This window comes from Streptomyces humi, assembly GCF_001005085.2.
Lineage (GTDB): Bacteria > Actinomycetota > Actinomycetes > Streptomycetales > Streptomycetaceae > Streptomyces > Streptomyces humi.
This window is the reverse complement of sequence record NZ_LBMU02000029.1, coordinates 56,168-113,838: the sequence shown is the minus strand read 5'-3', so window position 1 is coordinate 113,838 and position 57,671 is coordinate 56,168. Positions and strand designations below refer to the sequence as shown.

Genomic DNA, 57,671 nt, shown 5'->3' with positions numbered 1-57,671 from the left:
ACCGGCCATCTTCAGGACGTTCGGCACGTGTCCGCCGCCGCAGCCCTCGATGTGGAAGGCGTGGATGGTGCGGCCCTCCAGCACCCGGAGGGTGTCCTCCACGGACAGGCACTCGTTGAGGCCGTCGCTGTGCAGGGCGACCTGGACGTCGTGTTCCTCGGCGACCCGCAGGGCGGTGTCCAGCGCCCGGGTGTGGGCGCCCATGTCCTCGTGCACCTTGAAGCCGGAGGCACCGCCCTCCGCCAGCGCCTCCACCAGCGGCGCCCGGTGCGAGGACGAACCCCGGCCCAGGAAGCCGATGTTGACCGGCCAGGCGTCGAAGGCGCCGAACGCGTGCCTCAGCGCCCAGGGCGAGTTGACGCCCACCCCCCACACCGGGCCGAACTCCTGCCCGATGACCGTGGTCACGCCGGAGGCGAGCGAGGCCTCCATGATGCGCGGGGACAGCAGGTGGACGTGGGTGTCGACGGCGCCTGCGGTGGCGATCAGCCCTTCGCCGGACACGATCGACGTCCCGGTGCCCACCACGACGTCCACCCCGTCGAGGGTGTCGGGGTTGCCGGCCCGGCCGATCGAGCAGATCCGCCCCTCGCGGATGCCGATGGACACCTTGCGGATACCGAGCACGGCGTCGATCACGACCACGTTGCTGATCACGACGTCGCAGGTCTCGCGGACGGCGGCGGCCTTCAGATGCAGTCCGTCGCGGGCGGTCTTGCCGAACCCGGCGAGGAACTCGTCGCCGTAGCGCTGGGAGTCGTCCTCGACGCGGATCACGAGCCCCGAGTCGCCGAGCCGGACCCGGTCGCCGGCGCGGGGGCCGTGGGTGGCGGCGTACTCGTGCGGGGTGAGGCGGCGGGCCTCGGCGGGGTGGCCTCCGGGGCGGCTCATCGGCCGGCCTCCCCGGTCCGGGGCACGCCCAGGTAGCCGCAGGCGGCGGCGCGGCGCAGGGCCTCCTCGCGGGCGCCGGGCGCGTCCAGCGGCCCGTCGACCAGCCCGGCGAAGCCGATCGCGATCCGGGCGCCGCCGATCGGCAGGAGACCGACCTGCCGAGACTCCCCCGGTCCGAACCGCACGGAGGAGCCGGCGGGGACGGCGAGGCGCAGCCCGTAGGCGGCGGCGCGGTCGAAGTCGAGCCGCGGGTTGGCCTCGAAGAAGTGGAAGTGCGAGGTGACGGAGACCGGGACGGTGGCGGTGTTGGTGACCGTGAGCCGGACGACCGGCTCCGGGTCGGCGTGGTCGGGGCCGGGCAGCAGGGCGCCGGGGGCGTCCTCCCCCAGTCCCCCGCCGCCGATCGGGTCGGTGACGACCGCGAGCCGCGACCCGTCGTCGAAGACCGCCTCGACATGCACCTCGGTGACCACGTCGGCGACGCCGGGCAGCACGTCGGCCGGGCCGAGGACGGCGCGGGCCGCCTCGACGGCCTCGGCGAGCCGCCTGCCGTCGCGGGCGGCCTCACAGACGGTGTCCGCGATCAGCGCGGTGGCCTCCGGCACGTTGAGCCTGAGGCCCCGCGCGCGGCGGGCACGGGCCAGCTCGGCGGCTCCGAAGAGCAGCAGCCGGTCGCGTTCGGTGGGGGTCAGCCGCATCTCGTTCCCTTCACTTGGAACGTCACTCTAATCAAAGAAATCCACGAGTGAAAGGGTTGACGACCATCGCGTCATGACTCACATTGAATGCCGTTCTAAGCGCAGTGCGATGCGAGGGAGACCGGCCATGCCGATAGAACAGCGCGGAGTCGACACCATCCCCGACGGGGAACGCACCAGCGGGCCGAAGGACCTGGTCTCGATCCTGCTCGGCTCCAACCTCTGCCTCGGCGTGATCATCTTCGGCTGGCTGCCGCCGTCGTTCGGGCTCGGCTGGTGGGCGTCGGTGAGCTCGATCGTGGCGGGCACGCTGGTCGGCACGGTGTTCACGGCTCCGCTCGCGCTGGTCTCGCTGCGCACCGCGACCAACCTCTCCACCTCCTCCGGCGCCCAGTTCGGGGTGCGCGGGCGGCTGGTCGGCTCGGTGGTGGGCCTGCTGCTGGCCCTCGGCTACACCGCGCTGACCGTGTGGATCGGCGGCGACGTGATGGTGAGCGTGCTGGGGCGGCTGTTCGGGCTGCCGGCCGACGGGGTGTCGTACGCCGTGGTCTACACCGTGCTCGCGGCGGCGACGGTGGCGGGCGCGGTCTACGGCTACCGAGTGCTGCTCGCCATGTCCAAGGTCCTCGCCATCGGCATGACGGCCCTCCTCGCCCTCGGGGTCCTCGCCTACGCGCCGCACTTCACCACGGCCGCGCTGCCGGGGGCCGGCGGCTACCTGCTGGGCGGCTTCTGGCCCACGTGGTGTCTGGCGGCGGTGGCCGCGGGCCTGTCGGGGCCGGTCGCCTTCATCACCCTCCTGGGTGACTACACGCGCTACATCTCCCCCGCCCGGCACACTTCCCGCCGGGTCCTGCACGCGACCTGGCTGGGGCTGGTCCTGGGCCTGCTGGTGCCGCAGCTGTTCGGCACGTTCACGGCGTACGCGGCCCGGGCGGCGACGGACTACGCGGGCCCGCTGGTGTCGGCGTCCCCCACCTGGTACCTGGTCCCGCTGCTGCTGTCCGCCTCCGCCGGCTCGGTCGGCAACGCGGGCCTGATGCTCTACTCCATGGGCCTGGACCTGGACGCGATCCTGCCCCGCGCCTCCCGGGCCCGCGCCACCCACACGGTCGCGATCGTCGCCACCGCCTGCGTCTTCGCCGGCCACTACGCCTGGAACGCCCAGTCCGCGATGACCTCCTTCGTGCTCCTCCTCACCGCCATCGGCACCCCCTGGGCGGTCATCACCCTGATCGGCTTCGCCCGCTGCCGGGGCGTGTACGACGCGGACGCCCTCCAGGTCTTCAACCGCCGCTCGCGGGGCGGGATCTACTGGTACCGGGCGGGCTGGAACGTGCGGGCGACGGCCTCCTGGGCGGTGGGCGCGGGCGTCGGCCTGCTGGCGGTCTCCCTGCCGTCGTACGAGGGCCCGCTGCTGTCGCTCACCGGCGGGGTGGACTGTAGCTTCCTGCTGTCGGCCCTGACCGGCGGCCTCCTCTACCTGGCGCTCACGGCCGGCCGGCCCCCGGCGCCGGTCACCCCGGCTCCAGTCCCGGCAGGAAGCGGGTCGAGCCGAACGCCGGTTTGAGGTCGGTGAACCAGGTCGCCTGCTCGTCGTACGCGGCGAAGAAGGGGCGGCCCACCAGGGCCGGGTCGCGGGCCTGGATCAGATGCAGGGCGAAGACCTTCTCGCCGGCGATCTCGGCGACCCCGTCCACCGAGACCTTGCCGGGCATCGCCGACATCACCGGGCCGCGGACCGTGCGGGCGAGGCCGGAGACCCTGGCGTAGGCGTCACGGAAGACGGCGTGGCCGCGCGCCAGCGGGACCCCGAACCAGCCCTGCGGGCCGGTGTCCCGCTCCACGAACTGGTAGTACGGCACCGCGCCCAGCGTGGTCGTCCGCTCCCACAGCTCGGCCCAGGCGTCCGCGCTGTCGTTGATCCCGGCGACCAGCGGGCCCTGGCAGCGGATCACGGCCCCGGTGTCCCGGACCCGGCGCATCGCCTCGGCCACCACCGGCGGACGCAGCTCCTGCGGGTGTGTGAAGTGGGCCATCAGCGCCAGGTGCCGGCCGCTCGCCACCACCTGTTCGAACAGGCGCAGCAGGTCGTCGGCGTCGCGGTCGGTGGTGAAACGGTACGGCCAGAAGGCGAGGGACTTGGTGCCGAGGCGGACCGAGCGGATCGTGCCGATCTCCAGCAGGGGTTCGACATAGCGGCGCAGCACCTCGGTGCTCATCACCAGCGGGTCACCGCCCGTGATCAGCACGCTGGACACCTCCGGGTGGGCGCGCAGATAGCCGGTCGTGGCGGCGATGTCGTCGGTGGCGATCCGCAGGTCCGCCTCGCCGACGAACTGCGGCCAGCGGAAGCAGTACGTGCAGTAGGCGTGGCAGGTCTGCCCCTGGCGCGGGAAGACCAGCACCGTCTCCGGGTACTTGTGCTGGAGCCCGGTGAGGCGGCGGCCCTCGTGCACGGGGACGTTGGCGTCGAGCTGCCCCGAGGGGTGCGGGTTGAGACGCATCCGGATCTCGTGGGCGGCGCGCTGGATCTCCGCCCGGGGGGCGTCCGCGCCCAGCAGGTCGGCCATCCGGCGGACGTCGGGCGCGGGCAGCATCCCGGCCTGCGGGAAGGTCAGCCGGAAGACGGGGTCCTCGGGCACGGCGGACCAGTCGATCAGTTCGTCGACGACGTACGCGTTCGTACGGAACGGCAGGACCGCGGAGACCGCCCGGAGCGCGAGCCGCTGATCGTCCGTCAGGGGGATGCGCCGCAGCAGACCGTCTAGGTCACGGGGCGTGAAGGCGCGGAACCGGGGGTGGTGCGCTGAGCTCATCGTGTGCTGGGGCCCTCTATTCCGTGACCAGGACCGAAGTGGGCCGCAACTCCACGAAGGCGGCCGCCCGCGCATCGTACTTCTCCCCGAAGTCGTGGATGAGCCGCCGATGCAGTTCGCTCTCGTCGTCCACGACGACGACCTCGTGCGCCCCGGACCCGCTCAGCGCGGCGCTGTACGCGCTGAGCTGGTCGAGCCGGTGGCGGGCCAGGTAGGTGACCAGGTCGGGCGCGGCGACGTACAGGGCGTCCTCGACGAAGACGAAGCGGCAGGTGAACTCCCGCCGTCCGTCCGTGGCGTCGACCAGGGTGACGGGGAGATGGGTGAACCGTTCCATCGGCTTGCCCTGCTGCCACAGTTCGTCGAAGCGCTGCTCCACGAAGGTGCCGAGCGGCGAGCGGACCGCGACCTCCAGCTGCACCCCCTCGCCGGAGAGCCGGCCGACGGTGAGGAAGGAGACCAGGCAGCGCTCGTCCCAGCGGTAGAGGGTGACGCCGGGCGAGGTCGAGCAGAGCCGTACCTCGAGCAGCGCCCGGGAGGCGGTGTCGAGGCGGCGCGCGAACTCGTCCAGGGTGCGCAGGTTGCGCATGATGTCGCGGCGGATGTCGGCGCTCTGCTCGCCCAGTTCCCGGCCCCGCAGGATGACCGCGAGGGAGTCGGGGTCGAGCAGCAGGATCTGGACGCGGGCACCGGTCGCGGTGGCGGACCTGACGCCCCGGAAGAGCCGTTCGGAGAACTGCGGTCCGAACAGGTTGGAGAAGGTGTCGAGGACCTTCACGTTGGACGTCGAGCCGTGCACCTGGGCGGCGAACCACTCGTAGTCGAGGCGGGTGTGCTCGCGGACCCGGCCCTCCTGGGCCCGGGATATCAGCGGGCCGATGACGAACACCGTGACGACCACGCCGACCAGGTCCGTACCGAGGTTGAGGGCGAGGTTCTGCCCGTAGCTGTCCATGGTCGAGGCCCGCCACAGCAGCAGGCCGGCGACCGCGGTGAGCAGCGCGAGCACGGTGAGGCTCTGCGGTCGGCGCGGGGTGCGCAGCGTGCGCATCAGCCAGCGCAGCCGTGGCATCGGCGATCGTCCGCTCACGCGTCTCCCCTCCCCCGTGGAATCAGGAGATACCCGCCCGGGAGAGGGGATACGCGCGGTGGCGCGACTACTCGATGTCTATCTTGAACGTGCTGGTGGTGTTCCTGATGTCCTGGGCGTTGCCGCTCATCCGCAGGTTGCGGAAGGTGGCCTCACCGACGGCGGGGCCCTGGCCGGGTTCCGGCAGCTCGTTGGCCCAGATGCCGAATCCGGACTTGGCGTCGAAGGCGTCCCCGCTCTTCCTGGAGCCGGTGATGGAGATGTCGGTGAAGATCGTGTCCCGCACCGGGAACTGGGGCTGACCTCCCACGTAGTTGGTCTGGAACATGACGCCCCCGTAGGTGGAGTCGTCGATGTCGACGTCGTTGACCCGGATCCCCTGGAAGACCTTGGAGGCGGAGAAGGCCCAGATCGCGGGGAACACCTGGGAGCCCCAGAAGTGGCCGCCCGTCCGGTCCAGCGAGACGTTCTCGATCGTCGTGGGATCGGTGCCGAAGCCGTTCATCGGGTAGCCGAAGTCCAGCGAGGAGATCGTGATGCCGGAGTAGACGAGGGTGTCGGCGACCCGGATGTTGCGGAAGGTGTTGGCGTAGCCGCCGTAGACGGCGATGCCCGCCGCCCGCCAGGTGAGGGTGGAGGTCAGGTTCTCGTAGAGGTTGTTCTTCTCGTCGGCGCCGCCCGCGTCGATGGCCGAGAAGAGGGCGAAGCTGTCGTCGCCCGTGGCGCGTGCGTCGTTGTTGACCACGTGGTTGTCCGTGGAGCCGTTCGTCATGTTGACGCCGTCGGCGAACGTGTCGCGGATGCGGGAGTTCGAGATGGTCATGTCGTCGGTGTTGGCGCCCCAGTACAGGCACACCATGTGCTCGGCCCAGATGTCGTCGATGGTGATGTGCGAGACGTTGGAGAAGTCGAACACCTTGCCGGGGCCGTCGATCCGGGACGTGTAGTTGCCGAAGTAGGCGAACCCGGCGAACGTCGAGCCGTTGGCCGTGGCCTCGGCCCGGAAGCCGATGTCGGTGTTCTCCTGCGCGGCGGGGGCGTGGAAGCGGGTGAACCAGGGCCCGGCTCCGACGACCTTGACCGCCTTGCCGTAGACCTGGAACTTGCTCGAGGTCTCGTAGTCGCCGGTGGGCAGGTAGACGCCGGCCAGCTTGCCGGTGGTGTCCATGCGGACCTTGTCGAGGGCGTTCTGGACGTCCTGCTGGGTGAAGCCGGCCGGGACGGTGTAGGCGGCCGGGTCGGGGTTGGGGTCCGCGGTCGCCTGTTCGGTGTTGACGAAGTCGATGGCGTAGGAGGCGGCGGAGTTGGCCGCGTCCTTCTGGAGGCGGATCTTCGAGCCGGCCGGGACGGTCCTGCCGAGCAGCAGGTTCGCCTCGTCGTAGATGTGGCGCGGGGCGCCGGCGCCGGGCGAGTTGCCGGGTGCGGTCTCGTTGCCGTACAGCCAGGCGTACTTGGAGGTGAGGTCGATCGCCTTGAGGAACTGGCCGTCCACGTAGACGTCGAGGGTGGCGTCGGTGCCGTCGGGGATCGCGAAGCGGGTGACCAGGGTGTTGGTCGCGGCGCGGGTGGTCCACTCGACGTACTGGCCGGTGCCGTCGAGCGTGACCGCCTTGCGGCCGCTCGCCTCGCCCGCCGGGTCGCCGATGGTGCGGTTGGGGCCGACGACCTTGGCACCGCCGCCGACCGTGCCGTCCTCGGCCTCGTACATGTCGTACGGCATGTCGGCGCCGCGGCCCACGAACAGGGGCTGTGTGCTGATGTTGTTGGTGCGCTTGACCGGCAGTTCGTTGGTGTCGTCGGCGATGACCGTCCTGACCGTGTACTTGCCGTCGGCCGCCGTCCAGGAGCCGAGGGCGACCGGTGCGGTCGTCTGCCCGGCGGCGATGGTGCCGGTGTAGGAGCCGGTCAGGGTCCTGACGGTGGCGCCGTTCACGTCCTGGACCGTGAGCGTGACGCCGTGGCTGCCGGACGCCGAGGCCACCGTCCCCTGGTTCTTGAGGGCGACGGTGAACTGCACCGGGTCACCGGCCGAGGCGCTGGAGGGCGTCCAGGCCACCGGGGCGGCGACCAGGTCGGAGCTGGAGACGGGCTTGACGACCAGGGCGTCGGAGCGGCTGAAGGTGTTGTTCCCCTCGTTCTGCTCGACGACCTTGTTCGACGGGTCCACCTCGGCGCCGACCGGGTAGCTGCCCGCGTCGCGGGTGCCGATGCTCGCGGTGACCGTCGTCGACTGGCCGGCCGCGAGGGCCGGGACGTCGGCCGTGGCCGCCTTGGTGCCGCCCAGCGTGAAGTTCAGGTCGGTGGCCTTGGCGGCCCTGCTGCCGCTGTTGGTGACGGTCGCGGAGAGGCTGACGGCGTCCGACTCGACGGGCGCGGCGGGCGCGTTGGTGATGCCGGTGACCTTGAGGTCCGGGTTGGCGGCCGGGGTGCCGATCACCTGGACCTCGCCGACCTGGGCGCCGGGCGCGCCGGTGTTCGAGGTGAACTTCAGCTGGATGTCGGCGGCGGCGCCGGAGACCGGGATGGTCACCGTGTTGCCGGTGGCCGGGTCGAACGTGTGGTCCTTCGCCGCGACGAGGCTGGTGAACGCGGTGGCGTCCTGGCCGCGTCCGAGCACCTGGATGTTCTGGGTGCGGGTGGACCAGGCGGGGTCCGGGTTGAGCTTGACGACGACCTGGCCGAGGTCCGCGTCGGCGCCCAGCTTGACGGTGAGGGTGGCCGGGTAGGCGCCGCCCGCGCTCTCCCAGTAGGTGCCGATCTGGCCGTCGTCGGCGTTCGCGGCGACATAGGTGAACGTGTCGGAGGAGGCCTCGACGGGCTTGCCCCGGGCGAGGTCGGAGCCGGTGCCGGAGCCGGGCCGGGTGACGCTGTTGCTCGCCACCGACACGTTCCCCGCGGCGTCCCTCGCCTTCACGTGGTAGGTGACCGTGGCCGTCGCCGACGGGGTGTCGGTGTACGTCGTCACGTCGCCCGCCACGGTCTTGACGAGCTGGTCGTTCGCGTAGACGTCGTAGCCGGTGACCTTGATGTCGTCGCTGGACGCCTGCCAGGTGAGCCGCACGTCGCTGCCGGACTGCGTGTAGGCGAGGCCGCCGGGCGCCGTGGGGGCCTGGGTGTCGCCGCCCGAGCCCTTGCGGGTGACGCTGTCGCTGTCGGCGGAGACGTTGCCCGCGGCGTCCTTGGCCCGCACGAAGTACGTGATGTCGCCGCCGGCCGGCTGGGTGTCGGTGTACGTCAGGACGTTCCCGGCGACGCTCGCCCGCAACTGGCCGTCGGCGTAGACGTCGTACCCGGTCACACCCGTGTCGTCGGTGGCCGCGTTCCAGGTCAGCCTGATCTGCCCGGTGGCCGGCTCGGTGAGGCCGAGGCCGGACGGCGCGGTGGGTGCCTGGGTGTCGCCGGTGGCCGGGCCGTAGACCTCCACCTCGGACGCCTGCCCGGCGGGCCAGCCGCTGTTGGCGGTGAACAGCACCCGCACGTACCGCGTGGTGGTCGTGTCGAAGGCGATGGTCGCCGACTGGTCGTTGGAGCTGTCGAAGGTGTACGCCTTGGACGCCGTGAGGTCGGTGAAGTTCTGCTTGTCGGCCGAGCCCTGCATCTTGAAGGTCTGGCTGCGGCTCGGCCAGCCGGCGGGCAGCCGCAGTGTCACCCGGTCGACCTTGACCGAGGAGCCGAGGTCGACCTGGAGCCACTGCGGGAAGGCGTTGTTGTTGCTCTCCCAGTAGGTGGCCCGGTTGCCGTCGCCGGCGTTGGCCGCGCCGTAGACGTCGGCGTGCCCGCTCTCGCCGAAGGTCTTGCCGAGCGCGAGGTTCGGGGTCGAGGCGGCGCTCGTGAGGACCTGCATCTCGGCCAGTTGCGCGGTGCCGGCGACCGAGTTGGCGCTGAAGTCGGCACGTACGTACCGGGCGAGGGCCGCGGGGAAGGAGATCTTCACCGTGTTGTCGTCGGCCGGACCGAAGACGTACCGCGCGGACGGCCTGAGGGTGGTGAAGCTCTTTCCGTCGGCGCTGCCCTGGAGGGCCAGCGTCTGCGTCCGGGTCCCCCAGTGCTCGGGCAGGCGCAGCACGACCTCGCGGACGCGCGCGGTCCGTCCGAGGTCGGTCTGCACCCACTGGGCCGACTTCTTCCCGGCCTGCCAGTAGGTGTCGGTGTCGCCGTCGGTGACGTCGGCGGCCGCGTGGCCGCCACGGACGCTGCCCGCCGTGGTCGCGGCGGTCGCGGCGGCGTCGGGGCCGCCGGCCGCGTGCGCGCCCACGACGGGCAGGCCCAGGAACATGACGGCGGAGGCGAGTACGGCGGTGGCCGCGCGCCGTCTCCAGGATCTCGGTTCGTGTCGGGTCATGCGGGGTCACTTCCTGGGGAGGCTCGCGCGCCGGCGGGCGGCGAGGGCGGCTCGTTCCTGACGGAGTGGCGCTCGTCGCAATATTGCGTTGTTTCATCGAAATATTGCAGAGCAATGAGAGGCCGTCTACCGCCGCGCATCCCACAAATTTCACCAGAAGCGTTCACTGCTCGGCAGGAAGAGCGAAAGGCGTCGCAAGAAAACGCAAGTCACGCAATTTTTTGTGTTCTTGCGCACCGTATTCCGACAGCAGAACGCCCCTCGGACCCGTGCGGGTCGAGGGGCGTCCGGTGCGCTTCTGCGGGTGCCGCCGGTCAGCCGAGCTGGTGCATCCAGCCGTGCTTGTCCTCCGCCTTGCCGCGCTGGATGTCGAGGAGCGCCTCGCGGAGCCGGAGGGTGACCTCGCCGGGCTCGCCGCCCGACTGCCGCCACTCGGCGCCGGTCCGCTTGACCGTGCCGACCGGGGTGATCACGGCGGCCGTGCCGCAGGCGAAGACCTCGGTGAGGGTGCCGTTCTCCGAGTCGCGCTGCCACTGCTCGATGGAGACCCGGGCCTCCTCGGACTCGTAGCCGAGGTCACGGGCGACGGTCAGGAGGCTGTCACGGGTGACGCCCTCCAGGATGGAGCCGGACAGGGTGGGGGTGACGATCTTGTCGCCGTACACGAAGTACAGGTTCATGCCGCCGAGTTCCTCGACCCACTTGTGCTCGACCGCGTCGAGGTAGCAGACCTGGTCGCAGCCCTGGGCGGCGGCCTCGGCCTGGGCGAGCAGGGAGGCCGCGTAGTTGCCGCCGGTCTTGGCGTCGCCCATGCCGCCCGGGACGGCGCGGACCCGGTCCTCGGAGGCCCAGATGGAGACCGGCTTGACGCCACCGGGGAAGTAGGCGCCGGCCGGGGAGGCGATGACCAGGAACAGGTACTCGTTGGCCGGCTTGACGCCCAGGCCGACCTCGGTGGCGATCATGAAGGGCCGCAGGTAGAGGGACTCCTCACCGCCGTGTGCCGGCACCCAGTCCCGGTCCTGCCGGACCAGCGCGTCACAGGCCTCGATGAAGGTCTCCACCGGCAGCTCGGGCATCGCGAGCCGGCGGGCGGACCGCTGGAAGCGCTTGGCGTTCTGGTCGGGGCGGAAGGTGGCCACCGAGCCGTCGGGGCGGCGGTAGGCCTTCAGACCCTCGAAGATCTCCTGCGCGTAGTGCAGGACGTTAGTCGCCGGGTCGAGGGGGATCGGCGCGTACGGAACGAGCTGTCCGTCGTGCCAGCCGCGGCCCTCGGTCCACTTGATCGTCACCATGTGGTCGGTGAAGTGGCGGCCGAATCCGGGGCTGGCCAGGATCGCCTCGCGCTCGGCGGCGGCGGTCGGGTGCGCGGACGGCTTGAGCTCGATCGTGGGCGTCGTCATGAGTGGTAGTCCTTCACCGGTTGTAGTAGTGGCCGCGCTCACACCCCTGTCGTAGGACGTCCGAGCATTCCCTCATACCGCGGCTTCGCGTTCGATTATCGCGCGGGGGCCTGAGTGGAAGGAATCGGGGTGAAAGCGGACCCGGGGTTGATGGTGGCACCCGGTGGCAGGCATGGGGAAGCCGCCGGGTGCGTGTGCGACCCGGCGGCTTCGAAAGTCTTCGTGAGGCTTCGAGAAGGCTCGGCGGGTCAGCCGGCTACTCGTACGGCCAGCGCGTCGCCGATCTCCGAGGTGGAGCGGGCGGGCTTGCCCTGGCGCTCGGTGAGGTCGGCGGTGACGGCCTGCTCGACACGCGCGGCCTCGGCCTCGTAGCCGAGGTGGCGCAGGAGCAGGGCGACGGACAGGACCGTGGCGGTGGGGTCGGCCTTGCCCTGGCCCGCGATGTCGGGCGCGGAACCGTGGACCGGCTCGAACATCGAGGGGAACTCGCGGGAGGGGTTGATGTTGCCGCTCGCCGCGACGCCGATACCGCCGGAGACGGCCGCGGCGAGGTCCGTGATGATGTCGCCGAAGAGGTTGTCGGTGACGATGACGTCGAAGCGACCGGGGTCGGTGACCAGGTAGATGGTCGCCGCGTCGACGTGGATGTAGTCCGTGGTGACCTCGGGGAACTCGGCGGCCACCCGGTTGAAGATGTTCGTCCACAGGTGCCCGGCGAAGGTCAGCACGTTGTTCTTGTGGACCAGCGTGAGCTTCTTGCGCGGACGGGCCTGGGCGCGGGCGAAGGCGTCCCGGACGACCCGCTCGACACCGTAGGCCGTGTTGACGGACACCTCGGTGGCGACCTCGTGCTCGGTGCCCTTGCGGATGGTGCCGCCGTTGCCGGTGTACGGGCCCTCGGTGCCCTCGCGGACCACGACGAAGTCGATCTCCGGCTCGCCGGCCAGCGGAGTGGCGACACCGGGGAGGAGCTTCGACGGACGCAGGTTGACGTGGTGGTCGAAGGCGAAGCGGAGCTTCAGCAGGAAGCCGCGCTCCAGGACACCGGACGGGACGCTCGGGTCGCCGATCGCGCCCAGCAGGATGACGTCGTGCTGCTTCAGCGCATCGAGGTCGGCGTCGGTGAGGGTCTCACCGGTGGCGTGGTAGCGCCGGGCGCCGAAGTCGTACTCCTTGGTCTCCAGCTTCACATCCTGCGGGAGGACGGCGGAGAGGACCTTGAGGCCTTCGGCCACGACTTCCTGCCCGATGCCGTCACCGGGGATCACTGCGAGATCGATGCTGCGAGACATGCTCGGCACCCTACTCCTCGTCCCATGGGATGACATGCAACGTCCGCCATACGGACAGGCGGGGGTGTCCCGTCGACCGGCGTTCACCCGTATGTGTGGCTGGTGTTGGCCTGCGCTGGGCAACGTCCAGGGCATGGACATCCCCGACTTCGGCATCCCGCCGCGGCTGGCCGCCCGGATGAGCATGGCCGAGCAGTACGAGTACCTGCGCACCCGGCTGGTGAGCCGCCGCACCCTGGTGACGGCGGGCGCGGTGGCGGGCGGCGCGCTGGCGACCGGCTGCGCGGCGAGGTCGGCGAGCCCGGCACCGGCCACCTCGGCGGCCCGGGGCGCCGCGGTCCCGCCGTTCGGCCGCCATCTCGCCTTCGGCGCCGATCCGAAGCGGCAGATGCGGATCTCCTGGCAGGTGCCCTCCCCCGTCCGGAAGCCGTTCGTGCGGATCGGCACCCGGCCGGACGACCTCGGCAGGCGGGTCGACGCGGAGGTGCGGCATCTGCACACACCCGGCGTGCGGGGTGTGCGTCCGGTGGTCGAGCAGTACTACCTGCACGCGGCGGTGGACGGCCTGACTCCCGGCAGCACCTACTACTACGGCGTCGGCCACGAGGGGTGGGACCCGGCCGCCCCCGGCCACCGCTCCGCCGTCGCGCCCTTCCGCACCGCGCCCGCGAGCCCGGGGCGGTTCGTGTTCACGGCCTTCGGCGACCAGGGCGTCGGCCGGGCCGCCCTGGCCGGCGACAACGCGCTGCTGAAGCAGGACCCCGCCTTCCACCTCCACGCGGGGGACATCTGCTACGCCGACGGCAACGGCGCCGGGAAGACCTCGGACGGGTACGACGCCCGCGAGTGGGACCGGTTCCTGAAGCAGAACGACCCGGTGGCGCGGTCGGTGCCGTGGATGGTGACGACCGGAAACCACGACATGGAGGCCTGGTACTCCCCCGACGGCTACGGCGGCCAGTACGCCCGCTTCGCCCTCCCGGACAACGGCTTCGACCCGCACGGGGCGCCGGGCGTGTACGCCTTCACCTACGGCAACGTCGGCTTCGTGGCGCTGGACGCCAACGACGTGTCGTACGAGATACCCGCCAACCTCGGCTACAGCGGCGGCCGGCAGACGAGCTGGCTGGAGCGGACGCTGAAGGAGCTGCGGGCGGCCGAGGAGGTGGACTTCGTGGTCGTCTTCTTCCACCACTGCGCCTACTCGACGTCCTCGCACGCCTCCGACGGCGGGATCCGGGCGGCCTGGCTGCCGCTGTTCGCCGAGCACCAGGTGGACCTGGTGATCAACGGGCACAACCACGTCTACGAGCGCACCGACGCGGTGCGGGACGGCGCGGTGGGCCGCGCGGTCCCGGTCGGCGGCTCGACCGACCCGACGCGGGACGGGATCGTCCACGTGACGGCGGGCGGCGGCGGACGGAATCTGTACTCGTTCCCGTCCGGGGTGAAGGACAGCTACGAGGGGCACGTCACCCGGCACGGGACGGTGGACAGCTTCCACTGGGCCGAGGGGCAGCACAACGTGGCGGAGACGGTGGACTGGTCACGGGTGCGGTACACCGGCTTCTCCTTCCTCAGGGTCGAGGCGGAGACGGGTGCGGCCGCGCGGCTGAAGGTGTCGGCGCTGGACCAGGGCGGGACCCGGATCGACCACTTCGAGGTACGGCGGGGCGCCTGACCCAGGAGTACGGCGCGGCCGTCCCGGCCGCGCCGTACCCCGTGCGGGTGCGGCTCCCGTACTGGGGCGTGCCGCCGCTCAGTGGCCGGTCTCGCCGCCGTTGTCACGGCGGTCGAGGGCGCGCTGGAGGGCGGCGGCGGCGTTCTTGCGCTCGGACTCGCTGGTGCGGGACACGTGGCGGACCCGGCGGCGGACGGTCGTCTCGGCCATGGGGATCGACTCCTTCGAGATACAGGGAGTACGGCATACGGCAGGTGGGGGTTACGAGACGCCGGAAGGGGCGGGGAGCGGGGGCCGCAGGGGTTGCCTGCTCGGGGCCCGGCTCACGACCGCCATTCGCTTGATCGAGCGAGACGTTCGGCTCCTACAAAAGTAAGGGAGCGGCCCGCTTCTGTCTGCACAATTACTCGGACTTCCTACTATCTGAGACGGCGCAGTCGGCCACCCGGCCGTGAGCTGGGCTTTTGACAGGTGTGACGGTCGCTCAGGAGGGGGCGAGGAGCCGCGCCGGCCAGACCTGGCCCCGGGCCCGTGTGCCGGTCATGGAAACGGGGCGGGGAGCCTGCTCGTGGGTCAGGCTCCCCGCCCCGTGGCGGGAGGGGTGACGGCGGGGGTCAGCCCATGTGCGGGTACGTGTAGTCGGTCGGGGCGACCAGGGTCTCCTTGATGGCCCGGGTCAGGGTCCAGCGCAGCAGGTTCTGCGGGGCGCCGGCCTTGTCGTTGGTGCCCGAGGCCCGGCCGCCGCCGAAGGGCTGCTGGCCGACCACGGCGCCGGTCGACTTGTCGTTGATGTAGAAGTTGCCGGCCGCGTAGCGGAGCTTCTCCATCGTGTACGCGGCGGCGGCGCGGTCGTTGGAGATGACCGAGCCGGTGAGCGCGTAGTCGGACACCGACTCCATCTGGGTCAGCATCTCGTCGTACTGGTCGTCCTCGTAGACGTGCACGGCGAGGAACGGGCCGAAGTACTCGGTGCGGAAGACCTCGTTCTCCGGGTCCGAGCACACGACGACGGTCGGGCGGACGAAGTAGCCCACCGAGTCGTCGTAGGCGCCGCCCGCGACGATCTCGCAGGCCGGGTCGGAGCTCGCGCGGTCGATGGCCGCCTTGTTCTTGGCGAACGCGCGGTCGTCGATGACGGCGCCGACGAAGTTCGACAGGTCGGTGACGTCACCCATGGTGAGGGAGTCGACCTCGGCCGCGAACTGCTCACGGAAGCCGGAGTTCCAGATGGACGCCGGGATGTAGGCGCGGGAGGTGGCGGAGCACTTCTGGCCCTGGTACTCGAAGGCACCCCGGGTCAGCGCGGTCTTGAGGACGGCACGGTCGGCGCTCGGGTGGGCGACGAGGAAGTCCTTGCCGCCGGTCTCGCCCACCAGACGCGGGTAGGTGCGGTACTTCTCGATGTTGTTGCCGACCGTCTTCCACAGGTGCTGGAAGGTCCGGGTGGAGCCGGTGAAGTGGATGCCGGCCAGGTCCCGGTGGACCAGGGCGACCTCGGAGACCTCCAGGCCGTCACCGGTGACCAGGTTGATGACGCCCTTGGGAAGTCCGGCCTCCTCCAGCAGCTGCATCAGCAGGACGGCGGCGTGGGTCTGGGTCGGGGACGGCTTCCAGACGACGACGTTGCCCATCAGGGCGGGCGCGGTCGGCAGGTTGCCCGCGATGGCGCTGAAGTTGAACGGCGTGATCGCGTAGACGAAGCCCTCCAGCGGGCGGTGGTCCATGCGGTTCCACACGCCCGGGGAGTTGGCCGGGGGCTGCTCGGCCAGGATCTGGCGGGCGTAGTGGACGTTGAACCGCCAGAAGTCGATCAGCTCGCAGGGCGTGTCGATCTCGGCCTGCTGGGCGGTCTTGGACTGGCCGAGCATCGTGGAGGCGGCGATGGTCTCGCGCCAGGGGCCGGAGAGCAGTTCGGCGGCGCGCAGGATGATGGCCGCGCGGTCGTCGAAGGACATCGCACGCCAGGCGGGCGCGGCGGCGAGGGCCGCGTCGACGGCGTCCTGGGCGTCCTGCCGGGTGGCGTGGCGCCCGGTGCCGATGACGGCCTTGTGGTTGTGCGGCTGCACGACCTGGAAGGGCTCGCCGCCGCCGAGCCGCTTCTCGCCGCCGATGGTCATCGGCAGCTCGATCGGGTTCTCGGCGAGCTCCTTGAGCTTCGCCTCCAGGCGGGCGCGCTCGGCCGAGCCGGGGGCATAGCCGTGCACCGGCTCGTTGACGGGGGCGGGGACCTGGGTCACAGCGTCCATGGGATCCGTAACTCCTTGTACGTGAGCGGGTGGTGAGGCTTGTCGAGCGGGGGGTGGGGCTCAGCCCTTGCTGATCATCGAGCGGACGAAGAACCGCAGGTTCGCCGGCTTCTCCGCGAGCCGGCGCATGAAGTAGCCGTACCAGTCGGTGCCGTAGGCGGTGTAGACACGCATCCGGTGGCCCTCGGCGGCGAGCCGGAGGTGCTCGTCGCTGCGGATGCCGTACAGCATCTGGAACTCGTACTCGTCGGGCTTGCGGCCGGCGCGCCGGGCGAGTTCCTGGGCTATGGAGATGAGGCGCGGGTCGTGGGAGCCGACCATGGGGTACCCCTCGCCCTCCATCAGGGTCCTGAGGATCCGTACGTACGCCTTGTCGATCTCGCTCTTCTGCTGGTAGGCGACCTCGGCGGGCTCCTTGTAGGCGCCCTTGACCAGGCGGACCCGGCTGCCGGCGGCGGCGAGCCGGCGGGCGTCGGCCTCGGTGCGGAAGAGGTAGGCCTGGATGACGCAGCCGGTCTGAGGGAAGTCCTTCCGCAGCTCCTCGTGGATGGCGAACATCGAGTCGAGGGTGGTGTGGTCCTCGGCGTCGAGGGTGACGGTGGTGCCGATGGCGGCGGCGGCCTCGACGACCGGCCGGACGTTGGCGAGGGCCAGCTCGTGGCCGCCCGGCAGCGCCTGCCCGAACATGGACAGCTTGACGGACATCTCGACACGCTCGCCGAGCCCGAGGTCCCTCAGGTGTCCGACGAGGGCCAGGTAGGCGTCCCGGGCGGCGGCGGCCTGCCCGGGGGTGGTGATGTCCTCGCCGACGACGTCCATCGTCAGCTCCAGGCCGCGGCCCGTGAGCTCTTCGATCACCGGGACGATGTCGTCGACCGTCTCACCGGGGATGAACCGGTCGACGACCTGCTTCGTCACCGGGGCCGCCGAGATCAGGCGTCGCATCCGGTCGCTGCGCGACGCGGCGAGAATCACGGGACCCAGCACGGGGCACCTCCACAACACATGCCAGAAATGCCGCGATCCGACGGTTCGGAACGGCAAGGAGAACCACCGTGAAAGTTAGGGATCCTTTCGATCGTCGGCCATCGACAGCTGTCACGCATCCGTGCCACAGATCTCAGACAGATGTATGAAGGCGACCGCGGATTGCGGGAGAATGCCCGGGTGACGTCGGAATTCAAGGGTGACTACCAGGAGCTGGTCGACGAGATCTCGGAGCTGCTGGGCGTCCCGGCGACCCTGGAGAACCGCGACTTCGAGCTGATCGCCTTCGGGGCGTACGACAGCGAGGGCGACCTCGATCCGTCCGCCCTGGACCCGGTCCGCACCCGCTCGATCCTGACCCGGCGTTCCACCGCGGCGGTCCGTACCTGGTTCGAGGGTTTCGGCATCACCCGGGCGACCGGCCCGGTCCGGATCCCGCCCACCCCGGAGGCCGGGGTGTACCGGGGAAGGATCTGCCTGCCGGTACGCCATCGGGGTGTCGTCCTCGGCTACGTCTGGCTGCTGGACGGAGATCCCGGCCCGACGGACGCCCAGCTGGCCGCCGCCATGGGGGTGGCCGGGCGGATCGGCGCGCTGCTCGCCGACGAGGCGCAGGCGGGGGCCGGGCTCAGCCGGGAGCTGCGCGCGGTGCTGGTCACGGAAGACGGCTGGCAGCGGGACATGGCGGTGGCCGAGCTGCGTACGGCCCTGGGGTCGCGGGGCGACGGCCCGCACACGCTGGTCTGTGTCGCGCCCTGGCCGTCCGCCGACCCGGACGACGCCCCGTCCCCGCGCACGGTCCCGCACGCCACCGCGCTGTGCACGCTGCCGTGGGGGGCGGCCGGGCACAGCCTGGCGGTGCTGGTCCGGCTGCGCAGCACCGACGTGACCACCCCCGCCCTGACGGCCGCGGCCCGGCTGCTCAAGGAGGCCGAGGAGGCCCGGGAGGCCCGGTCGGCGGGGGCGCGCGGGGCGGGGGCGCGGACCGCGGCGGCGGCCGCGGCGGGGTTCGCGGCGGGGTTCGCGGGCGCGGCGGCACCGGTCCCGGTCGCGGGGGTGGGCGAGGCCAGGACCGGGCTCACCGAGCTGGGCGCGGTCTGGCGGGAGGCGGCGGCGGCCACCCGGGCCGCGCTCGCGGAACCCCGGTTCGGGCCGGTGGCGGAGTGGGCGCGGATCGGCCCGTACCGGCTGCTGACCGCGCTGCCGCCGGAGGCGTCCCACGACCCGGCCGTGGCGCCGCTGCTCACCCCGGCCCACCGCGAACTGGCCCGTACCGCCGAGGTCTACCTGGACTGCGCGGGCCAGGCGGGCCGCACGGCGGCTGCCCTCGGCGTCCACCGGCAGACCCTGTACTACCGACTGTCCCGCGTCGAACAGCTCACCGGCCTCGACCTGGACGAGGGCGAGGACCGGCTGCTGCTGCACATGGCCCTGAAGGCGGCCCGGCTGTAGCCGGCCGGCCCCGGTCCGGGACCGGTCACCGGGTCCGGGTGGCTGCCTCGACGATCTGGCGCAGCCCCTCGGTGAGCGCGTCACCGTCCGGGGCGGTCTTCGGGTCGAAGGTCCACTGGGAGATCAGGCCGGACATCAGGGTCATGTAGAAGCGGCCGAGGGTGTCGGCGGTCTCGTCGGAGACCTCCTCCTCCGGAACGCCCATCATCAGCGAGGTCAGCCCCCGGCCGCCCTCGCGCTGGGCACGCGCCAACTGGTCGCGCACCTCCGGCATCTGATCGCCCATCGCGACGATCTCGACGCTGAGCCGCCACATCGTGCCGGGCTCGCGCATGCTGGCGACGATGTTCGACCAGACCTCCCGGAAGCGCTCCAACGAGCCGGGCGCGCCGGTGAGTCCGGCGCCGTCGCCCTCGAAGGACATCTCCTCCACCAGGGCGATGTAGGCCTGCGCGAGCAGCGCGTCCTTGGAGCCGTAGTGGTAGCCGATCGAGGCGAGGTTGGTCCCCGACTCCCTGACGATGTCGCGCGCCGTCGTCCGCGCGAACCCCTTCTCCAGCAGGCAGCGCTTGGCGCCGTCCAGCAGATCCTCACGGTGTCCCATGCCCACCACCCTACCCCCGGATCCATACAACCGTCCTAGACGGATGAATTATACAAGCGTTCTAGACAAGCGTTTAAGACGCCCGTACATTCGTCGGCATGACGAACCCGAAGAGCACGACCACCCCAGCCCTTGCGGGCCGCCGTGAATGGACCGCGCTCGGCGTGCTGATGCTGCCGCTGCTCCTGGTCTCGATGGACGTCTCGGTCCTCTACTTCGCCCTCCCCGCGATCGGCGCCGACCTCAGGCCGAGCGGCACCCAGCAGCTGTGGATCCTGGACATCTACGGCTTCGTCCTGGCCGGCCTGCTGATGACGATGGGCGCGCTGGGCGACCGCATAGGCCGCCGGCGCCTGCTGCTGATCGGCGCCACGGCCTTCGGCGGCGCCTCGCTGCTCGCCGCGTACGCGGACAGCGCCGGCACCCTGATCGCCGCCCGCGCGGTCCTCGGCGTCGGGGGCGCCACCCTGATGCCGTCCACGATGGCCCTGCTGCGCACGATGTTCACCGACCCCGGCCAGCGCGCGAAGGCGATCGGCCTGTGGTCAGGCGTGATGACGGGCGGGATCGCGCTCGGCTCGGTGATGAGCGGCATCCTCGTCGAGCACTTCTGGTGGGGCTCGGTCTTCCTGGTCAACCTTCCGGCGATGGCCCTGCTCCTGCTCCTCGGACCGGTCCTGCTCCCGGAGTCCAGGAACCCCTCCCCCGGCCGCTTCGACTGGCTGAGCGTCCCGCTCTCGTTGGCCGCCGTGCTCCCCGTGATCTACGGCGTCAAGGAGATCCCCTCCGAGGGCTGGCACCCGCTGTACGTCGTCTCGGTCACCGTCGGCCTGCTCTTCGCGGCCCTCTTCGTGCACCGTCAGCGCACCACCGGCTCCCCGCTGATCCCGCCCGCCCTGCTCAGGGGCCGCGGCTTCACCCCGGCGCTGGTCCTGAACCTCGTCGCCTCGCTCGCCATGATGGGCTCGGCGATCTTCACCACGCAGTACCTTCAGTCGGTCCTCGGGATGAGCCCGCTCGCCGCCGCGCTGTGGAGCCTGCTGCCCTCGGTGTTCATCGGGGCCGCCGGTCCGCTCACCGCGCAGCTGGTGCAGCGGGGCGTGGACCGCGGATACGTCGTCGCGGGCGGCTTCGCGGCGATGGCGGCCGGGTTCGTGCTGCTCGCCCTCCTCGGCACCGACTCGCTGTGGCTGGTGCTGACCGGGGCCGGGGTGCTCGCCTGCGGGATGGTGGCCATCATGTCCCAGCTGACCGACCTCGCGATGAGCGGAGCCCCGGTGGACCGGGCCGGCACCGCCTCCGCCCTGCTGGAGACCAGCGCGGAGTTCGGCGGGGCGCTCGGCATGGCCGTGCTCGGCTCGATCGGCACGGCGGTCTACCGCCACGACATGCCGGCCACGGCTCCGGCGCAGGCCCGCGAGACGCTCGGCGGTGCCCTCGCCACGGCCGCGCGGCTGCCGGACCGGGCCGGTGAATCCCTGCTGACGACCGCGCGGGAGGCCTTCACCAGCGGGATGCAGGGGGCGGCGATCGCGGGCGCGGTGCTGCTGGTGGCGGCCGCGGCCGGGGCGGCGGTGACGCTGCGGAGGGCCGAGGACTAGCGGACCGGAGGACCGGACGGACACGCGAACGCCGGGTGAGCCGACTTCCGTCGGCTCACCCGGCGTTCGGGCAATGGTCGTCAGACCAGGTTGACGGAGCGGGCCGAAGTGGCCCCGATCTCCTCCTCGACCTCGGCCAGCACCGCGGGGGCCACCGTGTCGTCGACGGTCAGGACGGCGAGCGCCTCACCGCCGACGGCCGCACGGGCCACCTGCATACCGGCGATGTTGATGCCCGCCTCGCCGAGGATGCGGCCGACGGTGCCGACCACGCCCGGCCGGTCCTCGTAGCGCAGCACCAGCAGGTGCTCGGCGATCGCGAGGTCCACGTCGTAGTCCCCGACCGCGACGATCTTCTGGAGGTTCTTCGGGCCGGACAGCGTGCCGGAGACCGAGACCTCCTCGCCGCTGCCGAGGGTGCCGCGCACGGTCACGACGTTGCGGTGGTCGGCCGACTCGGAGCTGGTGGTGAGGCGGACCTCGACACCGCGCTCCTGGGCGAACAGCGGCGCGTTGACGTAGGAGACGGTCTCGTCGACGACGTCCTCGAAGACACCCTTGAGCGCGGACAGCTCCAGCACCTTCACGTCGTGCTGGGTGATCTCGCCGTACACCTCGACGTCAAGGCGGACGGCGACCTCACCGGCGAGCGCGGTGAAGATGCGGCCGAGCCGCTCGGCCAGCGGCAGGCCGGGCTTGACGTCCTCGGCGATGACACCGCCCTGCACGTTGACCGCGTCCGGGACCAGCTCGCCGGCGAGGGCCAGGCGGACCGACCTGGCGACCGCGATACCGGCCTTCTCCTGGGCCTCGTCGGTGGAGGCGCCGAGGTGCGGGGTGCAGACCACCTGGTCCAGCTCGAAGAGCGGGGAGTCGGTGCACGGCTCCTTCGCGTACACGTCGAGGCCGGCACCGGCGACCCGGCCCTCCTTGAGCGCCGCGTACAGCGCCTCCTCGTCGACGATGCCGCCACGGGCCGCGTTGACGATCCGCACCGACGGCTTGACCTTGCGCAATGCCTCGTCACCGATCAGACCGACCGTCTCGGGGGTCTTCGGGAGGTGCACGGTGATGAAGTCGGCGACCTCGAGCAGCTCGTCGAGGGACAGCACCTTGACGCCCATCTGGGCGGCGCGGGCGGGCTGGATGTAGGGGTCGTAGGCGACGACCTTCATGCCGAACGCCGACATCCGCTGCGCGACCAGGGCGCCGATGCGGCCGAGGCCGACGACACCGAGGGTCTTCTCGGCGAGCTCGACGCCGGTGTACTTGCTGCGCTTCCACTCGCCGTTCTTCAGCGCGGAGTTCGCCTGCGGGATGTGCCGCGCGGTGGAGATCAGCAGACCGCAGGCCAGCTCGGCGGCGGTCACGATGTTGGAGGTCGGGGCGTTCACGACCATCACGCCGGCCTTGGTGGCGGCGGAGACGTCGACGTTGTCCAGGCCGACGCCGGCTCGCGCGACGACCTTCAGCTTCTTCGCCGCGGCGATGGCCTCGGCGTCGACCTTGGTGGCGGAGCGGATCAGGATCGCGTCCACGTCGGCGATGGCGGGGAGCAGTTCGGCTCGGTCTGCTCCGTTGGTGTGCCGGATCTCGAAGTCCGGGCCCAGCGCGTCGACGGTGGCGGGCGACAGCTCTTCAGCGATGAGTACGACAGGTTTCGAGCTCACGTGAGTCCTCACAGGTCCAATGCGGACGGCCGTCCCGACGGCCGCAGGCGGTGGAGGTTGGCTTGCCGCGTGGAGACGCACGACGCTGTGGGCCTGACGCGTATGTAGTACGGCAGTGTAGTGGCGTGGCGGGGTTCGTCCTGCGCCTCTGCGGAAGGATCACCCGTCCGAGATTCGACGGGGTGGACAACGGGGCCGGAGCATGATGCTCCGGCCCCGTCGGCTGAGGCTTACGCCTCCTCGTTCACCCAGCTCATCAGCTTGCGCAGCTGCTTGCCGGTGGTCTCCAGCAGGTGCTCGGAGTCCGCGGTCTTGTACTCGTTGTACTTCTTCAGACCGCCGTGGTACTCGGCCATCCAGTTGTTGGCGAAGGTGCCGTCCTGGATCTCCGCGAGGACCTTCTTCATCTCGGCCTTGGTGGCGTCGGTGATGATCCGCGGGCCGGTGACGTAGTCGCCCCACTCGGCGGTCTCGGAGACCGACCAGCGCATCTTCTCCAGGCCGCCCTCGTACATGAGGTCCACGATCAGCTTCAGCTCGTGCAGGCACTCGAAGTAGGCGATCTCCGGCTGGTAACCGGCCTCGACCAGGGTCTCGAAACCGGCCTTGACCAGGGCGGAGGTACCACCGCAGAGGACGGCCTGCTCACCGAACAGGTCGGTCTCGGTCTCCTCGGTGAAGGTCGTCTTGATGACGCCGGCGCGGGTGCCGCCGATGCCCTTGGCGTACGACAGGGCCAGCGCGAAGCCGTTGCCGGTGGCGTCCTGCTCGACGGCCACGATGCAGGGCACGCCGCGGCCCTCCTCGTACTGACGACGGACCAGGTGGCCCGGGCCCTTCGGGGCGACCATGCAGACGTCGACGCCGGCCGGGGGCTTGATGAAGCCGAAGCGGATGTTCAGGCCGTGGCCGAAGAACAGGGCGTCGCCGTCGTTCAGGTTGGGGGCGATCGACTCCTCGTAGACCTGGGCCTGGATCGGGTCCGGGACGAGGATCATGATGACGTCGGCCTCGGCGGCGGCCTCGGACGGGGTCACCACGCGCAGGCCCTGCTCCTCGGCCTTCGCCTTGGACTTGGAGCCCTCGTGCAGACCGACACGGACGTCGACACCGGAGTCGCGCAGCGACAGCGCGTGGGCGTGGCCCTGGCTGCCGTAGCCGATGACCGCGACCTTGCGGCCCTGGATGATGGACAGGTCGGCGTCAGCGTCGTAGAACAGCTCGGCCACTTTGGGTTCTCTCCTTGGTGTGCAGATGGTGCGTCCCACCGTATGACGGCGGGCGGAAGGGAAGTCTCGGGGTCTCGGCATACGGGCGGCCGACGGCCGTCGGGCCGCCCGTTTCCAGCCTTACGCAGAACGGTCGAGGGCGCGCAGCGAGCGGTCGGTGATCGAACGGGCGCCCCGGCCGATCGCGATGGTGCCGGACTGGACCAGTTCCTTGATGCCGAACGGCTCCAGCATCTTGAGCATGGCGGTCAGCTTCTCGCTGCTGCCGGTGGCCTCGATGGTGACGGCCTCCGGGGAGACGTCGACGGTCTTGGCGCGGAACAGCTGGACGATCTCCACGATCTGGGAGCGCGTCTCGTTGTCGGCGCGCACCTTCACCAGAACGAGTTCACGCTGAACGGCGGAACCCGGCTCCAGTTCGACGATCTTGAGCACCTCGACCAGCTTGTTGAGCTGCTTGGTGACCTGCTCCAGCGGCAGGGCTTCGACGCTCACCACGATCGTGATGCGGGAGATGTCGGCGTGCTCGGTGACTCCGACGGCGAGCGAGTCGATGTTGAAGCCGCGGCGGGAGAAGAGGGCCGCGATCCGGGCCAGGATGCCCGGCTTGTTCTCCACCAGGACGGAGAGCGTGTGCTTGGACATTTTTCTTTGCGTCTCTCTCGCTCAGTCGTCTTCGTTGTCGCCGAAGTCGGGGCGGACGTCCCGGGCGGCCAGGATCTCGTCGTTGGAGGTGCCGGCGGCGACCATCGGCCACACCATGGCGTCCTCGTGGACGATGAAGTCCACCACGACCGGGCGGTCGTTGATGGAGTTCGCCTCCTCGATGGCCTTGTCCAGGTCGTCCGGGGACTCGCAGCGGATGGCGTGGCAGCCCATCGCCTCCGACAGCTTGACGAAGTCGGGGACCCGGGTGCCGCGGGCGTCCGGGTTGACGTCGTCGGGTCCGGAGTGCAGCACGGTGTTGGAGTACCGCTGGTTGTAGAACAGCGTCTGCCACTGGCGGACCATCCCGAGGGCGCCGTTGTTGATGATGGCGACCTTGATCGGGATGTTGTTCAGCGCGCAGGTGGTGAGCTCCTGGTTGGTCATCTGGAAGCAGCCGTCGCCGTCCACCGCCCAGACCGTGTTGCCGGGCGCGCCGGCCTTGGCGCCCATCGCGGCCGGGACCGCGTAGCCCATGGTTCCGGCGCCGCCGGAGTTCAGCCAGGTGGCGGGCTTCTCGTACTGGATGAAGTGCGCGGCCCACATCTGGTGCTGGCCGACGCCCGCCGCGAAGATCGTGCCCTCCGGCGCGAGCTGCCCGATCCGCTCGATGACCTGCTGCGGGGAGAGCGAGCCGTTGTCCGGCTGGTCGTAGCCCAGCGGGTAGGTGTCACGCCAGCGGGAGAGGTCCTTCCACCAGGCGGTGTAGTCGCCCTGCTGACCCTCGCTGTGCTCCTTCTGCACGGCCTGGATCAGGTCGGCGATGACCTCGCGGGCGTCACCGACGATCGGCACGTCGGCGGCGCGGTTCTTGCCGATCTCCGCGGGGTCGATGTCGGCGTGGACGATCTTGGCGTACGGGGCGAAGCTGTCCAGCTTGCCGGTGACGCGGTCGTCGAAGCGGGCTCCGAGGGCGACGATCAGGTCGGCCTTCTGAAGCGCGGTGACGGCGGTGACCGCACCGTGCATGCCCGGCATTCCCACGTGCAGCGGGTGGCTGTCGGGGAACGCGCCGAGCGCCATCAGGGTGGTGGTGACGGGCGCTCCGGTGAGTTCGGCGAGGACCTTCAGCTCGGCGGTGGCGCCGGCCTTGATGACCCCGCCGCCGACGTAGAGGACGGGCCGCTTCGCGGAAGTGATCAGCTTGGCGGCCTCGCGGATCTGCTTGGCGTGCGGCTTGGTCACCGGACGGTAGCCGGGCAGGTCCATGACCGGCGGCCAGGAGAAGGTGGTCTTCGCCTGGAGGGCGTCCTTGGCGATGTCGACGAGGACCGGGCCGGGACGGCCGGTGGAGGCGATGTGGAACGCCTGCGCGATCGTCCGCGGGATGTCCTCGGCCTTGGTGACCAGGAAGTTGTGCTTGGTGATCGGCATGGTGATGCCGACGATGTCCGCCTCCTGGAAGGCGTCCGTACCGATCGAGGAGGACGCGACCTGCCCGGTGATCGCCACGAGCGGCACCGAGTCCATGTGCGCGTCCGCGATCGGCGTCACCAGGTTGGTGGCGCCCGGGCCGCTGGTCGCCATGCAGACGCCGACCTTGCCGGTGGCCTGCGCGTAGCCGGTGGCGGCGTGACCGGCGCCCTGCTCGTGCCGGCACAGGACGTGGCGCACCCGGGTGGAGTCCATCAGCGGGTCGTAGGCGGGCAGGATCGCACCGCCGGGGATGCCGAATACCGTGTCAGCGCCGACCTCCTCGAGGGAACGGATGAGGGACTTCGCACCCGTGACGTGCTCGACGGGGGCGGTCTGCTGTCCTCCGGAACGGGGCCGCGGCTGCGGATGGTGGGCCGCGGCGCTCTGCTCGGTCATCGGCATTCTCTTCTCGATGCTGAGGGTTTTTGCGAGGTTCGTACGGATTTCTGCTGCCGTACGCATGCTGTACGAGTGGTGCTGGTGCAACAAAAAACCCCTCGTGCCAAAAGGCAAGCGAGGGGAGCGCGCCGGTGTGGTCGCTGGGGTTTCCGGAGTCGTCTCCGGTGGGTCCCAGCTCAGCCGACGCGCTGTCCAAGTACGAGAATTCGGGTGCGCATGAGACTGACCCTCCCTCTGACGCGCACCACGTGTCAAGTGGGTGGGACGGGAGTCTCATTATGTGAGCGAAGGGCACTTCCGCCTCCGAGCACCGCGGGCACACCACCGGTGTACACCCCGGAGCGGCCTCCCGCGAAGGCCGGCTCGGCCGGTGCGTGCGGAACCGGATAATGGCCGGACCCGAGCGCCCGGCGCAGCCGGTACTCGTCCACCGGGCCGGAGAAGGCCATGCCCATGCCGTGGGTGCAGCCCATCGCGCGCAGCGCCGTGACCTGTTCGGGCAGGTCCACGCCTTCCGCCACGGACTGGAGCCCCAGGTCCCCGGCGATCCGCAGCAGACCGCTGGTGATCTTGTGCAGCCGGGCCGACTCGACGATCCCCTCGACCAGACCACGGTCGAGTTTGAGTACGTCGACGGGGAGCTTCCGAAGGGCCGTGATCGCCGCGTAGCCGCTGCCGAAGCCGTCCAGCGCGATCCGGACACCGTGCCGGCTGAGGGCGGTCAGCCGCCGCTCCAGCTCGTCCAGCGGGATTCTGGGGTCGGTGTCGGACAGTTCGAGGACCAGTGCTCCGGAGGGCAGCCCGTGCCGGGTGAGCAGGGACTCCACGGAGCCGAGGGGTGAGGACCGGTCGAGCAGTCGCCGGGCGCTCAGGCGCACGGCGACCGGCACCACGAGGCCGCTCGCAGCCCGCTCGGCGGCCTGCTCGACCGCCTCCTGGAAGATCCACCGGTCCAGTTCGGCGGTCTTGTCGCTGTCCTCGGCCACGCGCAGGAACTCGGCCGGCGTGAACAGCACCCCCTGCGAGGAGCGCCAGCGGGCCTGTGCGGAGACCGATTCGATCCGGCCGTTCTCCAGGCACACCACGGGCTGGTGCAGCAGCGCGAACTCGCCGTCGTGCAGCGCGGCCCGCAGCCTGGTGGCCAGCTCCGCCTTGCGTACGACGTCCTGCTGCATCTGTGGCTTGTACAGCTCGACGCGGCCCTTCCCCGCCGACTTGGCGCGGTACATCGCCAGGTCGGCGTTGCGCAGCAACTCGCCCGCGCCGAGGCCCGGTTCGGCGAAGGCGACCCCGATGGACGCGTTGACACGGACATCGTTGCCGTCAATGAGGTACGGCTGGGAGAGGGTCACCCTGAGGCGGTCGGCGAGCTCCAGGATGTGCCGCTCCCGGGCACTGCGGTCACGGGTGCCGTCCCCGACGATCAGCGCCGCGAACTCGTCGCCGCCCAGCCGGGAGGCGGTGTCGCCGTGGCGGACCGCGTCCTGGAGCCGGCGCGCGGCCTGGACGAGCAGTTCGTCCCCGGCCTGGTGTCCGATCGTGTCGTTGACGGCTTTGAACCCGTCCAGGTCGATGAAGAGCACCGCCGTGTTCCTGAGGGCGGGGCCCCGGTCGGAGGAGCGGCGGCCGGACAGGGCCTGCTGCACGCGCCGGGTGAACAGGGCGCGGTTGGGCAGGTCGGTGAGCGGGTCGTGCTCGGCGTTGTGCTGGAGCTGCGCCTGGAGCCGCACCCGCTCGGTGACGTCCCGGCTGTTGAAGATGAGGCCGCCGTGGTGGCGGTTGACGGTGGACTCGACGTTGAGCCAGCCGCCCTCGCCGGAGCGGAACCGGCACTCGATGCGGGTGGTGGGTTCCTCCTGGGGCCGGGCGGCGAGGAAGCGGCGCACCTCGTGCACCACGCAGCCCAGGTCCTCCGGGTGGATCAGGTGGGCCAGTTCCGAGCCCACCAGGTCGTCGGCGGGCCGTCCGTAGACGCCGGCGGCGGCCGGGGAGACGTACCGCAGGATGCCGTTGGGCGCGGCGATCATGATGACGTCGCTGGAGCCCTGCACCAGGGAGCGGAAGTGGTTCTCCTGCTGCGCCAGTTCCTGGGTCAGGGTGATGTTGTCGAGCAGCATGATGCCCTGGCGCACGACGAGTGCGAGGACCACGCAGCCGGCGGTGATCAGGACCACGTGGTCGGGGCTGCGGCCGTCGAGGACGTTGTAGAGGATGCCCAGGGTGCAGACGGCGGCGGCCAGGTACGGGGTGAGCGCCGCCAGGGACCCGGTGATCGGCCGGCCGGCCGAGTACCGGCCGTGCTCTCCTCCCGGGGTGGGCGCCGACGGCTGCTTGGGCGCCGGGGCCCGGCCGCCGGGCACGTGCTCGTGGACCACGCGCGTGTGCCCTTCGGGCTCCTGGGCGCCCGGCGTGCGGGGCGGGGCCCAGGGCGCGTAGGCCAGGAGCAGCGAACCGGCGAACCAGCCCGCGTCCAGCAGCTGGCCGGAGCGGTAACTGCTGTGCAGCAGGGGTGAGGTGAACAGGGCGTCGCACATCACGGTGAGGGCGAGCGCGCCGATCGCGGTGTTCACCGCCGTGCGGTTGCCCGGCGAACGCCGGAAGTGCAGCGCGAGCACCATGCTGACCAGGGCGATGTCCAGCAGCGGGTACGCCAGCGAGAGCGCGGTGTGCGCGACGCTGGGCCCGTCGAACCGGGCGGCCTGGGCGAGCGCGAGGCTCCACGACAGGGTGAGCAGCGAGCCGCCGATCAGCCAGGCGTCCAGGCCCAGGCAGATCCAGCCCGCCTTCGTCACCGGCCGCTTGGCCAGCACCAGCAGGCCGACGATGGCGGGCGGCGCGAAGCACAGGAAGAACAGGTCGGCGTAGCTGGGGCTGGGCACCGGCCGCTGGAGCACGACCTCGTACCACCCCCAGACCGCGTTGCCCAGGGCCGCCATCGCCGAGGAGAGGGCGAACAGCAGCCAGGCAGGTCGAAAGCGGACCCGCGGCGAGCGGGCGTAGAGGAAGCAGGACACGGCGGCGGCGCCGGCCGCCGCGGTCAGGCCGAAGTCGCCCATGAACAGGGCGATCTGGTTCGAGCCCCAGTCGAACGCGGAACCGACGGCGTATCCCGCGCAGACCAGGGCCAGGACGAGTTGGCGGACCACGCCGGTCCCGCCGCCGGTGACCGGCGGCCGGGGGTGCGGCTTCCCCGCCGGAGGCTGTGCCCGCAGCGCTCCGGGGAGGGTGGTCGTCACAGGCGTCGGCGCGGTCACGGGACCCTCCAGGCCCGTGCCGCTCCCGCGTACCTCGGGCCCCGGTGCACCGGGTGAGGGTGCCGCTGGTGTCCGTTGTGCCTGCGGTGGTGGTGATGGCTGGTGTGGTGGCCGCATCTGCGCGCAGCCGTGCGCCAGGGTCGCCGCCGGCGGCTCCGCCGCGTCGGATCGTTCGTCCATAGGCCGTGCATCGCCCGTCGCCCCCCTCACAAATCTGAAATGTCCGTCCCCGGCGCCGAACGGCTCACGGCGCAGCCCCTGTCGGGACGATACACCAGTCTCGTCACTCAGGGACATAGCTTCTCTACGCTCCGTGACGACCAGCGGCTATGCGCGCACGCACCGCGCCCGAAAGGTCGCGGACCGTACCGGAAGCGGATTACAGGCGCGTTGCCGGGAAGGTCAGTTGTCGGCGGATCCCGTCGTAAGGATCACGTTCCGCAGCGGCTCCCGGTTCACGAAGCGGTTCAACTGCTCGGTGACGAGGCGCTTCGCGCGCGGCAGGAACGCCGAGGTGGGGCCGCCGACATGAGGGCTGATCAGCACGCCCGGCGCCTGCCACAAGGGGTGTCCGGCCGGCAGCGGCTCGGGATCGGTGACGTCCAGGGCCGCCGTGAGCCGGCCGCTCTCCACCTCGGCGAGCAGCGCCTTGGTGTCCACGACGGGCCCGCGCGCGACGTTCACGAGCAGTGCGCCGTCCTTCATCCGCGCGAGGAACGCCTCGTTGACCAGGCCGCGCGTGGTGTCCGTGAGGGGCGTGGACAGGATGACGACGTCCGCTTCCGGAAGCAGATCCGGTAGTTCGGTGAGCGGATGCACAGGACCGCGCGCCGAGGCGCGCCCGGAGCGCGCAACGCGCGCCACCCGCGCCACCTCGAAGGGCACGAGCCGGTCCTCGATGGCCTCGCCGATGGCGCCGTAACCCACGATGAGGACGTTCCGGTCGGCGAGGGCGGGATGGAAGCCGCCCTCCCAGCGCTCCTGCTGCTGGGCCCGGACGAACCCCGGGATGCCGCGCAGGGACGCCAGCGTCAGGGCGAGCGCCAGTTCGGCGGTGCTCGCCTCGTGCACCCCGCGCGCGTTGCACAGCGGCACACCGGGGGCGATGAGGTCCTGGGCCGCGATCATGTCGTCGACGCCGGCGGTGAGGGTCTGGATGAGCCGCACGTTCCGCATTCCCGCCAGCGGCCGCACCTTCACGGACTGCCGCTTCATGTAGGGGACGACGTACACGGCGCAGTCGGCGGGGTCACCGGGAAACTCCTGGTCGCCGTCCCAGAAGAGGTAGTCGAGCCCGTCGGGCAACTCGGTGAACTCGTCCGGCGGGATCGGCAGCCATGCGTCTTGGGTCATGCTCAGGAGGCTATGTCAGGAGGGTGGACGTGCAGAGGTTAGGTTGGGGGGTCGAGAAGGAGGTTCACGGGCTGGTGGAGCGCAGGACGATCGGCGCGGGGGCGCTCGCGGTGGGGGCCGTCGGACTCGGGTGCATGCCGATGAGCTGGGCGTACAACGGGTCGCGGCAGCGGGGCGACGAGTCGGTGAGAGCGGTGCACCGGGCGCTGGACCTGGGGGTGACGCTGCTGGACACGGCGGACATGTACGGTCCGTTCACCAACGAGCTGCTGCTGGGACGGGTGCTCAAGGAGCGGCGGGCGGAGGCCTTCGTGTCGACGAAGGTGGGGCTGCTGGTGGGCGACCAGCACATCGTGGCGAACGGCCGCCCCGGGTACGTGAGGCGGGCCTGCGACGCGTCGCTGCGCCGGCTCCAGACCGACGTCATCGACCTCTACCAGCTGCACCGCGCCGATCCCGAGGTCCCGGTCGAGGAGACCTGGGGCGCGATGGCGGAACTGGTGCAGGCGGGGAAGGTGCGCGCGCTGGGGTTGTGCGCCGTGGGGGCGCGCGGGGGGCGCAGGTCGGGGGCGCGGATGCACGACGCCACGCTGCGGCAACTTCGGCGGGTGCAGCAGGTGTTTCCGGTGAGCGCGGTCGAGGCGGAGCTGTCGGTGTGGTCGCCGGAGGCGCTGGAGGCGTTGCTGCCGTGGTGCGAGGCGCGGGGGGTGGGGTTTCTCGCGGCGATGCCGCTGGGGAATGGTTTCCTCACGGGGACGCTCAGGCCGGGTGAGGGGTTCGAGCCGGACGATCTGCGGGCCCGGCATCCGCGGTTCACGGCGGAGATGATGGCGGCGAACCAGCCGATCGTCGCGGGGTTGCGGAGGGTCGCGGGGCGGCACGGGGACGAGGTCACCGCGGCTCAGGTGGCGCTGGCGTGGGTGCTGGCGCGGGGGCGGCACGTGGTTCCGGTGCCGGGGACGAAGCAGGAGCGCTGGGCCGCCGAGAACGCGGGGGCGGGGGACGTGCGGCTGAGTGCGGAGGATCTGGCGGAGCTGGGGCGGCTGCCCGCGGCGCAGGGGTCATGGGACTGAGGGGGACTGCGGGGACCGAGGGGGACTGCGGGGACTGCTGAGAGGGAGGGGACTGCTGAGGGGGACTGCGGGGACTGCTGAGGGGTCGCGGGTTTCTGTCGTCGGTTCGTGCGGCCGTCGTCGGTTCGTGCGGCCGCGTCGTGGCTGGTCGCGCGGTTCCCCACGCCTCCGACAGGGGCGCTGCACTAACGTCGGGCGGAGAGCTGTGGAAGGGGTCCTGATCGTGCAACGCCGAGGTGTGACCGCCGTATTGACTGCGGCCGGGCTGCTGCTGGTGGCCGGGTGTTCCTCCGGTGGTGGTGGGGAGGGGCTTCCCACGCCGTCCTGGGCCGGGAGTGCGTCGGGCGGTGCGTCGGGCGGTGCGTCGGCGTCCGCCGAGGCCGTCGCGCCCGCCAAGGGGTCGGTCAAGCTGGTGCGTACGGTGGCCGAGGGGCTGAAGTCGCCCTGGGGGCTCGCGCCGCTGCCGGACGGGGCCGGGCTGCTGGTCTCCGACCGGGACGACGGGACGATCAGCAAGGTGGACGAGAAGACCGGGAAGATCACCGAGCTGGGCACGGTGTCGGGGGTGGCCGCCGCCGGTGAGGGCGGGCTCCTCGGTATCGCCCTCTCCCCCGGCTTCGCCTCGGACCACATGATCTACGCGTACTTCACCTCGGCCTCCGACAACCGGATCGTGCGGATGCTGTGGGACGGGGCCAAACCGGCCGGCGAGCAGCTGGGCGCCCCCGACACGGTCTTCAAGGGCATCCCCAAGGGGTTCATCCACAACGGCGGCCGGATCGCCTTCGGCCCCGACGGCATGCTCTACGCAGGCACCGGGGAGAGCGGCCGGCGCGGTCTCGCCCAGGACCGGAAGTCGCTGGGCGGGAAGATCCTGCGGCTGACGCCGGAGGGCGATCCGGCCCCCGGCAACCCGTTCCCCGACTCCCCCGTGTACACCTACGGCCACCGCAACGTGCAGGGCCTGGCCTGGGACGACAGGCAGCGGCTGTTCGCCTCGGAGTTCGGCCAGGACACCTGGGACGAGCTGAACGCCGTCAAGCCCGGCGGCGACTACGGCTGGCCGAACGCGGAGGGCAGGTCCAGCGACCCCAGGTACGTGAACCCGATCGCCCAGTGGCACACCGACGACGCCTCTCCCAGCGGTATCGCCTACGTGAACGGCGTGATCTGGATGGCGGGTCTGAAGGGGCAGCGGTTGTGGCGCATCCCCCTCAAGGGCACGACCGCGGCCGCCGCGCCGCAGGCCTTCCTCACCGGCGAGTACGGCCGGCTGCGGACCGTCGTCGCCGCGGGCGGTGACAAGGTGTGGCTGGTGACCAGCAACACGGACGGGCGGGGCAGGCCCAAGGCCGGCGACGACCGGATCCTGGAGCTTCAGGTCACCTGACCCACCGGGAACAGCTCCAGCCGGTGCGCCATCGCCGCCGCCTCGCCCCGGCCCGCTACGCCCAGCTTGCCCAGGATGTTGGAGACGTGGACGCTCGCCGTCTTCGGGGATATGAACAGCTCCTCGGCGATCTGGCGGTTGGTGCGGCCGGCCGACACCAGGCGCAGGACGTCCCGCTCCCGGCTGGTGAGACCGAGCCTTTCGGCGGGGTCGAGGGCCCGCCCGGGCGTGCGGGCGGTGAGGGTCAGGCGGGCCCGCTGGGCGAGCAGCGCGACGGCTTCGGCCAGCGGACGGGCACCCAGGTGCTCGGCGACCGCGCCGGCCAGCCGGAGCAGGTCCCTCGCGCGCTCGCGTTCCTCGTCGCCGGCGGCCTCCTCCAGCAGGGCCTGGGCGAGGCGGCGGCGGACCCGGGCGAGGTCGTAGGGGCGGTCCAGGGTCTCGAAGTCGAGGACCACGTCCGACCAGAGGGCGGCGGTGTCGGTGCCCCGGGCGCGGTGCAGTTCGGCGCGGGTCCAGCGCTCGTAGGCCTGCCACACGGGAGCGCCGGTGGTGAGGGTGCGGGCGGCCTCGGCGAGCCGGTCGAGGACGTCGGCGCGGCCGTCGGCCGCCGCGGACAGGGCGCGGGCGTCGGCCTCGGCGGTGCCGGCGGCCAGCAGCAGCGGCCAGCCGTAGCGCTGGGCGCCGGGCGGGAAGCCGAACGCCAGGGCACGGTCCAGTTCGGTACGGGCGTCCAGCAGCCGGCCCTCGGCGGCGGCCACGCCGACGGCGATCCGGGCCAGCGGCAGCAGCGCCTGCGGCATCGGGTCGTGGCTGCCGTAGTGGGTGCGGGAGACGGCGAGGCGGCGGGCGGCCTCCTCGACGTCGCCCCGGGCGAGGGCGATGTGGGCGAGTCCCAGCGCGCCGGCGCCCCGGGGTTTGGCGCTGGCCGCGGAGCCGAGGGCACCGGCGGCGGCCTCGGCGGCCTCGTCCCACTGGCCGAGGGTGTACAGCGAGTCGGAGAGGTTGCCCCAGATCCACACCTCGGAGTCCAGCAGGCCGAACCGGCGGGCGAAGACCAGGCCCTCCCGCAGGATGGGCACCGCCTCCCGGGACCGGCCGACCGCTTCCAGTTCGGAGGGCAGGTTCACGTAGGCGCGGCCCGCGACATGGGTGATGCCCTCCTGGAGCGCGGCCTCCCTGACCCGCTCCAGCTCCCGCAGTCCGTTCGCCACGTCACCCGCGTCGACCATGAGGCAGCCGAGGGTGATGCGCGCGTTGAGCTCGATCTCGCGGGCGCCGACCATGCGGGCGTACTCGACGGCCCGTTCGGCGGCGGCGAAGGCCTCCGGGCCCGGTTCGTGGAGCATCGACCAGGCGGCCACGTTGGCCAGCACGTCGGCGTGCACCTCCGAGGGCGGCAGGCCGCGCACCAGGTCCTGGGCGGTACCCAGTTCCTGCCAGCCGTCGCCGCGGCCCAGGCCCTGGACGAGGCGGGAGCGCTGCACCCAGAACCAGGCCGCGCGCTGCGCGTCGTCGTCCTCCCCGAGGATCCGCAGGGCCTTCTTGGTGATCTTCAGGGCACGTTCCCGCTCCCCGCAGTAGCGGCCGGCGACCGCCGCCTCCGCCATCAGGTCGAGGTAACCCAGCGGGGTGGTGGCCGGGTCACAGCCGCAGGGCGGGTAGACGTCGGTGTAGTCGACCGGTCGCAGGGCCGCGCGGATTTCCTCGGGGACGGTGTCCCAGAGCTCCATCGCCCGCTCCAGGAGCCGCAGTTGCTCGCTGTAGGCGTGCCGGCGGCGGGCCACGACGGAGGCGTCGAGGACGGCGGGCAGGGCCTTGGCGGGGTCGTGGGCCTGGTACCAGTAGCTGGCCAGGCGGGTCACCCGCGCCTCGGCCGGCACCAGGGCGGGGTCGGTCTCCAGTGCCTCGGCGTACCGCCGGTTGAGCCGCGAGCGTTCGCCCGGCAGCAGGTCGTCGGCGACGGCCTCGCGGACCAGGGAGTGCCGGAAGCGGTAGCCGTCACCGGCCGGGGTGGCGGTGAGGATGTTGGCGCCGACGGCGACCCGCAGCGCCTCGATCAGGTCGTCCTCGGCGAGCCGGGCGACGGCCTCGAGGAGCCGGTACTCGACGGTGGAGCCGCCCTCGGCGACGATCCTGACGACCCGTTGGGCGCTCTCCGGCAGTGCCTCGACCCGTACCAGGAGCAGGTCCCGCAGCGAGTCGGTGAGGCCGGTGCAGCAGCCCTCGGCGGCGGCGACGGCCAGTTCCTCGACGAAGAAGGCGTTGCCGTCGGAGCGTTCGAAGATCTCGTCGACCTGGGCGGGGTCGGGTTCGGCGGCCAGGATGCCGGCGATCTGGCGGCCGACCTCCTCGCGGTTGAACCGGGCGAGTTCGAGTCGGTGGACGGTGCGCAGCCGGTCGAGCTCGGCGAGCAGGGGGCGCAGCGGGTGGCGGCGGTGGATGTCGTCGGAGCGGTAGGTGGCGAGGACGACGAGCCGGCCGGTGCGCAGGGTGCGCAGCAGGTAGGCGAGGAGGTGGCGGGTGGAGGCGTCGGACCAGTGCAGGTCCTCCAGGGCGACGACCACCGTGCGGTCGGCGGCGATCCGCTCCAGGAGGCGGGCGGTGAGTTCGAAGAGGCGGGCCATGCCCTGTTCGTCGTGGCGGCTCGAGGTGGCCTCGCCGAGTTCGGGCAGCAGCCGGGCCAGTTCCTCCTCCTGGCCCGCGGCGGCCGCTGCCCACTCGTCGGGCAGGGCGGCCCGGAGGGTGCGCAGAGCGGTGGAGAAAGGGGCGAACGGCAGGCCGTCGGCGCCGATCTCGACACAGCCGCCGACCGCGACGACCGCGCCGCCGCGGCAGGCGGCCGTGGCGAACTCCTCGACCAGCCGGGTCTTGCCGACGCCGGCCTCGCCGCCGAGCAGCAGCGCCTGCGGCTCGGCGGCCCCGGCACGGGCGAGCGCCTCGTTCAGTGCCTCCAACTCGTCGCTGCGGCCTACGAACACGGGACTCACGGACCTGGTCTCCACAGGCCAGAGCATCGCACGCGGCGCGGAGGGGACGGCAGCGGTTTTCCACAGCGCCGGTGCGCTTGTCGTACGAGCTGACGGCAGGGAGGAGTACCGGCGGCCGACCCCCGTACGGCCGCCGGTGGCTGTCCTCCCGGCCTTCGGACGGGCGTCGGCGCCCGGCCGGGGCCCGGTCATGCCGGGCGTGGGAGCCGGCGCCCGCCGCGGCCGGCGGTATGGGCGCCGTCCGGCTCGGCGGCGCCGCCGGTCGTCTCCGCGCGGCGCGCGGCGCGGCGGAAGCGGACGGCCTCGCGGGCGAGGCGGGCGTCGGCGGCCTGCCGGCGCAGTTCGGCGGAACGGATCTGGTGGAGTTCGTACGCGAGCATCGGGTTCTCCTGGAAGAGGTGGTGTCCGGACTTCGCTGTCCGCGATGCCTCCACCTTCGTCTCCCAGGGGGGTGCGCCACATCGGGAGAGTTCCGCATCTTCGGGCGGCCGCGGGGCCCCGGACGCGCGTAAGGGGCCTCAGGTCGTCCGTAAGGTACTTACGGACGACCTGAGGCCCCTGGTGACCTGCGTTGTTCCCGCCGCTTCCTCAGCTGGTCGAAGGCAGCCCGAGGAGTGCGTCGGAGTACTTGAGGACGGCCAGCAGCAGGCCGATGACGGCGAGCGCGACACCCGCCCAGGCGACCGACTTGATCCACGGCGCCTGCGTCCTGCCGGGGGCCCCGAAGGCGGGCCGGACCAGCACCACGACACCGGTGACCAGCGCGACCAGCGCGAAGAGGCCGGCCCACAGCGCGGTGGTCTGCCACGCGTCGCCGTAGACCTCCTTGACCTGCTTGGCGACGCTCGCCGTCGACGAGGTCTGGAGCTGGCCGATGAGGGTCTCGCGGGCCGCGGCGACCGTGCCGATCCAGCCACCCGTGAGGGAGACCAGGCCGAGCGCGACGGAGACGACGGCACCGGCACCCTGCCCGACCCCGGACGGGCCCTCCGGCTCCTCCTCGGCGAGGGCCGCCAGTTCCTCCTCGGTGAGGTCGTCGAACTCGTCCGCGTCCGCCTCGGTGACCGCTGCGTCAGCCTCACCTGCGGCGGGAGCCTTCTCCACCGCCTCGGCGGGAGCCTTCTCCGCGCCCTCGGCAGGGGCCTCGGTGACGGCAGTCGTCGCCTCCTCGGTCGCCTTCTGGTCGTTCTTCGCCTCGGCGCCGGTCCCGGCCCCGTCCACTGTCTTCGTTCCCATACCTCGCACCGTACGGACGCTGTCTGAGAGGTCTCTTAATGATCGTGCTGTGCGGTACGCGCGCGTGCCGCACGCCACTCGGGGGCCAGCACCGACCAGACCTCGGTGTCCGTGCGCACGCCCCGGTGGGGGTAGTTCTCCCGCAGCACGCCGTCGCGGGTCATGCCCAGCCGCCGGGCCACGTTGATGCTCGGTTCGTTGGCCGACGACGCATGCCACTCCACACGGTGCATGCCACGCTCGTCAAACGCCCAGTCCACGAGGACGCGCATGCCCCGGGTGACCAGCCCCCGCCCGGTGACCGCGGGCTCCAGCCAGCAGCCGGCCTCGCAGACCCCCTCGGCCGTGTCCCAGGTCCGGAAGAGCAGCCCGCCGACGAGCCGCCCGTCCAGCCACAGCCCGTGCAGGCTGCCGGCGTCGGCGGCCCGCTTGTCGGCGTAGCCGCGGAGGTAGGCGCGGGCGCCGTCCAGGTCCGGGATCACCTCGGGCAACGGGACGTGCCGTCCGATGAACTCGCGCCCCCGGTCGACGGCGGCCAGCAGTTCCTCGGCGTGCCAGACCTCCAGGGGCCGCAGTTCGGCGCCGTCACCCAGGGACATCGCGTACATCCGGGCGTCGCTCCTTCTCCAGTTCCGCCAGACCATGCCAACCCTCTCATGGGCGGCCGGCACCTCAGTCGAACTGGTCTCCGAGGGCCATCACCATGGTCCCCAGGACCATCAGCCAGAGGGCCACCCGGGTGCGCCCCCTGGCCCCCAGCGCCGACGCCACCACACAGACGACGGCCCCGGAGCCGTAGGCGGTCGGCACGAGGGCGGGCACCCCGCCCAGCCGCATCGAGGAAGCGGTGAGCCCCATCAGGGCCAGCAGCGCTCCGGTGACGGTGGCGGTCCAGCGGGCCCGGCGGGCGTCCTCGATGACGTCCTCGTCGTCGGCCGCCTCCACCTCGGCTGTCTCCGGTTCGGCTGTCTCCGGTTCGGTGCCGGACTCGGCGTGTGCGGTCATGGCGGGCGAGCGTAGTACCCGCACCTGGGAAAAGCGGCTGCGGAGCACCTCCACAACTGCTAGCTTCCGCTGGTCAGCCTTGTCCGGCCCCTCGCCGACGACCGAAGCGGGTGCATTGTTTGCCGGTTCGAACGAGCTCCTACGCATCGCCTTCCACTACGAAGATCACAAGGAGCCCGTTCACCGATGTCCGATTCCGGGATCACGGACGACCGCCTGACTGACCGTCTCACCCTGCCCCGTTACCCCCTCAGCAGCACCTACGACGCCCGGTGGGCCGTCGAGAACCAGATGGGCCCGCACGCCCTGTGGCTGCTGGAATGGCTGGCCCCGGCCCTCGGCCTGGACACCCTGCGCCCCTGCGCGCGCGTCCTCGACCTGGGCTGCGGCCGGGCGATGACCTCGATCTTCCTGGCCAGGGAGTTCCACGCCCAGGTCACCGCCGCCGACCTGTGGGTCAAGCCGGACGACAACGCCCGGCGCATCGCCGAGGCCGGGTTCGCCGACCGGGTGCAGCCCGTGCACGCCGAGGCGCACGACCTGCCCTTCGCCGAGGGCGGCTTCGACGCGGTCGTGAGCATCGACGCGTACCAGTACTTCGGCACCGACGACCTCTATCTGCCCACGCTCACCCGGCTGCTGAAGCCCGGGGGCCGGATCGGAGTGGTGGTGCCGGCGCTACGGGAGGAGATCACCGGCACCGAGCCGCCGGAGCACCTGAAGCCGTGGTGGGACCCCGGCTACTGGTGCTTCCACTCCGCCGCCTGGTGGCACCGCCACTGGACCCGCAGCGGGGCCGTGGAGGTCGAGACGGCCGACTGGCAGCCGGACGGCTGGCGGGACTGGCTGCTGTGGTGCGAGGTGGTCATGGAGGAGAGCCCGGAGGAGTTCCATCGCACGATGGCCCGTGAGGTCGCCGAGACGCTCCGCGCCGACCAGGGACGCACGCTCGGCTTCGTCCGGGTCGTCGGCCGCCGCCTCTGACGGGTACGGCCCCGGAGGCGCTGCCTCCGGGGCCGTACCCTGCGAACCGGGGTCGCTCAGCCCTCGCTGACGCCCAACTGCTCCAGGATCAGCTCCTTGACGCGGGCCGCGTCGGCCTGACCGCGGGTGGCCTTCATGACCGCGCCGACCAGGGCACCGGCCGCGGCCACCTTGCCGCCGCGGATCTTGTCGGCGATGCCCGGGTTGCCGGCGATCGCGTCCTCGACGGCCTTGCCGAGCGCGCCCTCGTCCGACACGACCTTCAGACCACGCTTGTCGACCACCTCGTCCGGAGTGCCCTCGCCCGCGAGGACGCCCTCGATGACCTGGCGCGCCAGCTTGTCGTTGAGGTCGCCCTTCGAGACCAGTTCGGTGACCCGGGCGACCTGTGCCGGGGTGATCGCCAGCTCGTCCAGCGAGGTGCCCGACTCGTTGGCGCTGCGCGCCAGTTCGCCCATCCACCACTTGCGGGCGGATGCCGCGTCGGCTCCGGCGTCGATGGTGGCGACGATCAGGTCCAGCGCACCGGCGTTCAGGATCGCCTGCATGTCGGTGGCCGAGATGTCCCACTCGGCGAGGAGACGGGTGCGGCGGGCCAGCGGCATCTCCGGCAGCGCCGCGCGGATCTCCTCCACCCACGCGCGCGAGGGCGCCACGGGGACCAGGTCGGGCTCCGGGAAGTACCGGTAGTCCTCGGCCTCCTCCTTCACGCGGCCCGAGGTCGTCGACCCGGTGTCCTCGTGGAAGTGCCGGGTCTCCTGGATGATCGTCCCGCCGCCGCCCAGCACGGCCGCGTGCCGCATGATCTCGAAACGGGCCGCGCGCTCCACGGACCGCAGCGAGTTCACGTTCTTCGTCTCGGAGCGGGTGCCGAACTTCTCGGTGCCGTTCGGGCGCAGCGACAGGTTCACGTCGCAGCGCATCTGGCCCATCTCCATGCGGGCCTCGGACACGCCGAGCGCCCGGATGACCTCGCGCAGCTCACGCACGTACGCCCGCGCGACCTCGGGGGCACGCTCGCCCGCGCCCTCGATCGGCTTGGTGACGATCTCGATGAGCGGGATGCCGGCGCGGTTGTAGTCCAGCAGCGAGTGCGAGGCGCCGTGGATACGGCCGGTCGCACCGCCCACATGGGTGGACTTGCCGGTGTCCTCCTCCATGTGGGCGCGCTCGATCTCCACGCGGAAGGACGTGCCGTCCTCCAGCTGTACGTCGAGGTACCCGTTGAAGGCGATCGGCTCGTCGTACTGGGAGGTCTGGAAGTTCTTCGGCATGTCCGGATAGAAGTAGTTCTTCCGGGCGAAGCGGCACCACTCGGCGATCTCGCAGTTCAGCGCGAGACCGATCTTGATCGCTGACTCGACGCCGGTCGCGTTGACGACCGGGAGCGCGCCGGGCAGGCCGAGGCAGGTCGGGCAGGTCTGCGAGTTGGGCTCGGCGCCCAGCTCGGTCGAACACCCGCAGAACATCTTGGTCTTGGTGCCGAGTTCGACATGGACCTCAAGGCCCATGACGGGGTCGTACGACGCCAGCGCGTCCTCGTACGACACCAGGTCGGTCGTGGTGGTCACGGTGAAACTTCCCTCTCAGCCCAGCAGGACGTCGTCGTCGCCCAGCCGCTTCAGCTCGCGGTAGAGGATCGCGAGGCCGGTCACGATCGCCACGGCGGAGACCGTGGCGTCGATCAGCCGGAGCGTGTCGTGCTCGGCGCGGGCCTTCTTGATCTGCTTGGCGACACTCACCGCGCCGAACGCGGTGGTGGCCATGGACAGGTACGTACCGGACTTCGACTTCTTGAAGCCCTTGGCCTTCGACAGTGCGTTGCTCACAGCGACGGTGCCTCCTCAAGGAGCGGGTGCCCCCACCTTTCCACGAAGGCGGCCTCGACAGCGGCTCCGACCTTGTAAAGGCGGTCGTCCTTGAGCGCCGGGGCAATGATCTGGAGACCCACCGGGAGGTTGTCCTCCGGGGCGAGACCACAGGGCAGCGACATCGCCGCGTTGCCCGCGAGGTTCGTCGGGATGGTGCACAGGTCGGCCAGGTACATCGCCATCGGGTCGTCGGCGCGCTCGCCGATCGCGAAGGCGGTGGTCGGCGTCGTGGGCGACACGATGACGTCGACCTGCTCGAAGGCCTTCTCGAAGTCGCGCGTGATGAGCGTGCGGACCTTCTGGGCGGAGCCGTAGTAGGCGTCGTAGTAGCCGCTCGACAGGGCGTAGGTGCCGAGCATGATGCGGCGCTTCACCTCGGGGCCGAAGCCCGCCTCACGGGTGAGGGAGGTGACCTCCTCGGCGGAGTGCGAGCCGTCGTCGCCGGTCCGCAGGCCGTAGCGCAGGCCGTCGAAGCGGGCGAGGTTGCTCGAACACTCGCTCGGCGCGATCAGGTAGTACGCCGACAGCGCGAGGTCGAAGGACGGGCAGTCCAGCTCGACGATCTCGGCGCCCAGCTCCTTGAGGAGGGCGACGGACTCGTCGAACCGCTGGATGACACCGGCCTGGTAACCCTCGCCGCGGAACTGCTTGACGACGCCGACGCGCATGCCCTCGACGCTGCCGTTGCGGGCGGCCTCGACGACCGGCGGGACCGGGGCGTCGACGGAGGTGGAGTCGAGCGGGTCGTGCCCGGCGATCACCTCGTGCAGCAGCGCCGCGTCCAGGACCGTACGGGCGCACGGGCCGCCCTGGTCCAGGGAGCTGGAGAAGGCGACCATGCCGTACCGGGAGACCGCGCCGTACGTCGGCTTCACGCCGACCGTGCCGGTGACGGCGGCCGGCTGGCGGATGGAGCCGCCGGTGTCGGTGCCGATGGCGAGCGGCGCCTGGAAGGAGGCGAGCGCGGCGGAGGAACCGCCACCGGAGCCGCCGGGGATCCTGGTGAGGTCCCACGGGTTGCCGGTCGGCCCGTACGCGCTGTTCTCGGTGCTGGACCCCATGGCGAACTCGTCCATGTTGGTCTTGCCGAGGATGACGACGTCGGCGGCCTTGAGCCGCTTGGTGAGGGTGGCGTCGTACGGCGGGATCCACCCCTCCAGGATCTTCGAACCGACGGTCGTCGGGATGCCCTCGGTGGTGAAGATGTCCTTGAGCGCGAGCGGGACGCCGGCCAGCGGGCCGAGCCGCTCGCCGCGGGCCTTCTTCTCGTCGACGGCACGGGCCTGCGCCAGGGCGCCCTCGCGGTCGACGTGCAGGAAGGCGTGCACCTTCTCGTCGACGGCCTCGATCCGGGCGAGGTGGGCCTCGGTGACCTGGACCGCGGTGAGCTCGCCGGAGGCGATCTTCGCGGCGGTCTCGGCGGCCGTGAGCTTGATGATGTCCGTCATGGCTGTCTAGTCCTCCCCCAGGATCTGCGGCACCTTGAAACGCTGCTGCTCCTGGGCCGGGGCGCCGGAGAGCGCCTGCGCGGGGGTGAGCGAGGGACGGACCTCGTCCGCGCGCATGACGTTCGTCAGCGGGAGCGGGTGAGAGGTCGGCGGTACGTCTTGGTCGGCGACCTCGCTGACGCGGGCGACCGCGCCGATGATGTCGTCGAGCTGGCCGGCGAAGTGGTCGAGTTCTTCGGGCTTCAGCTCCAGACGCGCCAGCCGGGCGAGGTGGGCGACCTCCTCGCGCGTGATGCCAGGCATGCAGCGTTCCTCTGGGGTGAGTGTGTGTGGTTTGGGGCGGGGTGCTGGCGTCAGATTTCCGCCGTCCGCCCGAAGGGCGGGTCTCGCGGCGTCTGGCGCGTGCGATCGCAAGGCGCCGGAGCGCCCTCGTGGCGGAGCCACGTGGGCGATTCGGCAACGCGGCGAGCGTGCGTGCCAGGCGTCGCGAGGCAGGCGGAAATGTGACGCCAGCACCCAATCCTATGGGGCGGGGCCCGATGGCTGTTAAACGGTTTGGCCGGCGCCACCGACAGCGCCCCCTGGGAGCGCTGGGGGCCGGCCGGAGGCTGGGGGAGGAACCGCGCGAGCGACCACGGCGGACGGACAGCCGCCGACGGCACGGCACCGCCACGCGGGACGGGCGGCTACTCGGCGGCCGGGAGTGCCGCGCGCGGGCGCTGCCACCCCCGCGACCCCCGTGCCAGCAGCCACGCCGTGGCCTCCTCGGGCGGCATCGCGGCGGCGACCAGCCACCCCTGGACGGCGTCGCACCCGAGGTCCCGCAGCCGCTCCCAGGTCTCGTCGTCCTCCACGCCCTCCGCGACGACCAGCAGCCCCAGCGAATGCGCGAGGTCGACCGTGCAGCGCACGATCTCCGCGTCCTCGTTGTCCACGGCCAGCCGGGCCACGAAGGACCGGTCGATCTTCAGTTCGCTCACCGGCAGCCGCCGCAGATGCACCAGTGACGAGTACCCGGTGCCGAAGTCGTCCAGCGACATCTTCACGCCGTGCCCGGTCAGCCCGGCGAGGGTGTCCGCGGCCCGCTGCGGGTCCTCCAGCAGCACGTGCTCCGTTATCTCCAGCTGCAACGCCCCCGCCGGGACCCCGTGCCTGGCCAGCCGGGCCGCCACCGAACCGGCGAACCCGGGGGTGTGCACGTCACGCGGGGAGACGTTGACCGCCACCGGCACCCGCAGCCCCTGCGCCCGCCACTCGGCGACCTGCCCGAGCGCGGTCTCCAGGACGTACTCCGTCAGATGGGGCATCAGCCCGGAGGACTCGGCGATCGCTATGAACTCGTCCGGCGGCACCTTGCCGCGCTCGGGGTGCACCCACCGGACCAGGGCCTCCAGTCCGGCCACCTGGCCGTCGAAGCGCACCTTCGGCTGGTAGTGCAGCTGTACCTCGTGGGCGTCCAGGGCGCGCCGCAGGTCGCCCAGCAGACCCAGCCGGTCCGGGGTGTTGGAGTCCCGCTTGGACTCGTACACCTCGACGCCGGTGCGGTCCCGCTTGGCCTGGTACATCGCCACGTCCGCCCGGCGCAGCAGCCCCTCCGCGTCGACGGCGTGGTCGGGGAAGACGGCGACACCGGCGCTGGCCTCCAGGACGAGGGTGAGGCCGTCGAGGTCGAGCGGGGAGGAGAGGGTGGTGACCAGGTTGCGGGCCACCCGGGTCGCGGAGGTCGTGGAGTCGGCGACGGGCAGTAAGACCGCGAACTCGTCGCCGCCGAGCCGGGCCGCCTCCGCACCGCGCGGCAGCGCGGCCCGCAGCCGGTCGGCTATCTGGAGGAGCAGCCGGTCACCGGCGAGATGACCGAGCGTGTCATTGACCGAACGGAACCGGTCGAGGTCGATCAGCATGAGGGCGGAGCGGGCGCCGATGCGTTCGGCGTCGTCGAGGGCGGTCCAGATCCGCTCCAGGAGCCACTGCCGGTTGGGCAGTCCGGTCAGCGGGTCGCGCAGCTGTTCCTCGGCGCGGGCCCGGGCTATCCACAGGGTCGAGTCGAGGGCGACCAGCGGGATGGAGAACAGCGGGAGCAGCAGCGGCTGGGCGACGGCGACCACGCAGACGAGCGGGGCGATACCGAGCAGCGCGACCGCGACCAGCCCCTGTCGCACCAGCGCGGTGCGGGCGACGGTGGGCACTCCGCCGCCGCGCGGGAGGTGCAGGTACCAGAGCAGGGCGCGGGTGACGGCGAGGTAGGCCACCGCGACGAGCACGACCTCGGGGGCGGTGGTGACGCTCCAGCTGCCGGGGTTCCAGGGGGACTCGACGGTCGGTACGCGGCCGAAGGCGCCGAGCAGGAGGGCGCCGGCGCCGATGCCGAGGATGTCCACCGCGCCGTGCAGGACGCCCTGCCGCCAGCGGTGGCGCCGGGCTATGCCGACCAGGACGACGACGGTGAGGCTGACCATGCCGGCCGGGACCCAGCCGTACAGCAGCAGGACGGCGAGGGTGAGGGCGGCGCCGGAGCCGGTGCCGCCCCACCAGCGGGCACGGCCGAGCAGCACCAGGTGGCCGACGATGATGCCGGTCAGCACGGCCAGCGACCAGCCGACCGTGCCGGACGGGAAGAGGGCGTGGTTGTCGGTGAAGGCGCGGTAGAAGCCGGCGCCGAGGACGAACGCGGCGACCGCGACGACCCCGGCGGGCAGCGCGGGCCAGGACAGGTGCCGGTCGTGGTCGTGCTCGGAGCCGGGCAGACCGGGCAGACCGGGCAGGTGGGGCACCGGCTCGACGGCGGCCAGCGGCAGCGGGTCGCGGGCGTCCGCCGCGAGGCTCGTGACCGGCACGCCGACGCGCCGGTCGCCCCGCGCCGCCCCCCGGCTCTCCCGCCACGCGCACGCCCGTCGGCGCAGCGGCAGCCGTGCGCCCGGGGCGGCGCTCTCGGTCGGTTCCATTCCCGTCCCTCTCACAGCCGGCGGTGCCCACGCCATGCGGTCCGTGCCCTGCGCGAGCACGGGAATGCCCCGACCGCAGCTGGGCACGGCAGGCGCACGTCTCAACAGTAGGCCGCGGAAGGCTTTCGCGGGCAGCGGTCGTGGACGGTTGCCCGATTGCGACCCGGCCACCCGTATGCATCTGGTATGCGCCGAACGGGTGGCCTTCAACCGCTACTCGCCGGTCGGAAGGGCGACTTCGGCCGCCGCTTCGGGCCCCTGCTCCAAAAGGACGACGAATCCGTCCTCGTTCAGGACGGGGACCTTCAGCTGCATCGCCTTGTCGTACTTCGATCCCGGGTTGTCACCTACGACCACGAACGACGTCTTCTTGGACACCGAGCCGGTCACCTTGGCCCCGCGGCTCTGTAGCGCGTCCTTGGCGCCGTCCCGGGTGTAGTGCTCCAGCGTTCCGGTGACGACGACGGTGAGTCCCTCCAGTGGACGCGGTCCCTCGTCCTCGCCGGTGGACTCGTCCTCCAGCGGGACTCCAGCGGCCTTCCACTTTCGGATGATCTCGCGGTGCCACTCCTCCGCGAACCACTCCTTGAGCGCGGTCGCGATGATGCCTCCGACGCCTTCGATGCCGGCCAGCTCCTCCTCGGTGGCCTGCTCGATGCGGTCGATGGAGCGGAACTCGCGGGCCAGCGCCTGCGCGGCGACCGGTCCGACGTGCCGGATGGACAGGCCGTTGAGGAAGCGGGCGAGCGGCCGGGTCTTCGCCTCCTCGATGTGCTGGAGGAGGGCGAGGGTGTTCTTCTTGGGCTCGCCCTTCTGGTTGGCGAAGACCGTGACGACCTTCTCCTCGCCCGTCTTCGGATCGCGTCTGGGCAGTCCGCTGTCGGGGTCGAGGACGTACGCCTTGATGGGCAGCAGCTTCTCCACCGTGAGGTCGAAGAGGTCGCCCTCGTCGACCAGCGGCGGGTCGGCCGGCTCCAGCGGCCGGGTGAGGGCCGCCGCGGCCACCCCGCCGAAGTGCTCGATGTCCAGGCACTCCCGGCCCGCGAGATACGCCACCCGCTCCCTCAACTGGGCGGGGCAGGTGCGGGCGTTGGGGCAGCGGAGGTCGATGTCGCCCTCCTTCATGGCCCGCAGCGGTGTCCCGCACTCGGGGCACTCGGCCGGCATCACGAACTCCCGCTCACTGCCGTCGCGCAGGTCGGCGACCGGTCCGAGGATCTCCGGGATCACGTCACCGGCCTTGCGCAGCACCACGGTGTCGCCGATCAGCACGCCCTTGGCCTTGACGACCTCCTGGTTGTGCAGGGTCGCGAACTCCACCTCGCTGCCCGCCACCGTCACCGGCTCGACCTGCGCGTACGGGGTGACCCGCCCGGTACGGCCGACACCGACCTTGATGTCGATCAGCTTGGTGTTGACCTCCTCCGGCGCGTACTTGTAGGCGATCGCCCAGCGCGGGGCGCGGGCCGTCGAACCGAGCCGGCCCTGGAGGCGCATCTCGTCGAGCTTGACGACGACCCCGTCGATCTCGTGCTCCACGGAGTGCCGGTTCTCGCCGTAGAAGGCGATGAACTCCCGTACGCCGTCGAGGTCGTCGACCACCCTGTTGTGCCGGGAGGTGGGCAGGCCCCAGGTCTTCAGCAGGTCGTACGCCTCGGAGAGGCGGCCCAGACCCTCGAAGCCCTCCAGGGCGCCGATGCCGTGGACGACCATGTGCAGCGGGCGGGAGGCGGTGACGCGGGGGTCCTTCTGGCGCAGCGAACCGGCCGCCGCGTTGCGCGGGTTGGCGAACGGCTTGTCACCGGCCGCCACCAGCCGTTCGTTGAGCTCGGCGAACTTCTCCATCGGGAAGTAGACCTCGCCGCGGATCTCCACCAGGTCCGGGACCCGGTCGCCGTTCAGCCGGTCCGGGATCTCCGCGATCGTACGGACGTTGGGCGTGATGTCCTCGCCGGTGCGGCCGTCGCCGCGGGTCGCCGCGCGGGTGAGGCGGCCGCGCTCGTAGGTGAGGTTGACGGCGAGGCCGTCGACCTTGAGCTCGCACAGGAAGTGGAAGGCCTGCTCGCCCAGTTCCCGGTGGATCCGCTCGGCCCAGGCCGCGAGGTCGTCGTCGTTGAACGTGTTGTCCAGCGACATCATCCGCTCGCGGTGCTCGACCGAGGTGAACTCCGTCTCGTACGAGCCCGCGACCTTCTGGGTCGGCGAGTCCGGGGTGCGCAGCGGCGGGTACCGGTCCTCCAGCGCCTCCAGGCTCTTCAGGAGCTGGTCGAACTCGGCGTCGCTGACGACCGGGGCGTCCTTCACGTAGTACCGGAAGCGGTGCTCCTCGACCTGCTCGGCGAGCCGCCCGTGCTGCTCCCGTGCCTCGGCGGGCACCGCCGTCTGAGCCTGCTGCTTGTCGCCGGCCACCTTTTCCTCCCGTTACTCTGGGTTGTCCGCGAGTGATCTCGCCGCCTGGACGCAGTGGGCGAGCGCCTGCCGGGCGTAGGCGGGGGAAGCACCCGCGAGCCCGCACGACGGGGTGACCGTGACGGTCTCCGCGAGCAGCTCCGGTCGCAGCCCCAGCCTGCGCCACAGCGTCCTGACACCCATGACGCTACCGGCAGGGTCTGACAACGGGGTGTCCGTGCCCGGCACGACACCGGCGAACAGCCGGGTACCCCCTTCCACGGCCTCGCCGATCGCCTCGTCGTCACGTTCGGTGAGGAGCGAGAAGTCGAAGGAGACGGCGTCCGCCCCGGCCCGGCGCAGCAGCGCGAAGGGGACGTCGGGGGCGCAGGAGTGGACGGCCACCGGGCCGTCGGCGTGCACGCCGACGACGTCCCGCAGGGTCGACTCGACGACCTGCCGGTCCACGGCCCGGTGGGTGCGGTAGCCGCTCGCGGTCTTCACCTGGCCGCGCAGGACGGCGGTGAGGGACGGCTCGTCGAGTTGCAGCACTACATGGGCGCCGGGGATGCGGCGGCGAACCTCGGCCAGGTGCAGGCGCAGGCCCTCGGCGAGCGAGGCGGCCAGGTCGCGGCAGGCGCCGGTGTCGGAGAGGGCCGACTCCCCGTTCCTCAGTTCCAGGGCGGCGGCGAGCGTCCAGGGCCCGACCGCCTGCACCTTCAGCGGTCCCTCGTACTCCTGGGTGAACTCCTCCAGCGCGTCCAGGTCCTCCCCCAGCCAGGACCGCGCCCGCCGGGTGTCCCGGCCCGGCCGGTCGCCGATCCGCCAGCCGCTTGGCTCCACGCGCGCGTACAGCTCGACGAGCAGGCCCGCGGTACGGCCGATCATGTCGGCGCCGGGGCCCCGGGCGGGCAGTTCGGGCAGGAACGGGAAGTCCTCGAAGCTGCCGGTCGCGGTCTTCGCGGCCTCCCGGGCGTCGCCGCCGGGAAGCGAGCCGACACCGGTGGCCGGGCCGAAGGTGGGGTGTGCGTTCACATGAGGAGCCTATGCGGGGCGGCCGGTGCGGTGTGCGCCGGTGCGCGGCGGGCCGTGCGTCGCCCCGCGCCGCGCCGCACCCGCACGCGCGGCCGGACCCGGCCGCCGCCGCTGCCCCGCGAACATCTCCCTGTCACGCCCTCACCACGCCGTTCCGTTCAGTGGCACGACGGGCGACACGGAGGCGTGCGCTCTCCAGGCTGGGGGCGTCGGCGAAACGCGCCGCGCCGCCCCGGGAGGACACCCATGACGTCGTCGTCACCCGCAGGTCCCCGGCCCGGCGGTGCCGGCCCGGCCGTACGGCGCGATGACGCGCTGGCCCTGCTGACGGCGGAGTTCGACGGCGGGACCGGGGTGTGGCGCTCGGCACCGGCCGGCGGGGTGTGCGTGGCCGATCCCGAGGTGGCCCGTGCCGTGATGGGCAACCGGCACGGCGTCGTGGCGGACACCTCCGACTTCTACCATCACCGCGCCGGCGTCTTCGGGCCGCGTGCCGCCCAGGTCGCCATCGGCCGCGCGGCCCGCCTCCTGATCCAGCGTCACCTGCGGGAGCACCGCGCCGACCTGCCCCGTCTCGTCGCCGAGCTGCTGGCACCGCGCAGCGAGTGGCCGGACGCCGGGAACCGGCTCGTACTGCGGCACCTGCGCGATGTGCTGCTGCACCCCGAAGCGCCGCCCCACCTGCACACGACCGTGGAGGCGATCGTCTCCCGGGCGGTGCTGGCGGGCGCCCGGGGACGCCACTCGGCGCCGTCCCGGCTGCTGTTCCGGCGCCGCGCGCTGGCCGCCCTGCACGCGGAGACACGGGCCCGGCAGCGGGCGCCCCGCCCGCCCGGCCATCCGGCCGGGCCGCGCGACCTCATGGACGTCGTCGTCGGCGGGGGCGGCCCCGCGGCGGATCCACGCGAACTCGTCGAGGTGTACCTGTCGTTCGTGTTCGCCACGGCCGGGTCGATCGGGTTCGCGCTGGGCTGGTCGGTCCACCTGCTGGCCACCCACCCCGAGCGGGCCGGCGCACCGCCGTCCTGGATCGTGCGCGAGGCGCTGCGGCTGTGGCCGGTGGCCTGGCTGTTCGCCCGCACCCCGAGCCGGGCAACGGAGCTGGGCGGGGTGCGGGTCACGCCCCGGGACCGGCTCATGGTGTGCAGCTACCTGGTGCACCGGCACCCCGGGCACTGGGAACGGCCCGACGAGTTCGTCCCCGAGCGCTGGGCCGGGGCCGTGCCCGACGCCGCCTACCTGCCGTTCGGGCACGGTCCGCACACCTGCGCCGGCGCGACCGTCACCGTACGGCTGCTGGAGGACCTGGTAGGCCTCCTGACCCGTGACTGGCGGGTGTCGTCCGCCCCGTCGGCCGCCCCTGACGGCGCCGGGCCCCAGGTGGGTCCCGCGCTGGCTCCGCCGCGGTTCACCGCGACGCTGAGCCGCCTTGACGGCTGTCCCGAGAGGAGGTGAACCAGCATGCGCGCGCTGTACCTCAAGACGAAGTCGGTCCTCAACGTCCGTCGCACGTACGGGCAGTTCTGGTACCTGTACCACCACATCTGACCGGCCCGGCGCGGGGAGCCACCGGCCCGCTCCCCGCGCCCCCAGAAGGGGAGAGCCCACGATGACCACCCCGCAGCATCCCGAGGACTTCCTGAGCGACCTGCGGCTGCGCAGCGCCCGGGAGGACGGCGTCTTCTGGGTCGACGACCAGCGGCTCGGCGTCTTCGAGCCGGAGGCGGCGCGCAGGGTCAGCGCCACGAACTGGCACCGGTTCGTCCTCCAGGACCGGCTGGTCGACATGGTCCGCCGGCGGCACAGCCCCGAGATGCGGTGGAGCCGGATCCGGTCGGCGTGGCTCACGCAGCTGCACGCCCTCGCGACGGCTGAGCAGCACGGCCTGCTGATCGAGCGCATGCAGCGGGTGCTGGACGCGCGGGCCGGGCAGGACACGGAGACCGATCTGACGATGCTGATGCAGGACGTGGCGCTGCGCTCGCTGCTGCCCGTCGCGCTCGGCGGACTCACCGGCGCCGAGGCGGAGGTGGTGCGCCGGGACCTGGAGATGAAGCTGGCCCGGCTGGTCTCGGCGACACCGGGCGGTGTGCTGCACCACCTGCGCCATGTCGGCGTCCAGATACGGGCCGGGCTGGTGGTCCGCCGGGTGCTCCGGCAGCGCGCCCGCGGTCGGCGCGGGCGCGAGCCGGACCTCGCCGACCCCTTCGTGGACCTGCTGCCCGAACTCGGCATGGACCGGGCGCTGGACGTGGTGACCACGGTCCTCACCGCCATCGGGGGCCCGCCCGGCACCGCCGCCGCGAGCGTGCTGTACGAGTTCGTACGGCATCCCGGGTGGCAGCGCCGGCTCGAGGCCGAACTGGGCGCCGTGGACCCGGTGGAGTTCCGTACGGCCCCCACCCGGGCGGCCCCGGTGACGCACCGGTTCGTGAAGGAGGTGCTGCGGATGTGGAGCCCGCCGCTGCTGCTGGTGCGCCGCTCCTCGTTCGGGTTCGACCTGGGCGGCACCCGGCTGGAGCCGGGGCAGTGGTATCTGCTGAGCCCGCATCTGATCCATCGCGACGAGCGGGTGTGGCGGCGGCCCGATGTCTTCGACCCGGACCGCTTCCTGCCCGGCGCGCCGCACGGGCCCGCGGACCGCACCTGTTACGTGCCGTTCGGCTGGGCTCCGAAGAAGTGTGTCGGCGCGAACATCGCCGTCGTCCAGCTGATGGCCCTGTGCCACCTGCTGTGCACCCGTTACCGGCTGACCGTGGCCGAGCCGGAGGCGGTCACGATGGCCCTGCGGTTCGCGCCGGTACCGGAGAACTTCCACGGCCGGCTGGCCCTGCGGTGAGCGGGCCGGCAGGTCCTAGCGGGGCTGCGGGCCGGGGCGCACGGTCAGGTCGTTGATCTCCGCGTCCGCCGGGAGGTCCAGGGCGGTCAGGACGGTGGTCGCCACCGACTCCGGGTCGATCCAGCGGGACGCGTCGTACTCCTTGCCCTCCTGCTGGTGGACCTTCGCCTGCATCGGGCTCGCCGTGCGGCCCGGGTAGACCGAGGTGACCCGGACACCGTTGCCGGACTCCTCCTGGCGGAGCGAGTCGGCGAGGGCCTTGAGGCCGTGCTTGGAGGCCGCGTACGCCGACCAGCCCGCGTGGGCGCTCAGTCCCGCGCCCGAGTTCACGAACAGCACATGGCCGCGGGCGGCGCGGAGCGGGGGCAGGAAGTGCCGGGTCAGCTCGGCCGGCGCGATCAGGTTGACGTTCAGCTGGTGCCGCCAGGACTTCGGGGTCAGCTCGCCGACCTGGCCCAGGTCGACCACACCGGCGATGTGCAGCAGCGAGTCCACCCGGTCCGGGAGCGACTGGTGGGAGAAGGCCCAGGAGAGCTTGTCCGGGTCCGCCAGGTCGCCGACCAGGGTGCGGGCGCCGGGGAACTCCGCGGCGAGTTCCTTGGCGCGGCCCGCGTCGCGCGCGTGCAGCACGAGTTCGTCCCCGCGCGCGTGCAGCCTGCGGGCCACGGCGGCACCGATACCCGATCCGGCGCCGGTGATCACATGAGTTGCCATGGGGGCCATGCTCGCATCAGCTGCCCTGGCGGCCGGCCTCCAGGTAGGCGAGCGCGTCGGCGGGTTCGGCGGCGACGTGCATCAGCTCCGGCAGCGGGCGGGGCAGGAAGCCCTCGGCGGCCATGCGGCGGAACTGTTCGGCCAGGCCGTCGTAGAAACCGGCGGTGTTCAGCAGGACGACCGGCTTGTCCGTGCGGCCGTGCTTCTTCAGCTCCAGGATCTCGGTGGCCTCGTCCAGGGTGCCGGTGCCGCCGACCATGATGACCACTGCGTCGGCCTTCTCCAGCAGCAGCCGCTTGCGCTCCGCGAGGTCGGCCGCGATGACCATCTCGTCGGCGCCGGGGCGGGCCTTGTTGGCGAGGAACTCGACGGAGACGCCGATCAGCTTGCCGCCGGCTTCCTGGACTCCGTCCGCGACGACCTTCATGAGACCGCTGTCGGAGCCTCCCCAGACCAGGGCGTGGCCGCCCTCGCCGATGAGTTTGCCGAACTCGCGGGCGGGGCCGGTGTAGCGGTCGTCGAGGTCGGCGGCGGAGAGGAAGACACAGATTCGCATGCGTTCAGGGTAGGCACGGGGTGGTGCGGCGGCCGCGGGTGCCCGGGGGCTGGTCGCGCGGTTCCCCGCGCCCCTGCCGGGGCGCCCCGCTGAACGCCGGGAACAAGTCGGCGGCTCCTGTCGTCAACCTCATATGGCCTCAGGACACACCATCACCATCGAAGACAGTGACCGGCACGTGCGCGTGACGCACGGTGATCTGGTTCTCGCCGAGAGCGACCGGGCCCTCGTGCTGCACGAGACCGGCTGTCCCCCGCGCTACTACATCCCCGCGGACGACGTGCGGCTCGATCTGCTCGCGCCCTCCGAGTCGCACAGCGTCTGCCCCTTCAAGGGGGCCGCGTCCTACTGGTCCCTGCCGGACGCGCCGGACCTGGTCTGGGCGTACCCCGAGCCCAAGGCCGACGTCGCCCGGATCAAGGACCACCTCTGCTTCTACGACGTCGAGGTGTCGTGAGCGATTAGTTCCGCGCCTTGGGGCAGTCTGCTGAGGCATGGACAAGAAGACCATTTCTCACGACGGGACCCCCGTCGCGTACGAACGCACCGGTGACGGCCCCGCGGTGATCCTGGTGAGCGGGGCGATGTCGACGGGGGCCACGGTGGCGCCGTTCGCCGTCCCCCTCGCCGACCGCTTCACCGTCGTCTCCTACGACCGCAGGGGCCGGGGCGCAAGCGGTGACACCAAGCCGTACGAGGTCGCCCGCGAGGTCGAGGACCTGGCCGCGCTGATCGAGGCGGTGGGCGGCGAGGCGTCGCTGTACGGCCACTCGTCGGGCGGCGCGCTGGCCCTCGAGGCGGCGGCGAGCGGGCTGCCGCTGCGTCGCGTGGCCGTGTACGAGGTGCCGTACGCCGTCTACGAGGGCGGCGCGAAGGAGCGGGCCGAGTACACCGGCCGCCTCACCGAGGCGCTGGAGCACGGCCGGCGCGGGGACGCGGTCGAGCTGTTCCTGCGGCTGACGGGCCTGGCCGAGGAGATGATCCAGGGTGCCCGCCAGTCCCCCATGTGGCCCGGCATGGAGGCGCTCGCGCCCAGCCTCGCGTACGACGACGCCGTGCTGGGCGACGGCCTGGTGCCCCAGGACCGGCTGGCCTCGATCACGGTGCCCGTGCTGTCCCTCGGGGGCGGCGCGAGTCCCGCCTGGATGCGCGAGGCGGCCCGGGCGGTGGCCGAGGCGGCACCCCGGGGGACGTACCGGACGCTGGAGGGCCAGTCGCACATGGTGGACCCGGAGGCGCTCGGGCCGACGCTGGCGGAGTTCTTCTCGTAGCGCGCCCCTGCCCGGCCTCGCGCGGGCCGCGCTGTGGGGCGTGGCAGGCTTCGGGGCGGTCGTGGCCGACCGCCACTTCACGCTGATCGTGCTCGACCGGACAACCCGACGGGTGAGAGCACGACCGTCCGCGACGCGCTGGTGGACTCGACCGGCTACCGCCTCATCGGGACCGTCCCCTACCCGACGGCCCGGGGCAGCAGCCGGTTCCCGGACGGTCGGCCGGTACCGGCTCCTGCGCGTTCTCGATGATCAGGCTGTGGCAGCTTCCCGGCGAGCCGTGGTGGCGATCGTCGCCGAGCCGACCACGCGGGTGCCGTCGTACAGGACGATCGCCTGGCCGGGGGCGACGCCGCGGACCGGTTCGGTGAAGGTGACCAGCAGGGTGCCGTCGACCAGTTCCGCGCTCACCTCGGTCTCGCCGCCGTGGGCGCGGAGCTGCGCGGTGTAGACGCCGGGTGCGGTGGGGGCGGTGCCGCACCAGCGGGGCTTGATCGCGGTGAGCCCGGTGACGTCGAGGGCGGCCGCCGGGCCGACCGTGACCGTGTTGTTCACCGGTGAGATGTCGAGGACGTAGCGCGGCTTGCCGTCGGCGGCCGGGGTGCCGATCCGCAGGCCCTTGCGCTGGCCGATGGTGAAGCCGTACGCGCCCTCGTGGGTGCCGATCTTCGCGCCGGACTCGTCGACGATGTCGCCCTCGGCCCTGCCGAGCCGCTGTGCCAGGAAGCCCTGGGTGTCGCCGTCGGCGATGAAGCAGATGTCGTGCGAGTCGGGCTTCTTGGCGACCGCGAGGCCCCGCCGCTCGGCCTCCGCGCGGATCTCGTCCTTGGTGGTGACCGTGTCACCGAGCGGGAAGAGCGCGTGCGCGAGCTGCTTCTCGTCGAGGACGCCGAGGACGTACGACTGGTCCTTGGCCATGTCGGAGGCGCGGTGCAGTTCGCGGGAGCCGTCCGGGCCGGTCACGATCTGCGCGTAGTGGCCGGTGCACACCGCGTCGAAGCCGAGGGCCAGCGCCTTGTCCAGGAGCGCGGCGAACTTGATCTTCTCGTTGCAGCGCAGGCAGGGGTTGGGGGTGCGGCCGGCCTCGTACTCGGCGACGAAGTCCTCGACGACGTCCTCGCGGAAGCGGTCGGCGAGGTCCCAGACGTAGAACGGGATGCCGATGACGTCGGCGGCACGGCGGGCGTCGCGGGAGTCCTCGATGGTGCAACAGCCCCGGGCGCCCGTGCGGAAGGACTGCGGGTTCGCGGAGAGCGCGAGGTGGACGCCGGTGACGTCGTGGCCGGCTTCCGCCGCGCGGGCGGCGGCGACGGCGGAGTCCACGCCGCCCGACATGGCGGCGAGGACGCGGAGGGGACGGGAGCGCTGCGGGGTGTCAGTCATAGCCCCTCCAGGGTACGGGGGCACGGGAACCGGGGCCCGCGAGTATCCGTTGGAGATCACACGGGGTGCACATGGGGCGCACATGGGGGTGGATCGGACAGTGGCGGGTGACAGGGACCGGCGGATCGGGCGGCGCGCGCTGCTGGTGGGCGGAGCGGCGGCGGCCGTCGGCACGGCGGCGCTGACCAGGGACGAACTGACGCGGCTGTACTGGCGGCTGCCCGGGGTGCGCAAGGCACGGGTGGCGGGCGCGGTGGACTTCAAGGGTGCGCGCTGGGTGGCCGCGTCGTCCGCGAACTACCGGACCGCGGACCGGCCTGACGACTATCGCGTCGACCGGGTGGTCATCCATGTCACCCAGGGCGGTTACGCGAGCGCGGTGAAGGCCTTCCAGGACCCGGCGCACGGGGCGGCCGCGCACTACATCGTGCGCAAGGACGGGCGGATCACCCAGCTGATCCGCGAGCTGGACGTGGCGTTCCACGCGGGCAACCGGTCGTACAACGAGCGGAGCGTCGGGATCGAGCACGAGGGGTTCGTGGACCGTCCGCAGGACTTCACGGACGCGATGTACGCGGCCTCGGCCCGGCTCACGGCCGCGATATGCGGGCGGTACGGCATGGCCCTGGACCGCGAGCACGTGATCGGGCACGTGGAGGTCCCGGGGACGGACCACACCGACCCGGGCGAGCACTGGGACTGGGATCGCTACATGCGGCTCGTGCGGCGGGTCGGACAGGCCTGACGCCCGGTTCCGCCTGTGACTCAATCGTTATCCTGTGGTCGTACTGCGCGCCGCCTGTGTCCGTTGCGTCCCGCACCCGGGGCGCTAGCTGCGCCTGATCAACTCGACTTTTTTTCAAGGGAGTTCAGCATTACCAGCGCCCACGGCCACCTCACAGTCCCCCGGGTTCGCTCCTAACTTCGCCTCAGATCTCACACAGTCCCCAGGTCAAACATCCGGGGCCATGACCCACACCACAGATCCCGCCTTCGAGGCGGACGGAACCGACGAGCAGGTCACCGGCGGCAGGCGACGGCGTGCCAAGGGTTCGGAGCACGCCAAGGCCGAGCGCGTCACGGACGCCGAGCACTCCAAGACGGCGACGGCCAAGCGCGGCAAGGGCGTGCACCGCCGGAAGTTCCTCGGCGGCATGGCCGGCGTCGGTCTGGGTGCCGTCGCCGCGGGCGGCGCGTCCTTCGCCCTGCTGACCGACGCGAACGGCAACAAGGCGGGGGCGGCGACCAACACCGCCACCCTGTCGATCCCGGACCTCCTGGAGGGCACCACCTCCGACAGCACCACCACCTTCACCCTGGAGGCGAAGACCGGCACCGCCGAGGTGCTCAGCGGGGTCTCCAGCACCACCGCCGGCTACAACCAGTCGTTCCTCGGCCCGACCATGAAGTGGACCCA

General features: G+C 71.8%; 46 protein-coding genes (2 of these 46 running past the window's edge). 14 read left to right on the top strand and 32 right to left on the bottom strand.

What is annotated here, in order from left to right; all coding sequences use genetic code 11:
* Positions 1–891, bottom strand: partial view of an urease subunit alpha gene (locus AAW13_RS14205; protein ID WP_046729230.1) — the 5' portion only. 822 nt of this gene lie to the left of the window's left edge; 891 of the gene's 1,713 nt are visible here — the first part of the coding sequence; it begins with the start codon at positions 889–891; its stop codon lies beyond the left edge, outside the window.
* Positions 888–1,589, bottom strand: coding sequence for an urease subunit gamma (ureA, locus tag AAW13_RS14200; RefSeq protein WP_046729229.1), 702 nt, complete (start codon positions 1,587–1,589; stop codon positions 888–890). Before ureA ends, AAW13_RS14205 begins: the two co-directional genes overlap by 4 nt.
* Before the next feature lie 127 nt (positions 1,590–1,716).
* Between ureA and AAW13_RS14195 the strand changes: the two genes are divergently transcribed.
* Positions 1,717–3,159 (top strand): cytosine permease, encoded by a 1,443-nt coding sequence (locus AAW13_RS14195; protein WP_046729228.1) that lies wholly within the window; start codon positions 1,717–1,719, stop codon positions 3,157–3,159.
* Here AAW13_RS14195 and AAW13_RS14190 read toward each other — a convergent pair.
* The 5 genes from AAW13_RS14190 to AAW13_RS14170 all read right to left on the bottom strand — a co-directional run bounded on the left by AAW13_RS14190 (position 3,107) and on the right by AAW13_RS14170 (position 12,535).
* Positions 3,107–4,408 carry a KamA family radical SAM protein gene (locus tag AAW13_RS14190; protein ID WP_046729227.1) on the bottom strand — a complete coding sequence of 434 codons (1,302 nt, stop codon included), beginning with the start codon at positions 4,406–4,408 and terminating at the stop codon, positions 3,107–3,109. The genes AAW13_RS14195 and AAW13_RS14190 overlap by 53 nt on opposite strands.
* Before the next feature lie 16 nt (positions 4,409–4,424).
* Positions 4,425–5,498: a hypothetical protein gene (locus AAW13_RS14185; RefSeq protein WP_143145007.1), complete on the bottom strand. Its 1,074-nt coding sequence runs from the start codon at positions 5,496–5,498 to the stop codon at positions 4,425–4,427.
* A gap of 67 nt (positions 5,499–5,565) precedes the next feature.
* Complete coding sequence (locus AAW13_RS14180; protein WP_046729226.1) at positions 5,566–9,840, bottom strand: discoidin domain-containing protein; 4,275 nt, start codon at positions 9,838–9,840, stop codon at positions 5,566–5,568.
* A 314-nt stretch (positions 9,841–10,154) separates the two neighbouring features.
* Positions 10,155–11,243: a branched-chain amino acid aminotransferase gene (locus tag AAW13_RS14175; protein WP_046729225.1), complete on the bottom strand. Its 1,089-nt coding sequence runs from the start codon at positions 11,241–11,243 to the stop codon at positions 10,155–10,157.
* A gap of 248 nt (positions 11,244–11,491) precedes the next feature.
* Positions 11,492–12,535 (bottom strand): 3-isopropylmalate dehydrogenase, encoded by a 1,044-nt coding sequence (locus AAW13_RS14170; protein WP_046729224.1) that lies wholly within the window; start codon positions 12,533–12,535, stop codon positions 11,492–11,494.
* 133 nt (positions 12,536–12,668) lie between these two features.
* On the opposite strand from AAW13_RS14170, the gene AAW13_RS14165 reads away from it, so the two are divergent.
* The gene (locus AAW13_RS14165) at positions 12,669–14,216 is read left to right on the top strand and encodes a purple acid phosphatase family protein (RefSeq protein ID WP_046729223.1); all 1,548 of its coding nucleotides are present in this window, start codon (positions 12,669–12,671) and stop codon (positions 14,214–14,216) included.
* A 78-nt stretch (positions 14,217–14,294) separates the two neighbouring features.
* On the opposite strand, the gene AAW13_RS47415 is transcribed toward AAW13_RS14165, so the two are convergent.
* From AAW13_RS47415 to AAW13_RS14155, 3 genes are all read right to left on the bottom strand, one after another.
* Positions 14,295–14,426, bottom strand: a complete 132-nt coding sequence (locus AAW13_RS47415; RefSeq protein WP_089098576.1) for a hypothetical protein — start codon at positions 14,424–14,426, stop codon at positions 14,295–14,297.
* A gap of 404 nt (positions 14,427–14,830) precedes the next feature.
* Positions 14,831–16,462 carry an L-glutamate gamma-semialdehyde dehydrogenase gene (pruA, locus tag AAW13_RS14160; protein ID WP_046729222.1) on the bottom strand — a complete coding sequence of 544 codons (1,632 nt, stop codon included), beginning with the start codon at positions 16,460–16,462 and terminating at the stop codon, positions 14,831–14,833.
* Positions 16,463–16,522: 60 nt separating this feature from the next.
* Positions 16,523–17,449, bottom strand: a complete 927-nt coding sequence (locus AAW13_RS14155; RefSeq protein ID WP_046729221.1) for a proline dehydrogenase family protein — start codon at positions 17,447–17,449, stop codon at positions 16,523–16,525.
* Positions 17,450–17,629: 180 nt separating this feature from the next.
* On the opposite strand from AAW13_RS14155, the gene AAW13_RS14150 reads away from it, so the two are divergent.
* A complete protein-coding gene (locus AAW13_RS14150) occupies positions 17,630–18,901 on the top strand; it encodes a PucR family transcriptional regulator (RefSeq protein ID WP_071659545.1) in 1,272 nt (423 codons plus the stop codon).
* A gap of 25 nt (positions 18,902–18,926) precedes the next feature.
* On the opposite strand, the gene AAW13_RS14145 is transcribed toward AAW13_RS14150, so the two are convergent.
* On the bottom strand, positions 18,927–19,505 hold the full coding sequence (locus AAW13_RS14145) for a TetR/AcrR family transcriptional regulator (RefSeq protein ID WP_046726933.1): 579 nt from the start codon (positions 19,503–19,505) through the stop codon (positions 18,927–18,929).
* Positions 19,506–19,603: 98 nt separating this feature from the next.
* Here AAW13_RS14145 and AAW13_RS14140 point away from each other — a divergent pair, with 98 nt between their 5' ends.
* Positions 19,604–21,106: an MFS transporter gene (locus tag AAW13_RS14140; RefSeq protein ID WP_046726932.1), complete on the top strand. Its 1,503-nt coding sequence runs from the start codon at positions 19,604–19,606 to the stop codon at positions 21,104–21,106.
* An 80-nt stretch (positions 21,107–21,186) separates the two neighbouring features.
* Here AAW13_RS14140 and serA read toward each other — a convergent pair whose 3' ends face one another.
* The 6 genes from serA to AAW13_RS14100 all read right to left on the bottom strand — a co-directional run bounded on the left by serA (position 21,187) and on the right by AAW13_RS14100 (position 31,132).
* On the bottom strand, positions 21,187–22,776 hold the full coding sequence (gene serA, locus AAW13_RS14135) for a phosphoglycerate dehydrogenase (protein ID WP_046726931.1): 1,590 nt from the start codon (positions 22,774–22,776) through the stop codon (positions 21,187–21,189).
* A 230-nt stretch (positions 22,777–23,006) separates the two neighbouring features.
* Positions 23,007–24,005: a ketol-acid reductoisomerase gene (gene ilvC / locus AAW13_RS14130; RefSeq protein ID WP_046726930.1), complete on the bottom strand. Its 999-nt coding sequence runs from the start codon at positions 24,003–24,005 to the stop codon at positions 23,007–23,009.
* A gap of 120 nt (positions 24,006–24,125) precedes the next feature.
* Positions 24,126–24,650, bottom strand: a complete 525-nt coding sequence (ilvN, locus tag AAW13_RS14125) for an acetolactate synthase small subunit (RefSeq protein ID WP_046726929.1) — start codon at positions 24,648–24,650, stop codon at positions 24,126–24,128.
* Positions 24,651–24,671: 21 nt separating this feature from the next.
* Positions 24,672–26,522, bottom strand: a complete 1,851-nt coding sequence (locus AAW13_RS14120) for an acetolactate synthase large subunit (RefSeq protein ID WP_206306215.1) — start codon at positions 26,520–26,522, stop codon at positions 24,672–24,674.
* Between the two features lie 254 nt (positions 26,523–26,776).
* Positions 26,777–29,779, bottom strand: a complete 3,003-nt coding sequence (locus AAW13_RS14110; protein WP_046726927.1) for a putative bifunctional diguanylate cyclase/phosphodiesterase — start codon at positions 29,777–29,779, stop codon at positions 26,777–26,779.
* A 402-nt stretch (positions 29,780–30,181) separates the two neighbouring features.
* On the bottom strand, positions 30,182–31,132 hold the full coding sequence (locus AAW13_RS14100; RefSeq protein WP_046726926.1) for a 2-hydroxyacid dehydrogenase: 951 nt from the start codon (positions 31,130–31,132) through the stop codon (positions 30,182–30,184).
* A gap of 74 nt (positions 31,133–31,206) precedes the next feature.
* Here AAW13_RS14100 and AAW13_RS14095 point away from each other — a divergent pair, with 74 nt between their 5' ends.
* Both AAW13_RS14095 and AAW13_RS14090 read left to right on the top strand, forming a co-directional pair.
* Positions 31,207–32,205, top strand: coding sequence for an aldo/keto reductase (locus AAW13_RS14095; protein ID WP_046726943.1), 999 nt, complete (start codon positions 31,207–31,209; stop codon positions 32,203–32,205).
* A gap of 217 nt (positions 32,206–32,422) precedes the next feature.
* Positions 32,423–33,595: a PQQ-dependent sugar dehydrogenase gene (locus AAW13_RS14090; RefSeq protein ID WP_240528621.1), complete on the top strand. Its 1,173-nt coding sequence runs from the start codon at positions 32,423–32,425 to the stop codon at positions 33,593–33,595.
* Here AAW13_RS14090 and AAW13_RS14085 read toward each other — a convergent pair.
* The 5 genes from AAW13_RS14085 to AAW13_RS14065 form a co-directional block, all read right to left on the bottom strand.
* Complete coding sequence (locus AAW13_RS14085; protein WP_107483322.1) at positions 33,583–36,609, bottom strand: helix-turn-helix transcriptional regulator; 3,027 nt, start codon at positions 36,607–36,609, stop codon at positions 33,583–33,585. The two genes, AAW13_RS14090 and AAW13_RS14085, sit on opposite strands and share 13 nt — an antisense overlap.
* Before the next feature lie 161 nt (positions 36,610–36,770).
* On the bottom strand, positions 36,771–37,016 hold the full coding sequence (locus AAW13_RS14080; protein WP_420855462.1) for a hypothetical protein: 246 nt from the start codon (positions 37,014–37,016) through the stop codon (positions 36,771–36,773).
* Between the two features lie 154 nt (positions 37,017–37,170).
* Positions 37,171–37,818, bottom strand: a complete 648-nt coding sequence (locus tag AAW13_RS14075; protein WP_046726923.1) for a hypothetical protein — start codon at positions 37,816–37,818, stop codon at positions 37,171–37,173.
* A gap of 35 nt (positions 37,819–37,853) precedes the next feature.
* Positions 37,854–38,426, bottom strand: coding sequence for a GNAT family N-acetyltransferase (locus tag AAW13_RS14070; protein WP_046726922.1), 573 nt, complete (start codon positions 38,424–38,426; stop codon positions 37,854–37,856).
* A gap of 64 nt (positions 38,427–38,490) precedes the next feature.
* Positions 38,491–38,823 (bottom strand): hypothetical protein, encoded by a 333-nt coding sequence (locus AAW13_RS14065; protein WP_240528618.1) that lies wholly within the window; start codon positions 38,821–38,823, stop codon positions 38,491–38,493.
* Positions 38,824–39,009: 186 nt separating this feature from the next.
* Between AAW13_RS14065 and AAW13_RS14060 the strand changes: the two genes are divergently transcribed.
* Positions 39,010–39,807, top strand: a complete 798-nt coding sequence (locus AAW13_RS14060; RefSeq protein ID WP_046726921.1) for an SAM-dependent methyltransferase — start codon at positions 39,010–39,012, stop codon at positions 39,805–39,807.
* A gap of 56 nt (positions 39,808–39,863) precedes the next feature.
* Here the strand turns inward: AAW13_RS14060 and gatB are convergent, their stop codons facing one another.
* From gatB to AAW13_RS14025, 7 genes are all read right to left on the bottom strand, one after another.
* Positions 39,864–41,378: an Asp-tRNA(Asn)/Glu-tRNA(Gln) amidotransferase subunit GatB gene (gene gatB / locus AAW13_RS14055; protein ID WP_046726920.1), complete on the bottom strand. Its 1,515-nt coding sequence runs from the start codon at positions 41,376–41,378 to the stop codon at positions 39,864–39,866.
* Positions 41,379–41,393: 15 nt separating this feature from the next.
* Positions 41,394–41,636: a hypothetical protein gene (locus AAW13_RS14050; protein ID WP_046726919.1), complete on the bottom strand. Its 243-nt coding sequence runs from the start codon at positions 41,634–41,636 to the stop codon at positions 41,394–41,396.
* On the bottom strand, positions 41,633–43,126 hold the full coding sequence (gene gatA, locus AAW13_RS14045) for an Asp-tRNA(Asn)/Glu-tRNA(Gln) amidotransferase subunit GatA (protein ID WP_046726918.1): 1,494 nt from the start codon (positions 43,124–43,126) through the stop codon (positions 41,633–41,635). The genes AAW13_RS14050 and gatA overlap by 4 nt, the downstream gene beginning before the upstream one ends.
* Positions 43,127–43,132: 6 nt before the next feature.
* Positions 43,133–43,429: an Asp-tRNA(Asn)/Glu-tRNA(Gln) amidotransferase subunit GatC gene (gene gatC / locus AAW13_RS14040; RefSeq protein ID WP_018544665.1), complete on the bottom strand. Its 297-nt coding sequence runs from the start codon at positions 43,427–43,429 to the stop codon at positions 43,133–43,135.
* A gap of 383 nt (positions 43,430–43,812) precedes the next feature.
* Complete coding sequence (locus AAW13_RS14035) at positions 43,813–46,068, bottom strand: putative bifunctional diguanylate cyclase/phosphodiesterase (RefSeq protein WP_046726917.1); 2,256 nt, start codon at positions 46,066–46,068, stop codon at positions 43,813–43,815.
* 213 nt (positions 46,069–46,281) lie between these two features.
* Positions 46,282–48,477, bottom strand: coding sequence for an NAD-dependent DNA ligase LigA (ligA, locus tag AAW13_RS14030; RefSeq protein ID WP_046726916.1), 2,196 nt, complete (start codon positions 48,475–48,477; stop codon positions 46,282–46,284).
* A gap of 12 nt (positions 48,478–48,489) precedes the next feature.
* The gene (locus tag AAW13_RS14025) at positions 48,490–49,491 is read right to left on the bottom strand and encodes a methionine synthase (RefSeq protein WP_046726915.1); all 1,002 of its coding nucleotides are present in this window, start codon (positions 49,489–49,491) and stop codon (positions 48,490–48,492) included.
* 246 nt (positions 49,492–49,737) lie between these two features.
* On the opposite strand from AAW13_RS14025, the gene AAW13_RS14020 reads away from it, so the two are divergent.
* The 3 genes from AAW13_RS14020 (at position 49,738) to AAW13_RS14015 (ending at position 52,330) form a co-directional block, all read left to right on the top strand.
* Complete coding sequence (locus tag AAW13_RS14020; RefSeq protein ID WP_079178811.1) at positions 49,738–50,946, top strand: cytochrome P450; 1,209 nt, start codon at positions 49,738–49,740, stop codon at positions 50,944–50,946.
* A gap of 6 nt (positions 50,947–50,952) precedes the next feature.
* Positions 50,953–51,039, top strand: a complete 87-nt coding sequence (locus AAW13_RS47955; RefSeq protein ID WP_466574575.1) for a hyalucidin A family RiPP precursor — start codon at positions 50,953–50,955, stop codon at positions 51,037–51,039.
* A 61-nt stretch (positions 51,040–51,100) separates the two neighbouring features.
* Positions 51,101–52,330, top strand: a complete 1,230-nt coding sequence (locus AAW13_RS14015) for a cytochrome P450 (protein WP_046726914.1) — start codon at positions 51,101–51,103, stop codon at positions 52,328–52,330.
* Between the two features lie 15 nt (positions 52,331–52,345).
* Here AAW13_RS14015 and AAW13_RS14010 read toward each other — a convergent pair whose 3' ends face one another.
* Together AAW13_RS14010 and AAW13_RS14005 are read right to left on the bottom strand one after the other, a co-directional pair.
* The gene (locus AAW13_RS14010; protein WP_071659543.1) at positions 52,346–53,053 is read right to left on the bottom strand and encodes an SDR family oxidoreductase; all 708 of its coding nucleotides are present in this window, start codon (positions 53,051–53,053) and stop codon (positions 52,346–52,348) included.
* A gap of 7 nt (positions 53,054–53,060) precedes the next feature.
* On the bottom strand, positions 53,061–53,600 hold the full coding sequence (locus AAW13_RS14005; RefSeq protein ID WP_046726912.1) for an LOG family protein: 540 nt from the start codon (positions 53,598–53,600) through the stop codon (positions 53,061–53,063).
* A 133-nt stretch (positions 53,601–53,733) separates the two neighbouring features.
* On the opposite strand from AAW13_RS14005, the gene AAW13_RS14000 reads away from it, so the two are divergent.
* Positions 53,734–54,057 (top strand): DUF427 domain-containing protein, encoded by a 324-nt coding sequence (locus AAW13_RS14000; RefSeq protein WP_046726911.1) that lies wholly within the window; start codon positions 53,734–53,736, stop codon positions 54,055–54,057.
* 37 nt (positions 54,058–54,094) lie between these two features.
* Positions 54,095–54,871, top strand: coding sequence for an alpha/beta fold hydrolase (locus tag AAW13_RS13995; protein WP_046726910.1), 777 nt, complete (start codon positions 54,095–54,097; stop codon positions 54,869–54,871).
* A 252-nt stretch (positions 54,872–55,123) separates the two neighbouring features.
* Here the strand turns inward: AAW13_RS13995 and mnmA are convergent, their stop codons facing one another.
* Positions 55,124–56,254 carry a tRNA 2-thiouridine(34) synthase MnmA gene (mnmA, locus tag AAW13_RS13990; protein WP_046726909.1) on the bottom strand — a complete coding sequence of 377 codons (1,131 nt, stop codon included), beginning with the start codon at positions 56,252–56,254 and terminating at the stop codon, positions 55,124–55,126.
* An 82-nt stretch (positions 56,255–56,336) separates the two neighbouring features.
* Between mnmA and AAW13_RS13985 the strand changes: the two genes are divergently transcribed.
* A complete protein-coding gene (locus AAW13_RS13985; protein WP_046726908.1) occupies positions 56,337–56,999 on the top strand; it encodes an N-acetylmuramoyl-L-alanine amidase in 663 nt (220 codons plus the stop codon).
* 223 nt (positions 57,000–57,222) lie between these two features.
* A protein-coding gene (locus tag AAW13_RS13980) for a multicopper oxidase family protein (protein WP_046726907.1) crosses the window boundary here: on the top strand, positions 57,223–57,671 show its beginning. 1,165 nt of this gene lie beyond the right edge of the window; only the first 449 of its 1,614 coding nucleotides appear in the window; the start codon lies at positions 57,223–57,225; its stop codon lies beyond the right edge, outside the window.

Excerpts from the sequence above, each read along its gene's own strand:
- AAW13_RS14075 (WP_046726923.1), bottom strand. The coding sequence starts at position 37,818 with ATGGGAACGAAGACAGTGGACGGGGCCGGGACCGGCGCCGAGGCGAAG.
- AAW13_RS14010 (WP_071659543.1), bottom strand. The coding sequence starts at position 53,053 with ATGGCCCCCATGGCAACTCATGTGATCACCGGCGCCGGATCGGGTATC.
- AAW13_RS14195 (WP_046729228.1), top strand. The coding sequence starts at position 1,717 with ATGCCGATAGAACAGCGCGGAGTCGACACCATCCCCGACGGGGAACGC.
- AAW13_RS14020 (WP_079178811.1), top strand. The coding sequence starts at position 49,738 with ATGACGTCGTCGTCACCCGCAGGTCCCCGGCCCGGCGGTGCCGGCCCG.
- AAW13_RS14065 (WP_240528618.1), bottom strand. The coding sequence starts at position 38,823 with ATGACCGCACACGCCGAGTCCGGCACCGAACCGGAGACAGCCGAACCG.
- AAW13_RS14060 (WP_046726921.1), top strand. The coding sequence starts at position 39,010 with ATGTCCGATTCCGGGATCACGGACGACCGCCTGACTGACCGTCTCACC.
- ureA (WP_046729229.1), bottom strand. The coding sequence starts at position 1,589 with ATGCGGCTGACCCCCACCGAACGCGACCGGCTGCTGCTCTTCGGAGCC.
- AAW13_RS14005 (WP_046726912.1), bottom strand. The coding sequence starts at position 53,600 with ATGCGAATCTGTGTCTTCCTCTCCGCCGCCGACCTCGACGACCGCTAC.
- AAW13_RS14175 (WP_046729225.1), bottom strand. The coding sequence starts at position 11,243 with ATGACGACGCCCACGATCGAGCTCAAGCCGTCCGCGCACCCGACCGCC.
- ilvN (WP_046726929.1), bottom strand. The coding sequence starts at position 24,650 with ATGTCCAAGCACACGCTCTCCGTCCTGGTGGAGAACAAGCCGGGCATC.
- gatA (WP_046726918.1), bottom strand. The coding sequence starts at position 43,126 with ATGACGGACATCATCAAGCTCACGGCCGCCGAGACCGCCGCGAAGATC.
- AAW13_RS14000 (WP_046726911.1), top strand. The coding sequence starts at position 53,734 with ATGGCCTCAGGACACACCATCACCATCGAAGACAGTGACCGGCACGTG.
- gatC (WP_018544665.1), bottom strand. The coding sequence starts at position 43,429 with ATGCCTGGCATCACGCGCGAGGAGGTCGCCCACCTCGCCCGGCTGGCG.
- AAW13_RS14170 (WP_046729224.1), bottom strand. The coding sequence starts at position 12,535 with ATGTCTCGCAGCATCGATCTCGCAGTGATCCCCGGTGACGGCATCGGG.
- AAW13_RS14035 (WP_046726917.1), bottom strand. The coding sequence starts at position 46,068 with ATGGAACCGACCGAGAGCGCCGCCCCGGGCGCACGGCTGCCGCTGCGC.
- AAW13_RS47415 (WP_089098576.1), bottom strand. The coding sequence starts at position 14,426 with ATGGCCGAGACGACCGTCCGCCGCCGGGTCCGCCACGTGTCCCGCACC.
- AAW13_RS47955 (WP_466574575.1), top strand. The coding sequence starts at position 50,953 with ATGCGCGCGCTGTACCTCAAGACGAAGTCGGTCCTCAACGTCCGTCGC.
- AAW13_RS13985 (WP_046726908.1), top strand. The coding sequence starts at position 56,337 with ATGGGGGTGGATCGGACAGTGGCGGGTGACAGGGACCGGCGGATCGGG.
- AAW13_RS14015 (WP_046726914.1), top strand. The coding sequence starts at position 51,101 with ATGACCACCCCGCAGCATCCCGAGGACTTCCTGAGCGACCTGCGGCTG.
- mnmA (WP_046726909.1), bottom strand. The coding sequence starts at position 56,254 with ATGACTGACACCCCGCAGCGCTCCCGTCCCCTCCGCGTCCTCGCCGCC.
- pruA (WP_046729222.1), bottom strand. The coding sequence starts at position 16,462 with ATGGACGCTGTGACCCAGGTCCCCGCCCCCGTCAACGAGCCGGTGCAC.
- AAW13_RS13995 (WP_046726910.1), top strand. The coding sequence starts at position 54,095 with ATGGACAAGAAGACCATTTCTCACGACGGGACCCCCGTCGCGTACGAA.
- AAW13_RS14085 (WP_107483322.1), bottom strand. The coding sequence starts at position 36,609 with ATGCTCTGGCCTGTGGAGACCAGGTCCGTGAGTCCCGTGTTCGTAGGC.
- AAW13_RS14120 (WP_206306215.1), bottom strand. The coding sequence starts at position 26,522 with ATGACCGAGCAGAGCGCCGCGGCCCACCATCCGCAGCCGCGGCCCCGT.
- AAW13_RS14190 (WP_046729227.1), bottom strand. The coding sequence starts at position 4,408 with ATGAGCTCAGCGCACCACCCCCGGTTCCGCGCCTTCACGCCCCGTGAC.
- AAW13_RS14070 (WP_046726922.1), bottom strand. The coding sequence starts at position 38,426 with ATGTACGCGATGTCCCTGGGTGACGGCGCCGAACTGCGGCCCCTGGAG.
- AAW13_RS14140 (WP_046726932.1), top strand. The coding sequence starts at position 19,604 with ATGACGAACCCGAAGAGCACGACCACCCCAGCCCTTGCGGGCCGCCGT.
- AAW13_RS14145 (WP_046726933.1), bottom strand. The coding sequence starts at position 19,505 with ATGGGACACCGTGAGGATCTGCTGGACGGCGCCAAGCGCTGCCTGCTG.
- AAW13_RS14180 (WP_046729226.1), bottom strand. The coding sequence starts at position 9,840 with ATGACCCGACACGAACCGAGATCCTGGAGACGGCGCGCGGCCACCGCC.
- AAW13_RS14100 (WP_046726926.1), bottom strand. The coding sequence starts at position 31,132 with ATGACCCAAGACGCATGGCTGCCGATCCCGCCGGACGAGTTCACCGAG.
- AAW13_RS14165 (WP_046729223.1), top strand. The coding sequence starts at position 12,669 with ATGGACATCCCCGACTTCGGCATCCCGCCGCGGCTGGCCGCCCGGATG.